General features: G+C 34.3%; 52 protein-coding genes, 1 pseudogene and 1 riboswitch (2 of these 54 running past the window's edge). Of the genes and pseudogenes, 24 read left to right on the top strand and 29 right to left on the bottom strand.

The features are described 5' to 3' along the window. The 7 genes from Q0871_RS01805 to Q0871_RS01775 all read left to right on the top strand — a co-directional run. Positions 1 to 125, top strand: partial view of a hypothetical protein gene (locus Q0871_RS01805; protein ID WP_299317250.1) — the final stretch only. Its footprint begins 484 nt before the window's first position; only the last 125 of its 609 coding nucleotides appear in the window; the start codon falls outside the window, past its left edge; the stop codon is at positions 123 to 125. Further along, positions 125 to 931, top strand: a complete 807-nt coding sequence (locus Q0871_RS01800) for a hypothetical protein (protein ID WP_299317249.1) — start codon at positions 125 to 127, stop codon at positions 929 to 931. The genes Q0871_RS01805 and Q0871_RS01800 overlap by 1 nt, the downstream gene beginning before the upstream one ends. A gap of 418 nt (positions 932 to 1,349) precedes the next feature. Next, a complete protein-coding gene (locus tag Q0871_RS01795; RefSeq protein ID WP_299317248.1) occupies positions 1,350 to 1,979 on the top strand; it encodes a DUF2064 domain-containing protein in 630 nt (209 codons plus the stop codon). A gap of 55 nt (positions 1,980 to 2,034) precedes the next feature. Next, positions 2,035 to 5,055 carry a TonB-dependent receptor gene (locus Q0871_RS01790; protein WP_299317247.1) on the top strand — a complete coding sequence of 1,007 codons (3,021 nt, stop codon included), beginning with the start codon at positions 2,035 to 2,037 and terminating at the stop codon, positions 5,053 to 5,055. Positions 5,056 to 5,088: 33 nt separating this feature from the next. Beyond that, positions 5,089 to 6,030 (top strand): nucleoside hydrolase, encoded by a 942-nt coding sequence (locus tag Q0871_RS01785; RefSeq protein WP_299317246.1) that lies wholly within the window; start codon positions 5,089 to 5,091, stop codon positions 6,028 to 6,030. A gap of 5 nt (positions 6,031 to 6,035) precedes the next feature. Beyond that, positions 6,036 to 7,013 carry a phosphotransferase gene (locus Q0871_RS01780; protein ID WP_299317245.1) on the top strand — a complete coding sequence of 326 codons (978 nt, stop codon included), beginning with the start codon at positions 6,036 to 6,038 and terminating at the stop codon, positions 7,011 to 7,013. Between the two features lie 479 nt (positions 7,014 to 7,492). Beyond that, the gene (locus Q0871_RS01775) at positions 7,493 to 8,338 is read left to right on the top strand and encodes a formate/nitrite transporter family protein (RefSeq protein ID WP_299317244.1); all 846 of its coding nucleotides are present in this window, start codon (positions 7,493 to 7,495) and stop codon (positions 8,336 to 8,338) included. Between the two features lie 199 nt (positions 8,339 to 8,537). On the opposite strand, the gene Q0871_RS01770 is transcribed toward Q0871_RS01775, so the two are convergent. The 6 genes from Q0871_RS01770 to Q0871_RS01745 all read right to left on the bottom strand — a co-directional run bounded on the left by Q0871_RS01770 (position 8,538) and on the right by Q0871_RS01745 (position 14,342). Then, positions 8,538 to 9,302, bottom strand: coding sequence for a phosphoribosyltransferase family protein (locus tag Q0871_RS01770; protein WP_299317243.1), 765 nt, complete (start codon positions 9,300 to 9,302; stop codon positions 8,538 to 8,540). Positions 9,303 to 9,305: 3 nt separating this feature from the next. Then, entirely contained in the window at positions 9,306 to 10,304 is a 999-nt protein-coding gene (locus tag Q0871_RS01765) for a hypothetical protein (RefSeq protein WP_299317242.1), read from the bottom strand. Positions 10,305 to 10,313: 9 nt separating this feature from the next. Continuing rightward, positions 10,314 to 11,768 (bottom strand): nicotinate phosphoribosyltransferase, encoded by a 1,455-nt coding sequence (locus Q0871_RS01760; RefSeq protein ID WP_299317241.1) that lies wholly within the window; start codon positions 11,766 to 11,768, stop codon positions 10,314 to 10,316. Positions 11,769 to 11,778: 10 nt separating this feature from the next. Beyond that, a complete protein-coding gene (locus Q0871_RS01755) occupies positions 11,779 to 12,210 on the bottom strand; it encodes a nucleoside 2-deoxyribosyltransferase domain-containing protein (RefSeq protein ID WP_299317240.1) in 432 nt (143 codons plus the stop codon). Between the two features lie 104 nt (positions 12,211 to 12,314). Then, entirely contained in the window at positions 12,315 to 12,989 is a 675-nt protein-coding gene (locus tag Q0871_RS01750) for an NUDIX domain-containing protein (RefSeq protein ID WP_073244486.1), read from the bottom strand. 99 nt (positions 12,990 to 13,088) lie between these two features. Continuing rightward, positions 13,089 to 14,342, bottom strand: coding sequence for an NAD(P)/FAD-dependent oxidoreductase (locus tag Q0871_RS01745; protein WP_299317239.1), 1,254 nt, complete (start codon positions 14,340 to 14,342; stop codon positions 13,089 to 13,091). A 99-nt stretch (positions 14,343 to 14,441) separates the two neighbouring features. On the opposite strand from Q0871_RS01745, the gene Q0871_RS01740 reads away from it, so the two are divergent. Next, complete coding sequence (locus Q0871_RS01740; protein WP_299317238.1) at positions 14,442 to 14,804, top strand: DoxX family protein; 363 nt, start codon at positions 14,442 to 14,444, stop codon at positions 14,802 to 14,804. Positions 14,805 to 14,807: 3 nt separating this feature from the next. On the opposite strand, the gene Q0871_RS01735 is transcribed toward Q0871_RS01740, so the two are convergent. From Q0871_RS01735 to Q0871_RS01725, 3 genes are all read right to left on the bottom strand, one after another. Next, positions 14,808 to 15,164 (bottom strand): DoxX family protein, encoded by a 357-nt coding sequence (locus Q0871_RS01735; protein ID WP_299317237.1) that lies wholly within the window; start codon positions 15,162 to 15,164, stop codon positions 14,808 to 14,810. Between the two features lie 40 nt (positions 15,165 to 15,204). Further along, the gene (locus Q0871_RS01730; protein WP_299317236.1) at positions 15,205 to 15,369 is read right to left on the bottom strand and encodes a Lacal_2735 family protein; all 165 of its coding nucleotides are present in this window, start codon (positions 15,367 to 15,369) and stop codon (positions 15,205 to 15,207) included. Positions 15,370 to 15,565: 196 nt separating this feature from the next. Continuing rightward, positions 15,566 to 16,075, bottom strand: a complete 510-nt coding sequence (locus Q0871_RS01725) for a dual specificity protein phosphatase family protein (protein ID WP_299317235.1) — start codon at positions 16,073 to 16,075, stop codon at positions 15,566 to 15,568. A gap of 300 nt (positions 16,076 to 16,375) precedes the next feature. On the opposite strand from Q0871_RS01725, the gene Q0871_RS01720 reads away from it, so the two are divergent. Beyond that, on the top strand, positions 16,376 to 17,017 hold the full coding sequence (locus Q0871_RS01720; protein WP_299317940.1) for a thiamine phosphate synthase: 642 nt from the start codon (positions 16,376 to 16,378) through the stop codon (positions 17,015 to 17,017). A gap of 394 nt (positions 17,018 to 17,411) precedes the next feature. On the opposite strand, the gene Q0871_RS01715 is transcribed toward Q0871_RS01720, so the two are convergent. Beyond that, positions 17,412 to 20,639 carry a glycosyl hydrolase gene (locus Q0871_RS01715; RefSeq protein WP_299317234.1) on the bottom strand — a complete coding sequence of 1,076 codons (3,228 nt, stop codon included), beginning with the start codon at positions 20,637 to 20,639 and terminating at the stop codon, positions 17,412 to 17,414. A gap of 316 nt (positions 20,640 to 20,955) precedes the next feature. Continuing rightward, entirely contained in the window at positions 20,956 to 21,693 is a 738-nt protein-coding gene (locus tag Q0871_RS01710) for a DUF5995 family protein (protein ID WP_299317939.1), read from the bottom strand. 372 nt (positions 21,694 to 22,065) lie between these two features. Between Q0871_RS01710 and Q0871_RS01705 the strand changes: the two genes are divergently transcribed. Genes Q0871_RS01705 through Q0871_RS01695 form a run of 3 tightly spaced genes read left to right on the top strand, consistent with a single transcriptional unit; the run spans position 22,066 to position 25,018 of the window. Next, entirely contained in the window at positions 22,066 to 22,482 is a 417-nt protein-coding gene (locus tag Q0871_RS01705; RefSeq protein ID WP_299317233.1) for a DUF6789 family protein, read from the top strand. 7 nt (positions 22,483 to 22,489) lie between these two features. Then, complete coding sequence (locus tag Q0871_RS01700; RefSeq protein ID WP_299317232.1) at positions 22,490 to 23,224, top strand: flavodoxin family protein; 735 nt, start codon at positions 22,490 to 22,492, stop codon at positions 23,222 to 23,224. Positions 23,225 to 23,272: 48 nt separating this feature from the next. Next, positions 23,273 to 25,018 (top strand): thiamine pyrophosphate-dependent enzyme, encoded by a 1,746-nt coding sequence (locus Q0871_RS01695; protein ID WP_299317231.1) that lies wholly within the window; start codon positions 23,273 to 23,275, stop codon positions 25,016 to 25,018. A gap of 175 nt (positions 25,019 to 25,193) precedes the next feature. Here Q0871_RS01695 and Q0871_RS01690 read toward each other — a convergent pair. The 16 genes and pseudogenes from Q0871_RS01690 to Q0871_RS01615 form a co-directional block, all read right to left on the bottom strand. Next, positions 25,194 to 25,967, bottom strand: a pseudogene (locus tag Q0871_RS01690) (DUF1080 domain-containing protein). Between the two features lie 199 nt (positions 25,968 to 26,166). Continuing rightward, positions 26,167 to 26,646, bottom strand: a complete 480-nt coding sequence (locus tag Q0871_RS01685) for a DUF4625 domain-containing protein (RefSeq protein ID WP_299317230.1) — start codon at positions 26,644 to 26,646, stop codon at positions 26,167 to 26,169. Between the two features lie 58 nt (positions 26,647 to 26,704). Beyond that, positions 26,705 to 27,532 (bottom strand): DUF4625 domain-containing protein, encoded by an 828-nt coding sequence (locus Q0871_RS01680; RefSeq protein WP_299317229.1) that lies wholly within the window; start codon positions 27,530 to 27,532, stop codon positions 26,705 to 26,707. Positions 27,533 to 27,615: 83 nt separating this feature from the next. Continuing rightward, entirely contained in the window at positions 27,616 to 29,988 is a 2,373-nt protein-coding gene (locus tag Q0871_RS01675) for a TonB-dependent receptor (protein WP_299317228.1), read from the bottom strand. A 161-nt stretch (positions 29,989 to 30,149) separates the two neighbouring features. After that, a complete protein-coding gene (locus tag Q0871_RS01670; protein WP_299317227.1) occupies positions 30,150 to 30,416 on the bottom strand; it encodes a hypothetical protein in 267 nt (88 codons plus the stop codon). A 178-nt stretch (positions 30,417 to 30,594) separates the two neighbouring features. Further along, entirely contained in the window at positions 30,595 to 31,029 is a 435-nt protein-coding gene (locus Q0871_RS01665; RefSeq protein WP_299317226.1) for a hypothetical protein, read from the bottom strand. Continuing rightward, complete coding sequence (locus Q0871_RS01660; RefSeq protein WP_299317225.1) at positions 31,019 to 32,269, bottom strand: ABC transporter permease; 1,251 nt, start codon at positions 32,267 to 32,269, stop codon at positions 31,019 to 31,021. Before Q0871_RS01660 ends, Q0871_RS01665 begins: the two co-directional genes overlap by 11 nt. Next, positions 32,266 to 32,895 (bottom strand): ABC transporter ATP-binding protein, encoded by a 630-nt coding sequence (locus Q0871_RS01655; protein WP_299317224.1) that lies wholly within the window; start codon positions 32,893 to 32,895, stop codon positions 32,266 to 32,268. The genes Q0871_RS01660 and Q0871_RS01655 overlap by 4 nt, the downstream gene beginning before the upstream one ends. Positions 32,896 to 32,912: 17 nt before the next feature. Beyond that, on the bottom strand, positions 32,913 to 34,109 hold the full coding sequence (locus Q0871_RS01650; RefSeq protein WP_299317223.1) for a GTP-binding protein: 1,197 nt from the start codon (positions 34,107 to 34,109) through the stop codon (positions 32,913 to 32,915). After that, the gene (locus Q0871_RS01645) at positions 34,106 to 35,023 is read right to left on the bottom strand and encodes a GTP-binding protein (RefSeq protein WP_299317222.1); all 918 of its coding nucleotides are present in this window, start codon (positions 35,021 to 35,023) and stop codon (positions 34,106 to 34,108) included. Before Q0871_RS01645 ends, Q0871_RS01650 begins: the two co-directional genes overlap by 4 nt. Positions 35,024 to 35,072: 49 nt before the next feature. Continuing rightward, positions 35,073 to 36,026 carry a prolyl oligopeptidase family serine peptidase gene (locus Q0871_RS01640; RefSeq protein WP_299317221.1) on the bottom strand — a complete coding sequence of 318 codons (954 nt, stop codon included), beginning with the start codon at positions 36,024 to 36,026 and terminating at the stop codon, positions 35,073 to 35,075. Positions 36,027 to 36,081: 55 nt separating this feature from the next. Then, positions 36,082 to 37,767 carry an alkaline phosphatase PhoX gene (locus tag Q0871_RS01635; RefSeq protein ID WP_299317220.1) on the bottom strand — a complete coding sequence of 562 codons (1,686 nt, stop codon included), beginning with the start codon at positions 37,765 to 37,767 and terminating at the stop codon, positions 36,082 to 36,084. Positions 37,768 to 37,774: 7 nt separating this feature from the next. Further along, positions 37,775 to 38,269: a hypothetical protein gene (locus tag Q0871_RS01630; RefSeq protein WP_299317219.1), complete on the bottom strand. Its 495-nt coding sequence runs from the start codon at positions 38,267 to 38,269 to the stop codon at positions 37,775 to 37,777. A 36-nt stretch (positions 38,270 to 38,305) separates the two neighbouring features. After that, on the bottom strand, positions 38,306 to 39,070 hold the full coding sequence (locus Q0871_RS01625; RefSeq protein ID WP_299317218.1) for a hypothetical protein: 765 nt from the start codon (positions 39,068 to 39,070) through the stop codon (positions 38,306 to 38,308). Between the two features lie 21 nt (positions 39,071 to 39,091). Then, on the bottom strand, positions 39,092 to 39,760 hold the full coding sequence (gene folE / locus Q0871_RS01620; protein WP_299317217.1) for a GTP cyclohydrolase I FolE: 669 nt from the start codon (positions 39,758 to 39,760) through the stop codon (positions 39,092 to 39,094). Further along, the gene (locus Q0871_RS01615; RefSeq protein ID WP_299317216.1) at positions 39,750 to 40,154 is read right to left on the bottom strand and encodes a MerC domain-containing protein; all 405 of its coding nucleotides are present in this window, start codon (positions 40,152 to 40,154) and stop codon (positions 39,750 to 39,752) included. Before Q0871_RS01615 ends, folE begins: the two co-directional genes overlap by 11 nt. 81 nt (positions 40,155 to 40,235) lie before the next feature. Between Q0871_RS01615 and Q0871_RS01610 the strand changes: the two genes are divergently transcribed. The 9 genes from Q0871_RS01610 to Q0871_RS01570 all read left to right on the top strand — a co-directional run bounded on the left by Q0871_RS01610 (position 40,236) and on the right by Q0871_RS01570 (position 51,076). Continuing rightward, positions 40,236 to 40,616 (top strand): Fur family transcriptional regulator, encoded by a 381-nt coding sequence (locus tag Q0871_RS01610; protein WP_299317215.1) that lies wholly within the window; start codon positions 40,236 to 40,238, stop codon positions 40,614 to 40,616. Between the two features lie 146 nt (positions 40,617 to 40,762). Beyond that, positions 40,763 to 41,065, top strand: coding sequence for a hypothetical protein (locus tag Q0871_RS01605; protein WP_299317214.1), 303 nt, complete (start codon positions 40,763 to 40,765; stop codon positions 41,063 to 41,065). Between the two features lie 245 nt (positions 41,066 to 41,310). Beyond that, complete coding sequence (locus Q0871_RS01600; protein ID WP_299317213.1) at positions 41,311 to 42,000, top strand: ABC transporter ATP-binding protein; 690 nt, start codon at positions 41,311 to 41,313, stop codon at positions 41,998 to 42,000. A 7-nt stretch (positions 42,001 to 42,007) separates the two neighbouring features. Beyond that, positions 42,008 to 44,503: a TonB-dependent receptor gene (locus tag Q0871_RS01595; RefSeq protein WP_299317212.1), complete on the top strand. Its 2,496-nt coding sequence runs from the start codon at positions 42,008 to 42,010 to the stop codon at positions 44,501 to 44,503. 2 nt (positions 44,504 to 44,505) lie between these two features. After that, complete coding sequence (locus Q0871_RS01590) at positions 44,506 to 45,945, top strand: DUF3526 domain-containing protein (RefSeq protein WP_299317211.1); 1,440 nt, start codon at positions 44,506 to 44,508, stop codon at positions 45,943 to 45,945. Beyond that, on the top strand, positions 45,946 to 47,286 hold the full coding sequence (locus Q0871_RS01585; protein ID WP_299317210.1) for a DUF3526 domain-containing protein: 1,341 nt from the start codon (positions 45,946 to 45,948) through the stop codon (positions 47,284 to 47,286). It begins immediately after the preceding gene. Positions 47,287 to 47,555: 269 nt separating this feature from the next. After that, positions 47,556 to 47,933, top strand: coding sequence for a PleD family two-component system response regulator (locus Q0871_RS01580; RefSeq protein WP_299317209.1), 378 nt, complete (start codon positions 47,556 to 47,558; stop codon positions 47,931 to 47,933). Between the two features lie 156 nt (positions 47,934 to 48,089). Next, positions 48,090 to 48,851, top strand: coding sequence for a hypothetical protein (locus Q0871_RS01575; RefSeq protein WP_299317208.1), 762 nt, complete (start codon positions 48,090 to 48,092; stop codon positions 48,849 to 48,851). Between the two features lie 185 nt (positions 48,852 to 49,036). Further along, on the top strand, positions 49,037 to 51,076 hold the full coding sequence (locus Q0871_RS01570; RefSeq protein ID WP_299317207.1) for a tetratricopeptide repeat-containing sensor histidine kinase: 2,040 nt from the start codon (positions 49,037 to 49,039) through the stop codon (positions 51,074 to 51,076). 79 nt (positions 51,077 to 51,155) lie between these two features. On the opposite strand, the gene Q0871_RS01565 is transcribed toward Q0871_RS01570, so the two are convergent. Continuing rightward, entirely contained in the window at positions 51,156 to 52,238 is a 1,083-nt protein-coding gene (locus tag Q0871_RS01565; protein ID WP_299317206.1) for a serine hydrolase, read from the bottom strand. Positions 52,239 to 52,434: 196 nt separating this feature from the next. Next, positions 52,435 to 52,531: riboswitch (SAM-I-IV-variant riboswitch) on the top strand. Positions 52,532 to 52,582: 51 nt separating this feature from the next. On the opposite strand from Q0871_RS01565, the gene Q0871_RS01560 reads away from it, so the two are divergent. From Q0871_RS01560 to Q0871_RS01550, 3 genes are all read left to right on the top strand, one after another. After that, positions 52,583 to 53,884, top strand: a complete 1,302-nt coding sequence (locus Q0871_RS01560) for a Na+/H+ antiporter NhaC family protein (protein WP_299317205.1) — start codon at positions 52,583 to 52,585, stop codon at positions 53,882 to 53,884. 317 nt (positions 53,885 to 54,201) lie between these two features. Further along, positions 54,202 to 55,062, top strand: coding sequence for an outer membrane beta-barrel protein (locus Q0871_RS01555; protein ID WP_299317204.1), 861 nt, complete (start codon positions 54,202 to 54,204; stop codon positions 55,060 to 55,062). Positions 55,063 to 55,315: 253 nt separating this feature from the next. Then, positions 55,316 to 57,343 (top strand): NADPH-dependent 2,4-dienoyl-CoA reductase, encoded by a 2,028-nt coding sequence (locus tag Q0871_RS01550; protein WP_299317203.1) that lies wholly within the window; start codon positions 55,316 to 55,318, stop codon positions 57,341 to 57,343. A 38-nt stretch (positions 57,344 to 57,381) separates the two neighbouring features. Here Q0871_RS01550 and Q0871_RS01545 read toward each other — a convergent pair whose 3' ends face one another. Next, on the bottom strand, positions 57,382 to 57,671 hold the 3' end of the coding sequence (locus Q0871_RS01545; protein ID WP_299317202.1) for a hypothetical protein. The gene runs 505 nt beyond the window's last position; 290 of the gene's 795 nt are visible here — the last part of the coding sequence; its start codon lies off the right edge, out of view — the gene reads right to left on this strand; the stop codon is at positions 57,382 to 57,384.

Raw genomic sequence — 57,671 nt, 5'->3', positions numbered from 1 at the left:
ATGACAAAGAAGCATTTACACTTTCATCAAACCAAGAAAGTTATGTGTATGCTATTTTGGCAATAGATGAGATACCTAATGAGCATAAAATGTTCATTATAGCAGAATTATTAAATAAGATATAGTGTATTTATTTTATGTCTATGGTGCTGGTTTTGGGCATATAAATAGGGTTCTTAATTATATACACACAAAAAAAATTCCGCTAAAGAATTGTGTGCTGTTAACGAATTCTATCTATCACGACCAGGTACCAAAAGATATAAAAACACTACATATAGAAGATGCATACTTTAAGGATCAAGATCGCTTCAACCTCTTTCTACAAAACTGCATAAAGGAGTATAAGATAGATACATTGGTTGTTGATGTTTTCCCGGCAGGATTTTACGGAGAACTTGAAAAAAGCATCACAGACATTAGTGCCATACAGACCATATTACTGGCTCGCATATTAAGCAAAGACTACTTTGAAAAATATGGGAGTCCGGTTTATGATATTGTCTATACACTTGAAAACGGAATTACGTTAGCGAATTATAAATATAGAAAGGTGATTCCGTTTACGCTACAACTAAAACCGAGAGAACGTTCACAAGACGTAATACTTAAGAAACCTTATTTTCTGGTCATGCACTCCTCCCCTATAGATGAGGTTTTGCTATTGTACAAACAAGCGTTATTGTACCGTACCGATGAGCACATTTACATCTATTCATTTTGTGTTATAGATAAGCCGCTAATCCTTGAAAATACTAGTAGTATTAGTGGAAATAGAATAGACGGCCACTTATTAGATAATGCTTCAAAAATATTTTCGGGCTGCGGATTTAACAGTACGCTAGAGACTGAAAAATTTAGAGAAAAACAACATATACTACCTTTTAAAAGAAAGTATGATGATCAGTTTTTAAGAAAGCAATTGCTTTAAATTGTTCGTTATAATTTCAAATACTATAGATTTTTAGATTTTCAAATAGCTATATAATTTACCATCTGAAGTTACGCTACAGGAAGAAATCACATTTTTTTTATCTAATTGATAAGCTATAGTGTTATTGGATTTTTTTAATGAAGTCGTTTTGGTGTTGCAGGTTTTAATTTGATCTGAGTCCATTTGAACTACCATAGGTTTAATATCATTCGAATTTTTGGCTCTTTTAAATTTAGTAGAGTCAAAATGAAATAAAAGAATTGGGTCCTCTCAAAATTTTAACAAATAGAATTGTAGTGTTTTAGATAACTTCACGACCAACGGTTTAAAATCGACCATTATCACTAAGTTAAGTACTACTGCCGTTCTTGTTTTTGCACTTTCTTCAGAAGAAGAGAGCAAGCATAAACATTTTATGAATTCTGGTGAACTTTCAGAAAAGTTAACGGCTAACAGTATTAGAAAAGCAGAAGCTGCTAATTTAGACTGTATACTTTATACAGAGAAACAACAAAAAGGAAACACCTTTGGGCAACGTTTTAGCAACGCCATGTCATCTGTTTTTGCTTTAGGCTATGATAATGTAATTGTTATTGGTAACGACACGCCTCAGTTACAATCTAAGCATATAAAAGAAGCCCATCAAAGGCTTCAACAAAATCAACCGACCATAGGTCCTAGTTTAGATGGCGGGTTTTATTTATTGGCTATTTCTAAAGACCAATTTAAGGCAAAAACATTTCAGACTTTTGATTGGCAAACTAATAAAATCTTTAGTCAGGTTCATCAGTATATTACTATTGAACTTAATGCAGATCAAATACAAAATACAATTCATTGTATTTCTACTTTTTATGACCTTGATAATATAACTAGAGTTAAAAAGGTACTTGCCCAATTGGGTGCATCTTTCAAATTAATAAGTGCCTGTTTACAAAAATTAATAGAAGCTTCTATTTTAATTGTCCGAAACAGTCAAAATTTAAATGCTACATATTTCTTAGCCTGCTTTTACAATAAAGGCTCACCCAGCTGCATACATTAAACCAAGCTTTAATTTAATGTATCAATTGCACCAACTGGTGCTTTCAAAAATTTTTATGAAAAAATATTTAAGTATAGCACTCTTGCTATGTTGTGCTGTGCTGTCTGCACAAGAAGATTTAGTAGTTACTGTTATTGATTTTAACACCAATAAACCCATTGAAGGAATCACTGTATCGTTATTAAATAAAAACATGGCCTACGAGGTCAATAAAAACACATCAGCTTCAGGTACGGTCTTTTTTAATTCTATACCTGTAGTAAATGGATATCAAGTAGTCTTTGATGGTGACGATACGTATGCAGCCCAAGTTTCAGAACTTTTAGATGTACGCTCAAACCAAGAACTTAGTTTACAATTTTTATTAATTCCTTCCTCCTCCGTAACCGAAAGTTTAGATGAAGTAGTTGTTTCTTCAATAGCCGGTGCTCGTATTAACAGAAAATCGGCAGAAGTTTCTTTTGAACTAAAAGAAGCAGAGTTGAAAGAGTTGCCTGTAGAAGGTAGAGATATAACCCGGGCTTTGTTTAGGTTACCAAATGTATCTCAGGCTACTGGTTTTTTCCCAGAGGCACCAAATGTAAGTATCAATGGTGGTAATGGTTTATTTACTTCATATCTAATTGATGGTCTGGATAATAACGAACGTTTTTTAGGAGGTCAAAAATTTGCTATACCAGTAGGGTTTACTAAAGATATTACGGTTTTAACCAATAACTATTCTGCAGAATTTGGACTTTCTAATAATGGTGTTATCAACGTAACCACTAAATCTGGCGGTAATGAAATTGAGGGCGAAGTGTTTTTTGTTACAAGACCGGGTGCTTCTGTAGATGCTAGTTCTGCATTTGCACAACGCGATCTTTCAGGAAACCAGGTTCAAGATGGTTTTCAAAGATACCAACAAGGTTTTGCTATTGGGGGTCCGTTAGTAAAGGATAAAACGTTCTTTTTTCTAAATGCAGAATATACGAGAGATCTTAAAGACAACCTCTTAAACTCAGAACAACTAAACGTTAACGAAACCGTCAGAGGTAGTAATAATTTTACTTATATCTCTGCAAAGATTGATCAAAATTGGTCTAAAAACTTTAGAAGTTCGTTACGTGCCAATGTTGGTTTGGTAACTATAGAAAGACAAGGTGGAGGTCTTGAAGGCGGAGTTCTTTTTCCGTCTGCAGGAAATTTTCAAGATCGAAACTCATTAAATATCGCCTTTAAAAATGATTTTATCGGAGATAAATACAGTTTACAAAGTAACTTTCAATATTCTCGTTTTAGATGGGATTATGGTAGACCTATAGATGCAGATAGTCCACGTGTTACTATTTTAGATCCAGGATCAGCAGCAATAGCTATAATTGGTCGTCCGGGTTTTGATTTTGATGCATTGGAAAACACTTTTCAATTTCAACAAAAAGGTAAATTTTATTTAGGTAATCATACATTGAAAGCAGGTTTAGGGCTTATTTCTGGTAACCATAGTCTTACTGGCGGTGGTAACCCAAGCGGAAACTATTCGGTAAGATTAACTCAAGATCAACTGGATCAATTAAGTACGGCTAACCTTGGTAGTAGTTTAAGTATTAACGATCTACCTTCGGATGTTACGGTTACTTCATATGATGTAGAATTGCGCCCACAGTCTTTTGGCACTACACAGAATATTTATTCTATTTATCTAGAAGATGAATGGAGTGCTACCGATAAACTTAAAATTACTTATGGTTTACGATATGATTATGATAACCTTTCTAAAGGAGGTAGTGATAAAGGAGATTTAAATAATATAGCACCACGTTTTAATTTTAACTATCAGCTTGGTGATAATGCAAGTATACGTGGTGGTTATGGTATTTTTTACGATAAAATCAATTATGCTATTTATAGTGATGCCTTACAACAGAATACGAACGGAGCTGATTACCGTTTACAACTTCAAGAGTTTATAGACTTAGGTTTACTACCGGCAGATACCAATATTGACCGCGTTACTTTCGAAGGTAATTTAGCAGCTTCTTTTGTAGAGGCAGATAATATTAGTTATTTAAACGGTCCGTCTGGCGAAACGTTACAAGCGAATAGAGAAAACGTTTTTAGTAATGAGCGTCGTATACTAAATCCTGATGGTTACAAAAACCCATTTACACATCAATTTACTTTAGGTTACCAATTACAAATAGATCAAAGTAGTTTGTTTTATGTGGATTTGGTACACAATGAGGCTCGCGATTTATTTAGGCTTCGTAATTTAAATGCAGCGGCAGAATTTCCAATTGATTCGAATTTTACACAAGATGATGTGCGAACTGCGGCAGAAGCAGATTTGTCAAGACCTATACCAATTGAAAATGGTGGTGCAACTATAAATGGAGAACGTTTAACAGGTATTGCCCGTAGCGTAGTTATTACAGAAAGTGAAGGTCGATCACGCTATTCTGCTTTAAGTCTTAACTATCAAAAAGACCGTGGTGAAGGCATATTTGGTTACCGTTTTAACTATACGCTATCTTCTTCTAAAAATGATACGGAGGGAATCAATTTTAGAGCAATGGACGGTAATAATTATGACCTAGAATTTGGACCATCTATAAACGACCGAACACATCTTATCAATGCCATTGGTAGCTTATATCCAGTAAAAGGTTTATCTGTTACCCTTGCAGGGTTATTACAAAGTGGTCAGCCTATTAACAGAATACCGAATACGACCATTGTTACTTCAGATTTTGAACAATTTTTAACGCGTGATTTAAATGGTGATGGTACTGGTTTTGGAGAAAACTTTACGGGTAACAGTGACCGCTCTCCAGGAGAGAGTAGAAATAGCGACCGTTTACCTTGGTCATATACTTTTGATTTGGCAGCACAATACCAATTTGAATTATCAAAAGGAAATAAAATAGAGCTAAGAGCAGATGTTTTTAATCTTTTTAATAACGTAAACTTAAGTGGTTTTAGTAATAATGCGACGCAGAGCAACCAGATTCAAGAAGGACCGGCAGATAGCGGTTTTATAGCAAGAAATGCTGCACCACCAAGACAGTTTCAATTTAGTGCTAGATATTTGTTCTAATAGATTAATTATAAAATTTAAAGTAGAAAATTTATGTTGAATAAAATACATTGGGTGTTGTCTCTTTTCGTGGTTTTAATAACCATAAATGGATGTAAGGCACAGTTAAACCAGAAGGTTGAAAAAATTCCTCTAATTATAGATGCCGATACAGCAAATGAGGTTGATGATCTTTTTGCCCTTGTTCGTGCTATAGAAGAACCAAAGTTTAATTTGTTGGCAATTACATCGGCGCAGTTTCACACCTCGCCATATGCTGGCGATAGTACGGTCGTTGAAAGTCAGCAAATAAACGAAAGGTTAATGAGTTTGTTAAACCAAACAGACCTTGCGCTACCCTTGGGTAGTAACGATCCTCTAATGACAAATGATGCCCCACAAAATTCAGAGGCGGCTCAATTTATTATTAAAAGAGCCCATGAAATAAAACATGGAAATAAATTACAATTGGTCATTTTAGGATCTTGTACCAATGTAGCCTCGGCTATTTTATTAGATAGTACCATTGTACCTAAGATACAAGTGAATTATTTGGGCTTTTGGCATGATCCAGAAGTAAATAGTTATGACAAGAACGAGTTTAATTCTAGAAATGACAGTATTGCTGTAAATGTAATTATGAATTACCCTAAGCTAAAGGTTAGGGTAATGACAGCAACTACAAGTCAACATCTTGTATTTAAGAAAACAACTGTAGATGCACACTTAAAGGGAAAAGGAACTATGCCCGATTATTTGGTAAACCGGTGGGACACTTACCAACGATGGTGGACAGAGAAAGATCCGGAGAAAACAGAATGGATTATGTGGGACGTTGCTATTATTGAGGCCTTGGCCCATCAAGAGTGGGCAACCTTAAAAACCTTTAAGACCCCTAAAGAAAACGTACAGCGCGATATTGAAGTATATACGAATATTGAGGTTGAGCAAATGGAAAATGATTTTTGGAAACATATGAACCAACTTATTAAATAATATAGATGCAATTAACAGCTAATATTAATATAGAACTTTTGAGTACTTTTTTGAGTAAGGAAGGTATTTTAGGGGAAGGTGAAAAGGTGGAAAGCACCGAAAAACCAGGAGAAGGTAATATGAACGTTGTGTTACGTGTACGTACTAATCAACGAACTTTTATAGCAAAACAGTCTAGACCATTTGTACAGAAATATCAAGATATTCCAGCACCTATAGATCGTATTGCAGTAGAGCATCAATTTTATCAGACCATTGAAAAAGGAACAATAGATCAACATTTACCAAAAGTACTAGGGTTTCTTTCTAAAGAACACCTATTATTTCTAGAAGATTTAGGTGATAGCGAAGATTTTTCTTTTGTGTATAATAATACACGAGAAATCTCTAAAAGCCATATAGAACAATTAACGTCTATAGCTAGGGGAATTCATGAAAGTACACTTACCAGTACTTACCCTGAAAACATAGAATTACGTAAACTAAACCATCAACACATATTTGTACTGCCTTTTTTAGAAGAAAACGGTTTCTCTTTAGATGATGTACAAGAAGGTTTACAAGCTTTATCATTACCGCTAAAGCAAGATTTGCTATTAAAAGAAAAAATAGCTCTTCTTGGAAAATTGTATTTGACTACAACAGGTGGCGTATTGCTACATGGTGATTATTACCCTGGCAGTTGGATGTGTAAACAAGATAAAATATTTGTTTTAGATCCTGAGTTTAGTTTTTTAGGGTTCGCAGAATTTGATCTAGGTGTCATGGCGGCTCATCTTTTTATGGCAACAGGTAATACTAGTATATTAGAAGAAGTCATAGAAGGTTATCAACGACCAATAAATAAATCACTAATGCGAGAATTTGCTGGTATGGAGGTTTTACGTCGTTTAATAGGCTTAGCTCAATTACCATTGAAACGTTCACTAGAAGAGAAGAAAACCTTGCTTAGCACAGCGCGATCTTGGGTAGTGGGTGGCTAACGTTTTTAGTTATGCGTTGACAAATTTTTTTAGATTAATTTTTATGTCTAGTTCATTTTAAGTAACAATCTTATAGACTGGCTAGTTTTTATTGAGTAACATATTTATCATCATTTTCTTTGAAGCTATTGGTGCAACAGATGTGGTCAATCGATTCTTTTAGTTCATCAAAACTATAATTGAATTGTGTATTGGTTACCTACAGGTACACCTCCTATATTACTATCCATTTTTTTAGGTTATCTAAAAATTTATTCGGAGTAACTATACTTAGGTTCATTATGTATTTTTAAGAAAATTGGCATGCATAAATTCTATGCTGTGCAGTTAGTTTCAAAACCAAATATTTAAAGTAGCGTAAACCTTACCAGTAGTATCATAGGTTTAGTTGATTAGCGTAAGTATTTATATAACAGTATATTGTATAAATATAGAGATGAGTTGATTACAGCTGCCTTTATAAAGCCAACTATTACATTATGGAAAATAAAGAAATAGAACAGGAAGACCATCAGAAAAAACTGGAAAAGAAATCTGAAGAAATTAAAGATGGAAATGAATACAGTGTAATTCTTAGTAGGGTTATTCATGAAGGAGAAGAAATTTTCAAGATAAAAAACAAAGCCATGTTTTTAAGTGCGGTAATTGCTGGCTTGGAAATTGGGTTTAGCTATTTTCTTATCTGTGCACTTTACTATTTATTAAATGGAACTGTAGATACTACTATTATTTTCAAACTTTTTGCAGTGGTATACCCTGTAGGATTTATATTGGTTATCCTTGGAAAATCTGCACTATTTACCGAGCAAACATCAGTATTGGCTTTGCCTATGTTGAATGGTCAGCGCAGCATTTGGGAATTATTTTGGGTATGGGGCGTAGTTATATTAGGTAATATCATAGGAGGTAATATTTTTGCTGCTTTTATAGGATTACTTGCGCCGCATCTTCATCTTTTTACAGCCGAGACCATGGTAGAAATTGGTACTCATGTAGTTAAAGAAGGCTCTTGGGTTCTATTAGCAAGTGCGGTTGTAGCCGGATGGTTAATGGGATTATTGACCTGGTTATTGAATAGTACTATGAATTCGCTTACTCGTGTTGTACTAATAATTATGATAACTGGTGTGATAGGTTTTGGAGGATTTCACCATAGTATTGTGGGCAATATAGAGGTGTTTGGTGCTTTTTTACATTCTAGTGATATTAGTTTTCTAGATTACCTTTGGTTTCTATTTTTAGCATTACTGGGTAATAGTATTGGTGGTGCTGTTGTAGTGGGTCTTTTTAAATACCGAATTTTTGAATCTAACTACAAAGAGTAGGTTTAATGTTGTATTTGAATATGCCACAATCACTTTAGGGTTTCTTAACGTTGTTAGTAGCGAAAAACATATGAATTCTTTACAACTTCCCCTTGGTAAATACTATTGAAAGCAACATATATTTTAACATTGCAATTAAATTTTTAAAAAAAAATAGCGCATTACTGCGCTATTTTTTATTTTACTATTATGTAGAATTTTACAATCCTTCTAACTTGAATTGCGTTACAAAATCATCATCAATATCCTTATAGCTATTGGTACAATAAATATGGTCAATCGATTCTTTTAATTCATCAAAGCCATAATTGAATTGTGCATGGGTAACATATAGATAAACCTTTTCGGCACCTTGTGTTTTCAAGGCTTCCGCCAAAAATTTGAATGTTCTTCCGCCATCGGCTAAATCGTCGACAATTAGACATTCTTTACCTTTCACATCACCTTGTATACTAATTACAGGAGCACCATCTATTCTCACTTTATTAGAGGGTACTAAATCGGCATTTAGTTTTTCGGCAATTTCATGGGTCGTTTTATACGCACCAGCATCTGGACTCACTAATACTGGGTTACCTATTTGGTTATATGCTTTTTCAACAAAATCGAAATGAGATATTTTCTCTGAATTATCAATTAATGCCAATGAAATAGGGCTGTGCGGATGCAAGATAGCAACGTTATCAAACCTCATGTCATTGATAAACTTGCAAATGATTTTTAAGTCGAACGACTCTCCTTTATTAAATCGTCTATCTGATCGTTGCCCAATTAGGCAAAATATGGTGAGTTTAGCTATGGCTGTTTTATTAGTCGCATTTTCAGCATCCCAGGCTTCTTTGATAGCAGCAGCTCTGAATAAATCTTCATAACTGTTCCCTCTAATTTTAATATGAATATCTCCGCCTTCAATTATTTTAGCAGTTACTTGACCGTCGTTAAACTTTTTTATTTCGTATTTCATATGCTAATTCTTTCTGTTGATATTCTCTATTTCTTGTTTCAATATATGGTTTGAGCTGCCGTAACTTACGATACTCACATCTAACGGCGAATTCTTAAATTTCTCTAATGCTTTGAACAATGATTCTAGTATCCAATCTAAATCATTACCAAATGCCCCACCCCCTACTAAGGTCAAAAATACTTTATTAGAATTGTTGTTTTTAAGATTCAACAATGCCGTATGTAAAGTAGCTTCATAGGTAGCTTCTAAAATTATTCTGGCAAAATTCTCCCAATAATAAGATTCAATAAAACAATATGCAACGGGCAATGCAGAACAATATATTTGAGATACAATTTGTTTTTTATCTGTCAATGTTACTTCTGTATTCCATTGCGTACCAACCTTTAGTTTACCCTTTAGAAACTCTCTTTGTGCATCTGTAAAACTTCCTAGTTGCTTATTAATACTGAGCAAGCCTTCTTGACTTAATAGTGCATAGCCGTTGACCATTTTCCACAATTGGAGTTCCTCATTATTAAGCTCTTTACCGATCCAATCTAAACAATCGATCTGATATGTACCTGTTTGCCCGATTTGATCATTAACCGGTGCAAAGTAATTTCTATATATGGTGCCTGCACCACAAGCTATGGCACATGCCGGACCTTGGGTAAAGTCATTTTCATAAATACCTACTCCCGCTTGAGGAGAAACTTCTGGACCAACCATTTCCAGTAAATTAAACTGGGATGCCGCTTGAAATAGCGCGTGCTCATTTCTAGGGTCGGCATGTAATTCTTGTATGTCGGCAACAACTTCAGAGACCTTTATTTTGCTAATGCTGTTATTAAAAGTTTGTTGTTTCTTTAATTGTTCTAAGGAAACAACTTCTAACGACCCGAATTGATAGGGTTTATTATTGACTTTAGAAATTAAATTCTGTCCGTCAATACTGATATTATCACGCACATATTCAGGTGATATTTCTTTAAATCCTGTCAATTCTTCGAACCACATAGTTTTGTTTTAAAGATTGGTATTAATACGGTCTCTTATTTCTTGTATGTTCGTTTGGTTTACAAATTGTCCATCCTCATAGATTACTTGCAACTCACCAGTAATTTCTTGATCTGGAGTCACTTGATCTATCAATTCATATTCACCGTTTTGTAATTCAACCTTTATCAATCCTTTTGCAGATTTTTTAACTCCGTCATCGGTTATAGGATCTTTGAAGATTTCTCTACGTTCACCATTTACCACTACAGAAGTAGCTTTCATTGCAAAACCAAAAGTATCTCTAGTATTAAATTGGTAGGTAAAAGAACCAATGCCAAGCACCACGTTAGTAGTAGCAAAGCCTTTATCGCTTAAACGTTGACATATAGCTTCCGCTCTTTCTGTGGTAATACTGTCACCATAAATAGCACCAATATGCGAGTCTAATACTTTAAAACCTTGTTCGTTGACAGTTCCGCCAAAAATATCCCAAAGTAGCTCCACTACCCCTTTATCTTTAGGTGTGTTACTTCCAAGTGTGCTAGATTCTCCACAAATAATATCAACAGGGTCTCCGCTATCTGGTCTTATCACAAGTTTACCATCTCTAGAAAGTACTTCTTCTTTTAGTTGCGGAAGATACACGGTAAGTACTTTCCATAAATCCCAGGTATCACTAACTACCGATAGAATTCCTGTTGGATATGTATCCATTAAAGTTCTAAACGTACCTATTTCATCATCTTTAGTACCTGCACACATTACAGAGTGTTCGGTAGCGTTTACAGAACCTACAACAAAACCTTTTGCATTGTAATAGTGACGCAAACTACTAATTACCGGAAGGGTATCTGATCCTAAAAATACAGATGCATGACCCATACCCGAAGAAATAGCACTTTGTAAGCCGCCCATACCTCTCATAGAAAAATCGTGCCCTTGAAAATCGATAAAAGCCAAATTGTCCTTATCGGTTTGAAGTGTCCATTTTTTGAAAATTCGTTTGTAACATAAAGCGATAGAAGCCGAAGTCATCGGTTGCCATAGCATGGTAGATAATATTGTTTCTAAGAAATTAGTAATCCAATAGAATTTTTTATCTGTGTTTACAACGGTTACCATAGGTACTCTAATAGGAACCTCTACCCCTTCTACAATCGATTTTACTTTAATAGGTAAATACTGTAAATCATGTAGTTCTTCATAATGAGTTACGTCATAGTCTGTACCTAAATAAAGCGATAACTCTTCTTTCAATTCATTACAGACCTGTGCTTTTGGCTTAGAAAAAAAGTTGTCCTGAAAATAATCATGTAACCATTGAAAAACATATTGTTGTCCAAATGAAACCACTTTGTCGCAACCTTTAGGAGCGTATTTATTACTTCTGGGTGTCCAGTTAGAATATACTTCTTCTGTACCTTTAGGGTATTGTTGGTGGTGTCCTGTTTTATATCCGTCTGTTAGTAGTAATCCGTTCATAATGTTGGTTTTATTTTATAGTATTTAAAGCCTCTTCTGTACTAAGAACTATAGGCGTATTGTATTTTTTACACAAAGTAGTAACGTAGGTATTCTTATAAAATTCTTTAGGACAAATAACAATTAATTTATCGTTTGCCACGTATAGCCCCAACTCAACCAAAGATATTGGAGATAAGGCATTTGGAAGAAAATTTAGAAGGATGATATCTGCCCTGTTTAAAGCATCTAGTTCCCAATTAATATGATTCTCCATCTCGCACTTGTTTAAAGAATCGTGCTGTTTATGTGTTGGGTCAAAAATGTGATGTCTATTTTCTAATGCAGTTATGCATTGTGTTCTCCAATTTGATGTAGTATTAGCATCCATACTACCCGCTAAGAAAACATACTTCTCTCCTATTGCTTTATCGGGTAATGAAGTTGTTGAATTGTAAATCATAATTTGCGTTATTATGACGCAAATGTAAAACACATTAGGATACGAACCTAGAATATTATGCGTTATTTTTACGCAAAGTAATTATATATCTGAAAAACAACGTATTATATCTCAAATATGATACCTTCTTCTTTAAGATGGAAGTATCTTTTTTCATTGAATTGGAATAAATTGGCGGGTCTACCAGAACCTTTAGAGACCTTTTCATCAAGTTCATCAAGTACATTTAAGCCCATAATCTTCTTTCTGAAGTTGCGCCTATCTACCTCCCTACCAAGTAGCGTGCTATATAATTTCTCTAAATCTGAAAATGGAAATTTGGTATCAAGCAATTCAAAACCTATTGGTTCATAGGTGATTTTTCCTTTTAATCTTTTAATAGCGGCATCCAAAATCTCCTTATGGTCAAAAGACAATTCTGGCAATTCATTTATATTAAACCACTGTACTTGTGCTGCATCTGTAGAAGCATATATTTTAAATGCATTAGGGCGAATTAATCCGAAATAAGCAATAGATACTACCCTACCCCTTGGGTCTCTATTCGGTTTCCCGAAAGTATAGAGCTGTTCCAGGTAATTGATTTTTATGCCAGTCTCCTCTTTAAGCTCTCGTTCAACGGCTTCTTCTAGTGACTCATCATCCAACACAAATCCACCAGGGATTGCCCATTTATCCTTAAAAGGTTCATATTTTCTTTTAATAAGTAATATGGAAATGTTACCAGCTTCATAGCCAAAGACTACAGCATCTACTGAGAGTTGAATGGATTGTTGCATACTATGCGTATATTTTACGCTAATATATGGAATTATAATTATTCACTTTAAACACCTGCTACCAATACTTTCTAACTCATCACGATTTCAAAGTGCCTATTATTTGAAAATACCCTGCAAATTTTCTAAAACACCCAGTGCAGCTTTTTCACCAGCAATCATAGCTGCATTTAAAGATCCATTTAGTTGTAAATCTCCAGCTAAATAAACGGTTTCTTTTAATCGTGTTTCTGAAGGTGATATCTCGTAATGTAAATCACTCAATTTTGGTAATGACTTTGGTATGCTGTAGTGTTTTATAAATGTAGAAGAAGTAATACCACAAAGTTCCTTTAACTCCATTTGCACTTGGTCTATGAAGGCTTTACCAGTTAAACCCTGATTGTCAACAACAGTAACAGAAAGCAATTCTTTACCTGCGTTTATGGCGGTTTTAAGACTTGTATGGTAAAAGATGTTATTGATGACAGTTCCTTGATCAGGAATTAATCCGATAAGGGGTTTTTTAATCGTTCTGTTCTCCGTTTCAAAATACAAGGTATCACAGCTTTGCCATTCTATAGCCTGATTCTTTAAATTTTGAATTAAGTTACTCGCTTCTGTGGCGATAATAATAAAATCACTTTCTATTTCTTGTCCATCAGCAAGCAGAATTTTGCTATCGCTAATAGAAGATACAGACGTGTTATATTTTATAACGGTGTTTTTTAATTGATGTAGTAGTTGTTTAGGAATCTCTTCAATACCACCTTTAGGCAATGCAGCATTTCCTTCACCGAACATTTTATAAACAAATTCGAACATTCTGCTAGAAGTTTCTAGCTTGTTTTCTAGAAAAATTCCGCTAAAAAAAGGTGTAAAGAAATCATTTATTATTTCAGAAGAGAAACCTAAATCGGTCAAATAAGAAAATGTTGTTTGCGCTTCATCTGAAAATATTTCGTCAATAGATTTTTTCTTTAGACTAGTATTTAATTTAAGAATTTTCAACTTATCGGCAACAGTACCAATATTGGCAAACAACGTAGAAAACAATAAGGATGCATCTCTTAGCGGATCACCAATTACTTCTTGTTTTCCATTTTTAAAAATGGAAGCTCCAGGTAAGAAATTTTGTAGTTCTAAAGCTTTATAATCAAGATATTTTTGAGCTGCAGGGTATGCGGTTAACAATACTTGAAATCCGTGGTCTAATTGATACCCGTTAATAATATCTGTTTTGACTCTACCGCCAACCCTATCGCTAGCTTCGATTAATACAGGAGAATATCCATTTTGTTCGAGCACAGTAGCTGCTATTAAGCCACTAATTCCGGCACCTATGATATGTATTTTATAATCCTGTTTATTCATTTTAAAATTTTGTTTAACTAATTTTATATAAATATAAACAAAATTAGTATTTTTGATATTGACTAATGTAAGTAATTGGTTTAAAAAACTATCTTAATCATGAATTATTTAATAATAACATTTCAAATTATAGTCGGTTTAAGCATTTTAAATGTGTGGTTAATCCAAAATAAGAAACCGACCAAATGGCGTGGTGGAAAAGCAACAACTATAATAGAAGAGTTTGAGGCGTATGGCCTATCTAAACAGCTATGTTATATTGTCGGATTTTTTAAAGTAACATTGGCTATTTTATTACTTGTGGCTATATGGTTTCCTGTAGTAAAACAACCTGCAGCTTTAGGTTTAGCAGCTTTCTTATTAGGTTCAATAGCGATGCATTTTAAAATAAAGGATCCTTTATTTAAATCTTTTCCGGCAGCTTTGTTTTTAGTGCTGTGTTTATGTATTGCTTTTCTGTAAAATTTATAACGCAGTAAGTTGTTGGTAATAGCTTACTGCTATAAATAAATTTACAAGAGCCAAAACTAATGATGGTATAGATTCTGCTGCGCTGTCTTTAATTTTTATTCTAACGGCAAATCCTAAAAGCATTAGAATTGTTAGTCCTGCTGCAGCTACAAATAGTAGAGCAGGTGAAAAGAAATATCCTATAATTAATCCCAAACCTCCTGCAAGTTGCAAGTAAGCAGTGAGAACTCTTTGATTTTTTAAACCAAATCTAGCGAACTCATCTTTCATTTTTTGTGACAACAGGCATTCCATGCCATAATACAAAAACGCACTACTTGATAGTAATATAGCTATGGGTAGAATCTTCATTTTATTTTATACCAGAATGTTAGTGTGAAGGTGAAATGAATTAAGATAACTGTTCTATTTTCTTCATAACTTCATCAGCTTCAAACGCTTTTTGATCACTCATTTTTCTATTTGTTGTTGAAAGTGAATGCGCTTCTTTCAAAAGCTTTTCATATTGAGAACGTAATTTATCTTTCTCTGATTTCTTTTTAAATAATCCGAACATAATTTTAGTATTTCTTAAGAATGTATCTAGTAATATACTAGGATATAAAGATACATAATGTTTAACTATTTTTATATATAATTAAACAAAACTATTTATGTAGAAATATGATTTTAACCAAAATGGCATGTAATCTATTCCTATTTTAAAAAAAAAATAATTGTTTTTGACTAAACCCGTGGAAATATTAGCCTAGCTATTGAGGTTTAGACATCTGCTCTTCCTTTAACTTATTTCTCAGCAATTCAACATCTAAAGATTTAAGTAAGGGTATCAAGTTAGGAAACCTTTTTCTATGGTAACCAAAGGGTTTACTCGTGAATTCGGCAATTGCTTTTTCTTTGCTCCAGTTTTCAAAAACCATTCTAGAGGCGCCAATAATGGCGCCTGTTCGGTCAGAACCATGCCAGCAGTGGACAAGAACTGGTTTTTCAGCTTGTTGCATACTCTTTAAAGCATTGAATATATCATCTAAATCTATTGTAGCAGCTTTTAACGGAATACGGTTTAATTGTAAGTTGAGACCTTTAATCTTCTTTTCGTCCGTTTTTTGTCTTCTTAGATTTAAAATTGATTTTATTCCCATAGCTTCCAACTCTTTCATACCTTTTTTTGAAGGTTGTTCTGAACGGTATACGCTATCGTTAAGTCTATAAAAATTAGTAAAATTTTCAGACTCAATTTGCTTAAAGTTATATTCTTGCATATGGGTTATGGGCAATGAAAAAGCAAATGATGTAAGGAGAAAAAAGACAGAAAATAGAATTTTTTCGGAATCTTCATATATTAAATTCTAAAATTATTATAGCTTAATTGTATGACTGAGGGATATAAAGCACAAGTTAATTAATTGGCTAAACTAGTTGTAACCTTATGGTCATAAACTTCTTATAAAGTTTACGGTACTGGTGTTTTTTACAAAATATTTGTGAAACATCCCTAGGTAAACACTTAGGTTTCGTTATCCTAAGAATGCACCATATATTTACCAAAAATAAGCGACATGATGATACCTAAATTACATTATATAGCACAAGGTAACTCAGGGAAAGAGCTACTAGAGAATATTCAAAAGGCATGCACTTCTGGTATCGAATTGGTGCAGTTAGGTATAGCAGACGTTTCTGAAAAGAAGTTTTTGAAAATAGCAGCTGAAGCAAGAGAAATTACCGCTCATTATCAAACGAGACTACTTATAGAAAATCAGTTTAAGATTGCAAAAGATATAAAGGCAGATGGTGTTGTCTTATCAAACAAGGACATCTCCCCTACTGAAGTCCAAAAACAGCTGTACACCTGGCAAATGATTGGAGCAATTGCAAATACGATTCAAGATTGTGAAGCATTGTTGACAAAAGAAGTGGATTATATCGGTTTAGGTCCTTTTAAACATCCTATTAATGAAGAGAACCTGAATGCGGAATTGGGCTTAAACGGTTTCACCCTTATTACAGAATCATTACAAACAGAAACCCCAATTATTGCATACGGAGGCATTACTACCGAAGATTTTACCGGATTGTTGGCATCGGGAGTTTCAGGGATTGCTGTGTCAGATGAAATAACCCAAAATTTTGATGCTATTAAAGTATTTAACCAATTATTGAAAGCATCTTCTTCTGCAGAGCAGCGGTATACGTTTGAGTAAGATAATTTAAGATGAAATTTAAAAGGTTTAATTAGAATATAATTTAGAAGTAAAATGTATCTATCCTATTCCTCCATCAATCTAGGAATCAACCTCTACTCACATTTTTTTCTTCGAACTTGCCCAAAAAACTTAAGAGCTTAAGTAATCATCTTAGATTTAGGCATTTTGATGAATTCTCCTAATCTTAAATACTGCGACATCCATTTACCGTATAACTGTATCGTGGTGATTCATACCTAAAGGAAATATAAAAGCTTTGTGTTTTATTATGCCTAGACCGTTAATAAAAATACCGCTCAAAGTTAATCGTATAAATTTTACGAATATAACTTTAAGCGGTATCTAAAGGTATTATCTAAGGTTACTTTTAATGTGTAACTTTCAATAACAATTAATTTTTAATAAGCCCCTGTCCTTCAATCCATGGTGCGCCAGATTTTTTCAATTCGCTTTCAAGTGCTGGCAATTCGGTTTCTATTACCGGTTGAAGTTTTGCTTTTACTTTCTTAAGTTGACTTTGAACACGACTTAAAAAAGCTTGGTGTTCATCTGTTGGTCCGTAAGTATTTCCAAGGGCTCTCCAACCTATTGAATTTCCTTCGCTAGCTGTAGGGTTAGAACGCTCACCAACTTCTTCTTTAATTTGATTACCATTCAGCTCTTTATCAATAGCCTGCAGTGTGTTTTTGGTAGTGTATAATCGTTTATATAAATCATCTGAAGGATTAGATGCTTTATTTAAAGCACGTAACATGGCATTAACAGTTTTTTGACTTGTAGTTAACGCAATATTTGTAGCCGTTAAGTCTTGTTGAAATGCAAAAGCAGCTTCTCTAAAAGTGTCGATTTCATCATTTGACTTTCTTGGTAAAGCACTTTCAAAAACAGGTGTTACACTAAATGATTCCGGACCTTGTAATACAGTATTTACACCATCTACACGCTTCATTAGTGTTACCGAATATTCTCCCGGTGTAACCATTATACCACCTCTACGGCGGTCACGTCTACCTTTAGGTTCTTCTAAGCGCTCTCCATTTTTATTAGGATAACTTAAATTCCAGCTAACGCGATTAAATCCTTCCTTGTTGGTACCTTTTACGGTATTTATAACATTACCGCTAGCATCCTTAATAACTAATACGATTGACGGACCATCTTGTAAGTTTTCAGCTTCAAGAGCATCCCAACCAGGAAATTTGCCTGCTCCTTTCTTCTCTGCAGCTTTTCTAATGTCTTTTTTCGACTTTAACTTATCTGACATGAAGTATGTAAATGTGGCTCCAAAAGGTGGATTTTCACCTATCCATTCCGCATCACCTTGGCTACCTACTCTACTTGATGGCTTATACCATGGCACTGTTTTAACAGGGAAAAGTTTAGCCGTAGAAGTAACATCATATTCACGTAATGGTGAAATATCATCTAAGATGTAAATACCTCTAGCAAAAGATCCAGCTACCAAATCATTCTCACGACGTTGAATAGTAATGTCCCTAATAGGAATGGTTGGCATACCAGCTTCAAGCTTTGTCCATTTTCCACCTCCATCAAGCGTTGTGTACACGCCGAATTCTGTTGCGGCAAACAATAAATCTTTTTTTACATGATCTTGTACCAATCTCCAAATCAATAGCTTGTTAGGTAAGTTTCCATTGATAATAGACCAAGATTTTCCTTTATCGCTACTTTTAAGAATGTACGGTTTATAATCTCCGTATTTATGATTGTCTAATGCTGCATATACTACATTAGCATCGAAAAGGTCTGCTCTAACATCATTTACAAACGGAGTATTAGGTATGCCTTTTATTGTGTTCAAACTAAACTTCCTCCATGTTGTTCCGCCATCTTCAGTAATCTGAATAAGTCCGTCATCAGTACCTGCATAAATCAAGCCTTCTTGTTTAGGAGACTCTGCTAAAGAGGTAATAGTATTGTAGTTAGACATTGCTTTGATATCCCAAGCATTATCCCAGCTTTGCGATGTTCCATAATACGGGAACTCCATTCGTTCTTGGTTCAAGGTAAGGTCTTCTGAAATAGGATTCCAAGAATCTCCTCTATTTTCTGATTTCCATACACGTTGCGAAGCAAAATAAAGCCTTGTAGGGTTATGTGGACTCACAAGAATTGGAGCATCCCAGTTAAAACGTTCAAACGGGTCACCTTCCCTAGCTTGAGGTTGTATAAATACACTTTCTAATGTTTTACTATCAATTCGCCATAAAGCCCCTTGTTGAAATTCGCCATAGGTAATATCAGGATTACCAGGTTCTGTTGCTGTTTGTGCACCATCTGCACCTAAAGTTTTCCACCAATCTGCACTGGCAATACCATCTGAACTTCTTGTTCTTGAAGGTCCGCCATGCGAGCCATTATCTTGAGTACCGCCGTACACATTATAAAAAGGTTTGGCGTCGTCAACGGCAATTTTAAAATATTGGGTAATAGGTAGGTTTCTTACATATTTCCAGCTTTTGGTATTATCAAAACTTTCATATAAACCACCGTCTGTACCAATAAGCAAATAATTAGGATCGGATTTTTTAAAGACTAGCGCATGACTATCACTATGCTGGTTAGACCTGCTCATTTGCGTAAATGTCTTACCGTGGTCTTTGGTAACCAAGGCGCTATTATTCATAAAATAAACGGTGCCTTCTTCATGTGGCGAAGCAATAATTTCTTGATAATAATGCGGACCGGTACCACCAGAAACGGCATCTGATTGTTTTACCCAAGACTCACCACCATTGCTAGACATATAAAAACCACCTTTAGTTCTATCAAGCTCTAGCGCTGCATAAATAACTTCAGAATTAAAAGGCGACATGGCTAAGCCCGTTTTACCAAGATTAGATTTTGGTATACCGTTTTTCAAAGGTTTCCAAGTCTCTCCGCCATCTGTACTTTTATGAAGTCCTGATCCAGGACCACCACCAAGATAACCGGCAACCGTACGGTGTCTTTGCCATGTAGCAGCGTATAAAACATCAGGATTTGTTGGGTCAATCAACATATCTGTTGCACCAACCCATTCGGCATCGCCCAAGGTACGTTTCCAAGTTTTACCGCCATCTGTAGTTTTATAAATACCACGATCACCGCCTTTGCTCCACAATGGACCTTGTGAAGCTACCCAAAGCGTATTGGAATCTGTAGGATGTACAATGATTTTTGATAGGTGTTCAGAATTTTCTAAACCCATATTTTTCCAAGTCTTACCATCGTCATGGCTAACGTAAATTCCGTCACCAAAAGAGGCATGGCGACCACCTACATTTTCACCTGTACCTACCCAAATAGTATGTGGGTTACTAGGGTCTATGGTTACACAGCCCATGGAGTATACATCTTGTTTCTCAAAAATAGGTTTCCAGGTAGTACCAGAATTCATTGTTTTCCACATACCGCCAGAACCTACGGCAACATACCAGATGTTTTCATTTTCTGGGTGAATGGCAATATCGGCAATACGACCAGAGGTCATTGCCGGACCAATATTCCTGAATTCTAGCCCAGCAAAGGGGTTTTTACTTTTTTCTTGCGAACGCAAAGTGTGGCCTAAACTACTAATGCATAGCAATAGTAGAAAGGACTTGATAATAGTCTTCATAGTTGGATTGGTTTGAGATAATGTTAATTTATAAATAACTATAAAACAATAGATTGGTAGGTAAAATACTAGTGCGATACTATTGGAAATATCCTTTAGATATAAGACCAAGCCCCATTTGTTTTATATGCTTGAATTTAACGAAATGAGATGGTTTTTTTGGAGTATTTAATATGGTTTTAACGTACAATTACAAAATTGATAATTGTAGTAAGAATATTTCATAATTGAACACAAAACAATTATACTTTTTACGGAAATACAACCAAAAATGTTAAAGGAAAAATGAGTTTTAGATATTCATTTGCAATTATAATTAACCCTCTATCAATCTATTAATTACCTGACCCACATTCTTTTCTTCAAACTTGCCTAAAAACTTTAGGGCGTAAGTAACAATTTTAGATTTTGGAGCTTTTATAAATTCGCCAAGTCTTAACACGGTGTTGTCTATTTGATGAATAGCGGCATCTTGGAGACCATCTCCTAATCCCCAAAGTAGATTTGCATTAACCCATGATAATTCACGAGCTTTAGCCAAACTAAAGTTGATAATTTCTTCATCAGTATTCTTTCCGGCGAGGTCTAGTAAAAATAATAGTGGAGATACACGGCTAAGGCGGTCTTGCATTTCATTAACGATATTACCAAGAATGGTATTTACCGTATTAAAATCATTTTCTATATCAATTATTTCTTTGCCTTGCATTACAGTGCTTGCTGCTAAACCCAAATCCAGATTAATGTGGGTATTGATGCCTAACATGATATGTTGTAGAATGGTTAGTGGGTCGTTTTTGGCATCAAATGCAAACTGCCAAGATTTACTGATAGGTTGGTTTGTTGTATAACCGTTGTATGCATCTATATAGTAGTTGGCAAAGGCAACATCAAAAGTTTCCATTCGGGCATTATCCTCAAAATTCCCTAATTGTACCTCATTCAGAATTTCAGCAGTAACCCTTCTATATAAAAAAGCAAAATATCCTATGCGGTCATTGTTTACTATAGCATTATCAATGATACTGTCTAATTGATTTAGAACTTCCTGTATGGTGGTTGGTCGGCTGATGGTAGTAATTGTTTAATTAATTAAAACTTATTTGTTGGTTAGAAATTTCAAGTTAAGCAAATGAATAGAAGTACTTCATTAAAATTTTAAAATCATTTTAAAAGTATTACGTCAATCATTGTAATTAGGTGTTTTATAGCTGAAACATGCCTCTTAAATGATTTCAATAACATAGAATTAAAACAGTATTTATAGTCTTCACGTTAATAAAATAATGGTATGAACTAATGATTTAATGCAACTAAAAATATCTTACGTACTGATAATCAGCTTCATATTAAAAATAGAAAAGTGTGTATGGGTAGCAATTCATATAAACAATAAAATTTATAAAAAGCAAAAAATAGTATTTAAATGAAAAATGAATTACCAAAATTGGTATTAGCAGGTATTTTAGGAACAGTGGTAATGACCATAATAATGTTGGTAGCACCACATCTGGGCATGCCAGAAATGGCACCATGGAAATTATTGGCAGGCGCTATGAACTTACCCATAGCAGTAGGTTGGATCTTACATTTTCTTATGGGTATTCTATTTGCTTTAGGGTATGGTTATGTATTTGCTCCTAAAGTCAACATCTCTAATCTTTTCTTGAAAGGAATTGCCTTTGGTATCGTAGCACTTATTATGGCACAGATTGGTATGAAGTTAATGGGAGTGCTATTTGAAATGCCACCAATGGATGGTTCTATGCCAATGCGATTAGTGGCGATGTTAATTGGTCACATAGTATTTGGTGTGGTTACTGTAAAAACTATAGGAAAATAAGAACAATATGAAAAAGACAGATTTTAGTACGTTAAAAGCAATATTCATCAATTGTACCTTAAAAAAATCACCATCTAAAAGTCACACACGTAATTTAATAGATGTGTCGGCTAAGATTATGAAATCGGAAGGAGTTGATGTAGAGATTTTAAGACTTGCAGATTTTGACATACCCGTTGGTGTACAGCCAGATATGACCAAAGAAGGATATGATAAAGATGATTGGGCAGAAATTTATAAAAAGGTAATGGCAGCTGATATATTGGTGATAGGTACGCCTATTTGGTTGGGTGAACGTTCATCTGTAGCTACAAAACTCATTGAACGATTATACGCTATGAGCGGGTACCAAAATGATAAGGGGCAATACGTGTATTATGGCAAAGCCGGTGGATGTATTATTACCGGAAATGAAGATGGTGTTAAACATTGTTCTATGGGGCTACTATATGCACTTCAGCATATAGGCTATAGTATACCACCACAGGCAGATGCCGGTTGGATAGGTAAGGTTGGACCCGGGCCCAGTTATGGAGATACCGAATGGAATGGAGAAAAAATTGAGCCAACAGTAGGTTTTGATTCTGAATTTACGAATCGTAATACCACTTTTATGTCATACAATCTAATGTATTTGGCTAAAATGTTGAAGGATAACGGAGGATATCCTTCTTACGGAAATTCAAGAAAAGATTGGGATGACGGCACACGTTGGAATTTCGAAAATCCGGAGTATAGATAGAAAATGGATGCATAGTTCATCCAATTTAAAAATATAAAGAAATTAATTATGAGTAAAAATGTATCAGAACAACTACTAGATATTTTACAAAGTGTTGGAGTAGATAAAGTATATGGAGTAACTGGCGATGCCTTAAACTTTTTTGTTAAAGCAATAGAAGAACGAGAAACTGTTGATTGGATTGGTATGAAACACGAGGGTAATGCTTCTTTTGCCGCCTTTGGTCATAGTCAAACAAGTAACAATTTAGCAGTCTGTGCAGGTACTGTTGGTCCTGGAGCTTTACATTTGATTAATGGATTATACAATGCTAAAAAAGAACGCACTCCGGTAATCGCTATTACAGGTCAAATTAATCAGAAACAACAGGGTACCAATTACTTTCAAGAAGTAGATTTAAAAAAGGTATTTGATGATGTTTGTGATTACCAGGCGGTGATAGAAACCCCAGAACAGGCACCCATGGTAATACAACGAGCCATTAAAATTGCCATGGCTAATAATGCTGTTTGTAGAATAGAGTTACCTGCAAATGTTGCAGAAATGAAGGCGGAAAATGAACAGTTTATTCATCCTATTAAAAAATACACATCTCATTTAGTACCTGGTGATACCAGCATTATAGAAGCAGCTAAACTATTAAATGGTGCGAAAACAGTAGGTATTTTAGCAGGTGACGGTTGTCGTGAGAGTCGTAGTGCAGTATTGGAGTTGGCTAAAAAACTACAAGCACCTATAACCCATAGTTTACGTGCTAGCGATATTTTTGACCATGATACTGATAATGTTGTAGGGCTTACCGGCTTAATAGGAAATCCTTCAGGTTATAATGCCGTCATGAAGTGCGATTTATTACTGATGCTAGGTACTGATTTTCCATATATAGACTTTCTTCCACATCAAACAAAAACGATACAGGTAGATATTAGACAAGAAAATATAGGAAATAGAACCTCGGTGTCACTTGGTGTATGGAGCGATATATTATCATTTTTAGAATTGTTGAATCCGAAAATTAATCAGAAAAGCGATACAGCGTTTTTAGATAAATTAAGGGATAATTTTTTAGATTGGAGAGCGAATATGAAAAAACAGGCCTCTCCTACCCGTGATCATGAACCATTGCATCCACAAATATTTGCAGACTTGGTAAACGAGCATGCAGCTAACGATGCCATTTTCACGGTAGAAACTGGTACCTCTGCTATATGGGCGGCACACCATATATCTTTTCATAGTCAAAGAAGAGTTATTGGTTCTTTTAATCATGGTTCTATGGCTGTAGGATTACCTTCTGCCATTGGCGCTCAGTTTGCAAATAAAAATAAAGAAATATGGGCATTTTGTGGAGACGGGGCTTTTAATATGTCTATGCAAGATTTTATAACGGCTGTTAAATACGAACTACCAATTAAAGTCTTGATATTCAACAATTCAGAACTAAGCTTTGTTAAGTTAGAAATGGAAGAAGCAGGTTTGGCAGCAAGCCTAGACGCTTTACATGAAACCAATGTCAATTTTGCTGAATATGCTAAACTTTGTGGTGGTGATGGTGTTAGGGTCGAGCATGCAGATGATATCGATGCAGCCATTATAAAAGCTAAAGCAAGTAAAAAACCATTTATTATTGATGCTGTAGTTAATAGTGGAGCACTGTCCTTACCGCCACATATTGGCATAAAGGAAGCTATAGGTTTTGGTACCTCTAAAGTAAAAGAAGTAGGTCAAATAATTAGCGGAGATAAGGGACAATGGGAAAACTTAAAAAAAGAGTTGTATTCTTATTTTGATTGATTTTTACCAAGGTTTGTTATTATAAGTATACCAGCTTTTTAAAGTGATTCTTTATATCTAAAACATGAGATATGAAGAATCACTTTCTACTTATAATAAATTTTTTTCCTTGCATTACACTTGCTATTAAATTCAAATTTATTTTTACGGTATTTGTAATAGAAGTTATTATTTATTACAATTCCCTAATTTTTATATTTCGAAACCAAGACTCAAAATACCAATTTTGAAATGCAATTTTACCTTGGGTTGCTTTACCGAAGCCAGGTGCATCTTTAAATTTTGAGTTGGCAACTTTATTTTTCCAAGCGGCGGAGTTTATTTCTTCTTCGGCAGTTAGTATGCCATTGAGGTAAAACTGAATTTTACCATCTTGTTAAATAATCCGTGTGCTATTCCATTGCCCTACTGGGTTGGCTTCCACAGTATTTAATTGTGGCGTTAATCCCCATATAGTACCGGGTCTTTTTAAAGGAGTTTTGGTATCCATATGTTCAGGTTCCAATAACTGGTACTCAACACCAGTATTGTATGTTGCTTTGTATTCAGGAGTTTCTTGCACATTAATAAACGCGCCACCGTTTCCTCTAAGTGCCATTTGCCAATCAAATTGCAGCTCGTAGTTTTCATAAGCCTTATCGGTCACTAAATCCCCAAACAATTTACTTTCATCCGTAGCATTACAAAAAATCATACCATCTCTTACTTCCCAAGCAGAAAATTTGGTGGAATCTGGTTTATTGAAAAGATGCCAGCCTTCTAATGATTTACCATCAAAAAGTAAGCTCCAACCCTGTTCTTTTTCAATATCCAACAATTCATTGTGAGCCTTGTTTTTAGCTGCTATATCTTTAGAACGTTCAATTGTAAAATTTTTTTTCTTTTCAGTTTTACAAGAGGTGATGATAAATAAGATTAATACTAGAATGAAAAAGGAGGATTTGGTCATTGATGTAATTTATTATAGTGATTTGATGAAGCCGGTCAGGTAATATCAGAAATAAAGAGGTGATTTCAAATAGAAATCACCTCTTTATATAGAAAAGGGAATCAAAATTCTTTTACCATGCAGAAAACCCTTTACTTCACTAATTCATGATAAATCTTAATTACCAATTGTTCGTAGTAATTTCTTTATAATATAATGGTTACTCCACAATTTTGATATCAATAGATGTTCTACTTTGCCAGCCAGTGGCATCTGTAACCGAATAGGCACAGTGGTAATCGCCTGCATCAATATCAGTTGGGATGGTTACTGGAATATTTATTTCATAGCTGGTCAAGGAACCTTCAATTGTAAAATTTTCTACATAAATCAAAGGATTAACAGGGCTTTGAATTTCGCCTAAATCGCATTCGGTTACTTGGTCATCATGGGTATGATGGTCAAAATTATGATGGATATCAATACTGTATGCAGCAAGTTCGCTGTTATCGGTCACCATAGCCCTAAAATTATAAGTTTCTCCTCTGGAAAGCAAAGCACAGCCTTGAGGAAACCCAGAGGTATAATTAACACTTATAGTTGGTTTCTCTTCGTCTATTTCAGTGCTGTCATCACTAGAACAAGCTGCTATTAGCAGTATAATGGCTAAAAAATAAAAATTTTTAAATGTAGATTTCATAAGATTAGATTTAAAACCGCACAGCATGTAAGTGTTCTGTACGGTTTTGTTTTATTAATTAAACGGTAACATCTATATGCGTTTCATATTCAATAGTGTCACCATCCTCATCTTCAACAGTAAAGATGATATGATATTCTCCTGCAGGAGCAGTAGCAGGTACATCTATATGCTCATGGAATTCTGCATCGGTTTCTTCGTGATAACCTTCTAAAAATTCTTCTTCATAATCCCATTCTACTTCTCCTTCACCAGGTGTAACACCGTCTGCATGAATATCTACAGCAATACTATGTATGCCATGTGCAGCAAGTATCATAAACTCAATATGAAAGTCATCTCCTCTTGCTACCGTTTCATCCATTTCAAAACCACTAATGGTAATGGTGTCCATAATTTGAAGATGACCGTCTACTTCTGTGCTATTTCCCAATTCATCTATTACTAATAGTTCAATATGGTACTCCCCTGAAGGAATATTGGAAGGAACATCTACATGTTCATGAAACTCAGGATTAATAACCAAGTATTTAGCATCTGTAAATACTTGTTCAAACTCCCAATCTACTTCGCCTTCTCCAGCAGTTACCTCGTCTGAATGAATAGAAAGCGTTATGCTGCTAACTGTAGCTTCTGCATTGATTTCTGCAGCTAAATGAATGTCTGCACCTTTGAAGGCATATGCTTCTTCTGATTCATGGTCATGGTCATGATCGTCATCCCCATCTTCGTCATGGTGCCCTTCACCATATTCTAAACTGATAATTTCGGGAGCGCTTAACTCAATACTGTCATCATCATCGCTACTACATGATTGTAAAAAGAGTCCTGCAGACGCAATGAGTGCTAAAAATTTTAAATTTGGTTTCATAATAGTTGTTTTCATTGTACTAATTTTTAATTTGATTACTGATTACTGATTACTGATTACTGATTACTGATTACTGATTACTAATTATTGATTATTGATTACTGAAAGGGTATTGTTAGTGATAATGAGATATTTCTACCGGCTTCTGGCACATCTATGAGCCTATAAAAACTAGTATGATTAAAATATTTGGTGTCAAATACGTTGTTCAGTTTTACGCGCATTTCTAGCGGTAAACTGTTTTTAAACACATCTATTTCTGTTAAGAAAGACATGTTTAAAACTTGATAGCCGTCTGTTTTTTCTTCTGGTGGAACAATTTCTTCTTGTGCTGCGGTAATTCTATAATCCGCAATCAATTGTGGTTTGTTAAAAATCAATATTTTTTCAAATTGATATCGGGCAGATAACAATCCGGATAACGGCGGAGAAAACGGTAACGTAAATCCTTCTTTAGGACCACTGGTTTGCTCTGAATACACATACTCTAGCGATGCATCTAACTGCAAGTTTTTAGTAATAGTAGCACTTGCGTTGAATTCACCACCTATTCTAAATACTTCAGCCTCCGTGTACTCGTAAATTTGTATGGTTTCGTAATAACTTGAAGTTGGATTCAGATAAATATAATTTTGAAAAATATTTACAAACGGACTAACGCCAACACTAAAAGAGTTTTCAGTGTGTTCTACGGATAAGTCTAGCTGATACGAAACCTCGGGGTCTAAATCTAGATTACCTCTTTCATAGCGATACATGTGATAGTTAACTCCGTCCGATGCCAATTCGTTGGCCAGTGGCATTCTAAAACTTCTACCAACATTTATTTTGTAACTGGTTTTATCTTGAATATAACTTAACCCTAAAGAAGCACTAAGGCTACCGAAATCTAAGGTTTTGTCTTTAGACCTTTGATAGTGAATATACGAAGTGGAACCATCGGCATTATTTACTGTTGAAGGATACCAATCATAATATGCTTTGGTATCTACCCTACCGACATCATAACGTAATCCGCCTAAGACATGAAAATTAGAATTAATCTCAAACTGATCATATGCAAAAATACCCGCTGTAAATCGATTGTACTCTGGTATTAGAAATCCCCATCCACCAATATTATTATTTTGGTATTCCGTATTTAGACCAACCACCATATCATGTTTATCGGTAGGGTTAAAGTCGTCTCGAAAATTTAAAGAGTACGTGTTTTTAATGAACAACCTTTCTTTAGTGTCCGGTGGTGTAGGCATATACCCGTGCGGTACAGGTTCTGAATGTTCTTCTCTATTATTGTTTTGATAACCAAGATCTATATGTAATAAATGTTCCCCGGCACTGATTGAAGTATTGTTCGTTATTTTAAAGTGATTTACTTTGTGATATGGAAGGTCAACATCTCTGTTAGAGCTATCATAATCTATACTAGAAGTTCGTACTTCTAACCCATGTGCATTGGCAAAGAATCCATTTTTTGCATTTACATTACTAAAAACGGTTTCAGATTTGAATCCCTCAGTTACATAGCCAATACCTAAACTGGCATCTGCTTCATTACCGGCGGTATTTCTTAAATCATTATCATCTAATTCAAAAACATAGTTTTCATAATTGATTCTATCTGCGGGAACTTTATAGTCGCCGTAGTCTCTATAAGTAAGTCGCCCACGGTAGAACCATTTATCTTTTCTAGATGTTACACCAGCTGAAACACCTAAAAGGTCATTATTACTTTCTCCAAGAATATTGACTTCACCACCAAAAGAATTGGGTAACGGTGTTTGATTGGGTTGAATATCTACTACACCGGCAATAGCATCTGAACCGTATAATAAGGAAGCGGGACCTTTTATAATTTGAATGTTTTCAATACCGTGTTGGTCAATTTCTAGACCGTGGTCATTGCCCCATTGCTGAGCTTCGTGTTTAATACCATTTTGTACCATGGCAACCCTATTGAACCCTAAACCTCTAATCACCGGTTTAGATTGCCCCGAACCAATATTGATCGTACTCACTCCGGCAATTTTGCTCAAAGTTTGCATTAAGGTGTTTTCTCTATTTTGTTCAAGAAATTCTTTGGAAACCGTTTGGGTAATAATAGGAACTTCTAAAGCTTCTCTTTTTTTTGTTTTCCCGTTAACCTTTACCTCTTCAAGAACCGTAGCAGATTCAATTAGAAAAACCTTTACTTCCTCCATATTTTGTTCTACTTCAACAATAATGGTTATTGGTTCACATCCTATATGAGATACGGTAAAGGAGTATGTACCTTCACGTACATTATTGATGGAAAAAGCGCCAGTTTCTGATGAAACTGCATAAAGATTATTCCCTATAATTGTTGCACCTTGGGCAGGTGTAAAGTCTTTTGCGTGTTGCACAATCCCTTTTATTTGAAAAGAATCTTGTGCAAACGCAGTTGTGCATAGACTAAAGAATAGCCATATACCCAGTATTTTCTGAAGCATAATAGTGTACTATAAAAATTGAATAGTTGTCTGAAAAAGAAGGGTGACAAAATCTAAACATATAGCTTGTTGAAAATAATTGCAGATGTAACTATACCGTCACCTTTATGTGATACGGCTAATGAATTATCTAATTATTAAGCTTAAAATGTAAAGAATACTTATAGTTTTATTGGTGGTGGTCTTGAAAAAAGAGCCCTTGTAATAAGGCTACTAGTGGTAGAGTAACTATAGTTGTTAGTTACTTCAATCGGTATTAAAAATATAATATGTTCTAATTGGATATCATTGGAATCTGGAGCAATACTTGGGGTCAGATTATGAGTAATGGCATGGTCACATATGGCACATGTATCATCAACATCATCAATATGAGACATCGCATGAAGACCGGTCAATTTCATGGCTAGAAAAAGAACGAGCAGCAAGCTGGTGATATTTATTTTATATCGACTAAGTTTCATTAAAATGAAAACAGTTTTGAGTGATGGTGTAACAATGTGTTAAAAAATATCTGGCAAATATATCACTTTCTCACTGTAACGCAACTAAGTTGCATTAGTAATTTTAATAGGAAGTATATATTTTTAATTACGCAATTTCTATTTACAATTTGTAACCAGAACAGTCGGTAAGAATGTAATTAAAATGTTCAATATCGTCTTTATTAAGTTTTAAAGTACCCGTAATTACTACGATATCATCGGTTTTAAAGCTGGGTTTCGATTTAAATTGAATTTCTACTGCCGTCTCCGGCCCTCCATTACCACAAAAAAAACAGGAGGCTAACGGGTTTTTGGACAACACAATTAGTTCTCCCGTTGGTGAAATATCTAAATAATAGCCTGATAATGAAACCTGTTTACCCACAAGATCGGACATCTCTTTACTAAATTCTGGATATAAGAAATTAGAATCATAGGAAACAAAATACTTTTCAGTGTATGAAATATCTGCCAATTTTTCCCATGTAAGTTCTACTTGGCCTACGGCGCTCATGGAAATTAGCATTATTAATATATAGAGGAATCTATTTTTCATCACTTATAATTTTTGAAATATTCATTTTTAATATAGGTAGTATTGCTAAAACAATTGATACCATAGCTATTACTATAATGATACCCAATGTTTGTACCATTTGAAGAGTTGAAAATGTAAGTACAATATCCTGCTGAAACTGAGATTTGAACATTGAAATTAAATAGTATAAACCTATCTGGGAAAATAAGAAACCTATAATCAAAGAAACCAATACCATAATGATACCTTCAACGGCTACTATACAAAACAGTTGAAAATTACTTGCACCATAGGTTCGCATTAGGGCAAGATCAAAAGCACGTTCTTTGACCATTTTATAAAGGCTAATGAAAATGGTTATGCATGAAATGAGCAATATGACATATGCGATCCAAGAAATAGCTTTGACCCCAACACCGGTAAATTGAAATAACCGTTCTAATTCATATTTAGGCAATGCAGCTTGCATATTGGTTTGGGCATTAATATTTCTGGGCATTGTCATTAATCCCATGGGGCTTTTGAACGAAACTAGAATAGAGGTGACTTCACGTTCATCTATTTCATGTGTATTACGTTCATGTTCATGTTCATGATTTTCTTCATGTTCATGTGTATCATGAATTTCCTCTTTTTCTTCCTTATGATGGTGTACATCCCAAATACTAGCAAGGTTGGTGATAATCAGTCTGTCAATTACTTTATAGGTAGGTTTATAGATACCAACAACTGTAAAAGATTGATCATGTTCTTCAATCGTATTTTCTGTCAGTCCATGAGAACTCAGAAACGTATCGCCTAGTTTTAGTCCTAATTTTTTAGCGACGTCATTACCTAAAATGACCTCTAAGGATTGATTCACTTCTTTTCCCTCTAATAGCTCTGCCTCATAAAGTTTTGCAAAACCTAAAGTAGATCCTACAATACGATAACCTTTATAATTATCACCATAGGATATAGGAACAGCGTCTTTGATCATAGGGTTTTTAGACAGCTTTTGTACTTCGGTATATGGAATATTTCCCGTAGGATTATCAATATGTAACACAGAGGAAAGTACCAATTGCAACGGACTCCCCTTTGCTCCTACTACCATTTCTATGTTTCCTAATCCGTTTTCGAACTGATTTTGTATTGAGCTGTCAAACTTCTGTATACCTAACAATAGAGCAACACTTGTTGAAAGTGAAAAAATACTAAGAAACACATAAAGCGGTTTATGAAATAGGTTTTTAAGACTAATGATTAAGTTGTTCATAACGTCATCACATTTTTAAATGATGATTTAATTCGTGCGTCATGGGTGATGACCACTAAATTTGCTTGATGTTTTTTTGCTTGTTGTTGTAATAAATTCATCACAATTTCGCAATTTTCATCATCCAAACTAGAAGTAGGCTCATCAGCTAATATGAGTTTTGGCTGATGAATTACTGCCATGGCAATACCTAAACGTTGCAATTGCCCTACACTAAGTTCATTTACTTTGCTTTTCTTGGTTTCGATTAAATCTAATTGCTTCAATAAAGCAGCTATATTTTTTTCATCGATAGCTTTTTTACTAAAAAAAAGACGTGCCTTTAAATTATCATACACATTTAAAGATGTGATAGCATGACTTTTTTGAAAGACAAGCCCAATGTGTTGACCTCTAAATTTATCTAATTGCGAATGGGATAAGGAGTTGATAAGTACTTCATCAATGTTAATAGAACCAGCAGTTGATTTTTGTAAACCGGCAAGTAGATGCAATAAGGTAGTTTTACCAATACCAGATTTACCAAGAATAAGTAAATGTTCTTGCTCCTTTAGGGTAATATTAGGAAAGCGAAAAAGCTGTTCCTTATTCTTATATTGAAATTCAAGTTGATCTGTTTGTACCATATAATTTTACGGCGTTTTTATGCTATGGGCCATAAATCTTGTTGTGGAAATAATTGTTCTTTCCATACGTCTATCTCTGCTTCAGTTAGAACACATTTCTCTAATTCAGTAATCATTCCTTTTTTATCCAAATGCTGTCCTATGAACACCAATTCTATTTTTCTGTCTCCAAAAAGAACATCCCAATCAGCCTCAATATGGCTTTGGTTTTCAGCAAAAGCACCATAGCTAACGCGTTCAGAAAAAGACATGGAAGCCCACCAAACCCCTGCACTATCTGCTTTGCAAGAACCCTCTGCAGAACTCCATAATAAAGCTTGGTTAGATCTTGATGCTAACCAAAATAGTCCTTTACTTCTAATAATATTCTGTGGAAATCGCTGATTGAGATAATTTAAAAAACGCTCTGGATGAAATGGTTTTTTACTCCTGAATACAAACGATCCAATACCATATTCTTCAGTTTCCGGTATATGTTCATTTTCTAACTCTTGTAGCCACCCTGCTGATGCTTCGGCTTTTTCATAATCGAATAAACCGGTATTGATTACATTTTCTAGCTCAACATTAGAATTTTCAGCATTGATAATACGCGCCTCTGGATTTAATTTTCCAATAATTGCACGTAGTTCATCAAGTTGGTCTTCTGTCACCAAATCAACTTTATTAAGAATAATCACATTGGCAAATTCAATTTGATCGGTCAATAAATTAACGATTGTTCTATCATCACCCTCAATATTGGTGAGGTCTCTTGTCGTTAGATAATCTGAACTAGAAAAATCCTTTAAAAAATTATAGGCATCGACTACGGTCAGCATGTTATCTATATAGCTAAAACGACTTAAATCAATATTGCCATCTTCGCTTTCAAAAGTAAAGGTCTGCGCAACAGGAATTGGTTCGCTTATACCGGTACTTTCAATTAACAAATAGTCAAACCTATATTGGGTAGCCAATTTTTCAACTTCTATCATTAAATCTTCTCGTAGCGTACAGCAAATACAGCCGTTAGACATTTCTACAAGTTTCTCCTCGGTTCTAGAAAGCGTATTTTCATTTTCTATGAACTGAGCGTCTATATTTACCTCACTCATATCATTAACGATTACGGCAACCTTTAAACCTTTTTTGTTATGTAGAACATGGTTTAGCAAGGTTGTTTTTCCGGCTCCTAAAAAGCCACTTAATACGGTAACAGGCAATTTTTTCATGTGTTGACAATTTTGTTTGTGCCTAAGCTTAAATTAATGGTGTTTTCTAAAGTTTGAGGTGTACTACCTGGTCCAATGGTTAATAGTTTAGATCCCGTTACAGGAATACCATTAAATGGTCTTATAAATACTTCACCATCCGGATTTCTCTCAAAATAGGTGTATTCGTTTGCATTATTTATTTGAGTACACCCTTTTACTCTAAGTATATTTTTAGGTAGTTCTTTACAAATATGATATATAGCTTCTGTATTAGGTAGGTTTGGCAAATCTGTAGAGCAAGAAGACCAATGTGCTTTTTGGTGGTCTAGTTTTTTTATTGTGTTTTTAGTGGGTTCCAACTCTGGAAGAAGAGAAACATTTAACTCCTCTAAAGTGACAATTTTCGCTGTTGGATTACATGATGTAATGTCTTTTCTAACTTCCAATTCTCTTTTTTTTGTAACTTTTTCTAAATGTGTGAGTACAATGAGAGACGAGACTTGAATTTGATTCCATTCCAGTTCGTTATGTTCTCCCCTTAGCTGCCAGTTTTTAGTATCTACTACTGATATTTGTATAGGTGGCAAATACCTTTCATTTAGCCCTACTCCTAAAAATTCTAACAGCGAACACGCGTCAGAAGTTCCATTTGCTTCAATTAGTGTAATTCCGTTTTTTCGTTTGGGAATTCTATTTACTGCATCTCTAAGTTCCATAATGCCGCTACAGCAAATACAACTACCACTTAATGCTTTAATGGATTTTAAATCTAACTTGTTGGTCAACTGTTGGGCATCCATATGGGCATTCTCATAATCGTTAAGAACAATGAAAGGATCCCAACCTTTGTTAATATAGCTATTGGCCAAGAATTTTAATAAGGTCGTTTTTCCGGCACCTAAAAAACCAACTACGGTAATAATAGCTTCCATATTCAATTTTACTTACGTTGTTCTTTTTTCATAAATTTCAAACCACTTTTTATCTGCCATGAAGCTCCATGTTTGGTAAATCGTTCCCCTTTTTTAAATAGTAATCAAAGAAGCTCTCTGTTTGATCAAAATAGGTTTTACGATATTCTCTTATACCATGGTCAGCCCCTTCAAATAAAATAAACCGAACAGGGTGTTTGTATTCATAAAGCTTATTAACAAGTTCTAAAGATTCAGATGCTTGCACACGCCAATCTGAACTACCGTGCATTAGTAATAGCGGTGTAGTTTTACATAGTTCATCTGCCCAAAATACAGCAGATCTAGCTTTGAGTTCTTTTTCTTTATTCTTATAATAATCAGGAATGTATTTTGAATACACATGCTCTTCAAAATCTGGTCTATTTTTAAGATGGGTAAATGCATTAGCCGATCCTGCAAGGACAACTGCAGCCTTAAATATGCAAGTTTCTTTAAGTGCTAAATAAGTCATCATACCACCTCTACTGCCACCTTCTATTCCAATTCTAGTTGTATCGGCGTTTGTAATTTCATTAAATGTTGGCACGAGGTTCAAAACATCGTTCAAATCATTTCCACCGGCTTCTTCATTACCTTCACTACCATCGTTACCACGATATTGACTTGCCGCTACAACGTAACCCCAACTAGCTAGTTTTCCTAAAAAGAATGCCATACCCACTTCGTTCCATTGTCCAAACTCACCTGTGCCACCTCGGTTAGAAATAATACAGGGAAAATTACCTTCTTCAATCGGTTTAGCTATAAAACCTTTAATTTTTAGAGAATCTGATAGGTAGGTAATGCGAAAAAACTCAACATTCCTAAGAGATGTTAACAAAGTTGAATCGGCTTTTTGAAGTATAGCAATTGTAGAATCACTTAAAGTGATTTTTTCTTTTTCTATAATTTTTCCATTCTGCGAATGAGCCTTAATTACCAATAAAGTTAAAAGCAGAAATATAGGAAGTTGATGTCTCATAATTAAGCTTTTGTTTTAGTCTGTATAATCAACTCAAGTGTTTTAAATAGATTGATTAAGAGTTCACTTCAATTCTATTTAATAAATTCATTTTTTCAATTAAATCTCCAGTAATAGCAACTACAGCAGGCTTAGGGATATTATCTGCATCAAAAGGCCATGTACTGGTAGGATTATTTTTGTCTACGGTTTGCTCACCTGGGTGTTGAACACTTAAAAACAAGGTTTTTCCATCAGGAGAAAACCATGGTCCGGTAAGTTCTGCATCGGTAGGGGCAGATACAACACGAATTATTTTTCCGGCATCGGCTCCAAATCTTGGTATTACAAATAGGCTATTGTTTTTAAAAGACATGTATGGTTTATCTTCTTTGTTCATGGAAGAACCAGACATATCCGTAGTTATCCAAAGATTACCTGACATATCAAAAGCTAAATTATCTGGGCATGAAAATCCGTTTTCATCGCCTCCCGCCAAATACGTTTCGGCTTTAAAACTCAAAGCATCAAAAGCTCCGTTGTTTTCTTCTATTTTCAAAATAGAACCATGATAATCACCTTTAGGTTTATTGTTTGTCAAAGTGACAAAAATGTTACCGGTCACAGGGTCTATTTCTATATCTTCTGGTCTGTTTAATGCTGTAGCACCAAGAAGTTTGGCTGCTTCTCTTGCCCTGATCAATACCTCGGTCTGATCTTTGAAATTACTTTTTAAAACAGCTTGAGTTTTCCAATCTAATGCTAGCCAAATACCATTGATAGTATCGGCTACATATAAGGTTCCTTTTTTTAAGGAACCTGGCTTAGATGAAATAAACTTGTATAAATGTTCATCATTTTTATCATCTGCCGTATAGGCTACCACCCTTTTATCTTCTAATTCATATAAGGTGCAGCATTCGTGGGCAAATCTGCCTAAGGCAATATGTTTTTGTGCTGTGCCATCTTTTGGGTCTACTTCAACCACCCAACCATAATGCTCAGGTGGGTAGTTATAAAAATTTTCCCAACCGTAATAACTATTTCTATGTGTGGCTACTTTAGCTTCGTCATATTCCGTTTCTCCAAAAAAACCATCATAGTTTTCTTCACAGGTAAGAAATGTTTTCCATGGTGTTATACAGCCTGAGCAGTTACTATTTGTTCCAATAATAGTTGATTTGCCTTTTATGGGGCTGTCCCAATTAACGCTTATTGGTGTTTTACCATTAATTCGGCGATTATGAGGGTCGTTTTCAACCACTTTCCATGCACCATTTTCTTCTTTGATCCTTACAATGGTACCACCAACATCATACATCTCTTTATCAACTTGCTCTTTGGTTCTATGTTCAGAAGGGTTTTCATATTTTTTGGCATCAAAATCAGATACATAAAGCGGATTTACATACTCGTGGTTTACCCATAATAATCCGTCTTTTGGATTATTGTCATCGAAAGGAATAAAACAGGTGAAATCATTATTAAAACCAAAAGTGTCAGTATCACTAATTTTATCGCCCCATTTGATGACGGTGTGGTAATCAAGTCCGTTAGCCAAAACCAAATCATCTTTATTAGTAGCGGATAAACCCATTAAATCAAAAGCTTTTAATGTACTAAGCTTTTCTTTTGAGATTTGTCCAAACCCATTAGTTGGTGTTGCCGTACTACCACAACTAATTAAAAACTGTGGCATAACTACAGTACCTAGCCCTGCTTTTCCCATAAAGGAGATAAATTTTCTACGATTGTATGACATAACATTTTTAATTAAAATGGAATTTTTCTTGACAAATTAAATTTGAATAAATAGGATAAAACTTATGTTCCTGTTCGTTGTAAATTTTTCCTTTGATAGTAACGGTTGGTAATAACATAGGGCTTAAATCGTTGCTGAGTTCTTTAATTTTAAAATTCAAATAATATGAAAACAGTAGATTTTCAAATTGGTTATTGTTCCAAAATTTTGAATACCTCTTTTGTTCTTCAATTTTTTTATAAAGGTGTTCTAACCCAGTTATATTTTTAAAGATTTGAGTCTCTAGCGCATCTAAAATAATTTTGTTTTTACTGGAGAGTATAAAAAATATAGTTCCAATATTTTTTGTTTTTATTAATGTTTTAAGGCATTCTACTGTTTTTATATCCTTTGAAAAAGTATTCCCTAACGAGGTGTAAAAATAATTTTCGTAACTATACATCGCGTTAATTACCGGTTCTAAATTATCTGTAGGACACAAAAGAAATAGGTTGTTTTGCATTAAGAAAAATATGATATAATGATAATGGTAAAAAAATTATAAGTTTTTAAATGCTTCTGTTTCCATAATGGATATTGATTCAAAATTGTTAGGCTCTTCAGTGTTTATAACATCAAAGTTTCTAACATCTACATAGTCATTAAATTCTTCACTAGTGTTTATGATTACACCACCAAGAAGAAAAATTCTTTTACAAGAGAATTCACTTAAACTCATTTTAACCAACTGTTTTATTTGTTTATCAATGGCAATGTAAGTGTAGTCCGTTATGGCTTTTTTCGGATTATCAGAATTAATGATATCATGTTTAAAAGGCATTAATGACTGTTCCAATTGAATTTGTTGATGATCGTAGTACACGTTTTGTGGAACATAAATTGGTTCTTCACTTTTTTCGCTAAACCGTTCTAAAGCAAGCATTAGAGCACCACAACTGTTTGTTAGCCTAGATTGACCAATTCTGCGCATACGACCAAGTTCACCTTCATCTGTTATGCCAATATGTGGGCCGTAGAAAATAAATGCATCTCCATCATCTGGAATGTGGTGAGAAAAAGCGACCATGCCTGTGAATCCAGAAAAGGGTAATCCACCTAGTCCGCCCATGGTAAATGGCCTACTTAATACTTTACGGAAATCTGTAGAAACATTTACATCATCTGAACAGACTGATGTAGCAAAAAGCATTTTTTTGAGGTCTGATTTATATTCCGTTTCCAAAAGAGATAAATAACTATCGGTTATTTCAGCTCCAGTTTTTGCAGTGGGATAATATTTGTTTACGGTTTCTTTGATTTCCATGATTGTGTCGTTTAGATGATTTTACAAATTTTCTCCTTTCTGTAATGCATTAAAAAATTCTGATTTTATTTCAGGTTTATTGAATTCGCCATCATATTCAATAGTAGTAGTAAAACTATCTTTATCCTTAATGCCCCTAGAAGAAACACAAAGGTGTTTGGCGGTAATCATAACAATAACATCTTTGGTATTTAATATCCCTTGTAAATCTTTTAAAATTTGTAAAGACAATCGTTCTTGTACCTGTGGTCGATGTGAGTAATAATCCACTAGACGGTTAATTTTTGATAAACCGATAACTTTATCCTTTGGCATGTATGCAATATGTGCATGCCCGGTAATAGGTAAAAAATGATGCTCGCAAGATGAATCTATAGTGATATTTTGCTCAATAAGCATTTTCTTGTACTCATACTTATTTTCAAAAACCGAAAGCTTCGGTTTGTTTTTTGGGTTTAAACCGTAAAACAACTCTTTGACATACATTTTTGCGAAACGGTATGGCGTACCAGATAAACTATCATCGGTTAAATCTAGACCTAGCTCTTCCATTATTTTGGAAAAATAGTGCTGAATACTTTCTATTTTCGCATCATCACTTTTTAGAAAGGCATCTTCCCTTAACGGAGTTTCTACGTTTGAGGAAATATGATTGTCCCCTACTATCTCTATGTGTTCTTTATCCTTCATTTACACAACAATTATCTGTAGCACATTTACAGTGTTTTCTATTATATAAATGCAACATTACCAAAGCAATGGCGGGAATATAGATTGCAGCTTCAGGTATGGCTAGTAGCTCTAATTTTTCATTTAAAATTATTCCGGCTAACACAGACCAACTTAACCATAGCATTGGTTTCATCCATTTAAGAGTCGTGGTTTTGATTGACCAGAAAATGGCAAAAAATGAAATTGCCAAAAATAGGTAATCCATAAATTTCCACCATGTCGGCGGACCGTCACAACAAGTTACAGCACTAGCTTGTGCTAAGAATAAAAATGGTGTGGCAACGCAATGAGCAAGACATAATGAACTGGCAAAAGTTCCTAAAATGTCCGATTTTTGTTTAATTAATATCATTGAAGTTTTTGTTAATACAACTGAGTTGCAAATGTATATATAATATTTGTTAATGCAACAAGGTTGCGTTATATTTGTTTTATGGGAGTAATTAGAAAGACTAAAGCAGTAGAAGTTTTACTTAAAGAATTCAATACTAATTCAGTAGCTATTTCTGCAAAAGCATTAATTGAACAGTTGGGTGATACCTTTAATAAAACCACTATTTACCGTGTTTTAGACAAGTTAGAAGATGATGGTATTCTACATTCTTTTTTAGGTAAAGAAGGCTTAAAGTGGTATGCAAAATGTAATGGTTGTACTTCTACCGAGCATAATGATGTGCATCCCCATTTTCAATGCCTTAGCTGTGGCAGAGTAGATTGTTTGACCTTTACCGTACCACTCCCGAAAATACCGAATAGAAAAATTGAAGTTACTCAGTTATTGATTCAAGGCAAATGTGAAGAGTGTTTTGTGTAAAAAAATGTGTCTTCAGTAATTTTATTTAAATTGAATTTCAGCCTTTATTTTATATAGGGATGGGCTTGTTTTGACGACTTCAAAAAAGGTTTTTCAAAATAAATTCTCAATTAAATCATAAAAGTTTTTATTTTTACCGCTTGTAAATGAAAAACGCCAAGCATCTTATTGCCCTGTTTTATATTACCTTGATATTGTTATTCAAGGTAGCGGGCTTGCATGCACTTTCTCATCATGCAGATGAAACAGACATTCAACATTGCGAGGTTTGTCATATTACCACTACGGTTAATTTCACTCCACTTTTAGAAACACAACCTCAGGTAGTATCACCAACAGAATTTTACAATTGGGAGTTAACGATTACCATTGTCACTCCTGTTGTCGCCTTAAATGAAAGGCATTTATCTAGTTATCTCTTTACTAGACCTCCACCACAATTTATCTAGTCCGTATGTATGTTGTAGTATCTTAATTCTTAGGATGACTGCACCTATTTTCTATTGTTATTTTAATTTGAAAGTCACCATTATTTTGGAGGTTATCATTTCTTTATAACCATAATCTGGCATATGGATGCTGTCTTAATCTTTAGGCAGATCTTCAATAATATTCAATACCCGTTTACTGTATTCATTACGGCTATACGGAGTGTTGCTTCAAGTACTACCAATTTTTAATACACAATACTTATATGCTGAAGGCAGTAAATATTACCAAGTCCTATAACGGAAAAATGGCATTGAAAGATGTTTCTTTTGAGGTCTCTAAAGGAGAGATTTTTTGTTTGTTAGGACAAAACGGAGCAGGAAAAACCACCACTATAAATATATTTTTAGGTTTTATTAAAAAAGATGGCGGACAAGCTTTCGTTGCCGATAAAGAAGTGGGTAAAGATGATACTAATCAGCTAACCGCTTATATACCTGAAACTGTGCAGCTCTACGGAAATCTTACAGGGATTGAGAATCTTAATTTCTTTAGCAAGTTGGCAGGCTTCACCTATTCCACATCAGAATTAGAAGCGTTCTTAACAAAAACAGGATTACAAGCAGATGCTCAACACCAAAGGCTATCTGGTTATTCTAAGGGAATGCGTCAAAAAGTAGGAATTGCTGTTGCACTTGCCAAAAATGCAGAAGTAATTTTTATGGACGAACCTACTTCTGGTCTAGACCCTAAGGCAACAGCAGAATTCACTAAAATTTGTAAAGAACTCGCAAAAATGGGCAAGGTTATTTTTATGGCTACACATGATATTTTTAATGCCGTAGAATTAGGAACCACCATTGGTATTATGAAAGAAGGTGTTTTAGCACAACAACTAAAAGCCAGCGAGATTAACGCAAATGAATTAAATCAACTTTACTTAGAAACTATATAACTAAAACATGAAACACTATATAACCATACTAGCTTTACTTGTTTGTAACATTACATTGGCACAAATTGCTGTAAGCGGAAAAATTTTGGATAATGACGGATCTCCCATTTTTGGAGCTACTATTTCCTATAATCTTGAGAATACTTCTAAAAAAGGAGGTACTGTAACTGGAGACGATGGTCAATTTAACTTTGACCTTTCCGAAACCGGAAACTATCAGATTTCGGTGAGCTACATAGGTATGCAAAGCCAAAGTTTTAATAAATCATTCAACCAATTTACCAATTATGATTTGGGCAACATCAACCTTCAAGAGAGTGTAGAGCAATTACAGTCTGTAGAAGTCATTGGTAGAGCAAGAACAGATTACAATAGTGACTATTCTTTTTCGGCTACCAAAGTGGCAATTGCCAATAAAGAGCTACCACAAGCTATAACATCTGTTACCAAAGAATTAATTGCAGACCGTCTTGCTTTTCAAGTGCCAGATGCTGTAAAAACGGTAAGTAATGTTTCGGTAACGGGCTTATACAATCACTATAATATTCGAGGTATTACACAAGCGGATGACGGGCAGGTGTTAAACGGTATGCGTACACGCCAATACTATTTTTTACAACCAATTACCTCACATCTAGAGCGTGTTGAAGTTATAAAAGGTCCATCATCAGTTACATTTTCAAGTGCCGATCCAGGTGGTACGGTAAACATGGTTACCAAAAAGCCTTTGGCTGAAAAGCGTAGTGAAGTTTCTTTGACTACTGGAAGTTTTGGAACCATAAGAGCTACTGCGGATTTTACGGGACCATTGAACGAATCAAAAACATTATTATATCGTTTCAATGCTGCAATTCAAGAAGCAGATTCATTTAGAGATGTGGTAAACAACAATGCCATTTTGTTTTCGCCTTCGTTAAGTTATATACCTAATGAAACAACGTCGTTAAATGTAGAAATGATTTATAGCGATGCCGTAGGTAATTTAGATAGGGGTCAGCCAATTTTCGGTGCTATAAATGGCGAATACGATATTAATAGTACACCAATTACAATGAATGTTGGTGCATCAAGTGATCACTATAAAAACAAGGAGTTCATTTTCATGGCGAACTTTAGTAAAAAATTGACCAAAAATTTAGGCTTTAATGCACAATTTATGAAGCAAACTTGGGATGAAGATTTAGCCGAACATAGAGTTGATGGTACAGCGGTGGATATTGACGGAAACGTGATTCCTACCTTGGCTAGAATGAGATATGATGAAAGACAACAATATTGGGAAACCGATAATTTTAGTACCTACTTTACGTACGACATTAAAACAGAGAAAATAACCAACAAGATTTTAGTTGGTTATGATGCTACACGTTGGGAAAGAAAAATTGGAGCCGGATTTCTACGTGCCAGAAGGTACTTGACAGTAGATGGTGGTCAGTCTAACTATGACCCTGCAAATGCAGCCAACTTTCAGCAAATTGTGGTAGATGGTGTAACCATGCCAGTGCCTGCCGTTCCTCATTTTAATCTGGAAGATCCTTTTAACGGTGCTAGAAATACAAATGCATATAATCTAGCAGAATTGAGTATTCCAGCAAACTTGAACACTTCAAATGGTTTCTATATTCAAAATCAGTTTAAAGTAGGTAAGTTCTCTGCTTTATTGAACTTGCGATATGAGCGTTTCACTGATATTTTTGATTATGAAGGCGATGAGCAAGAGTTTACAAATGATGCCATTGTACCGAGAATTGGTTTAACCTATGAAGTTACCAATACTGTTAGTGCATATGCTACCTATTTAGAAGGTTTTCAGCCACACACTAATACTGTTTCATTATCGCCAACGGCAGAAGGATTCTTTTGGTCCACTTCACCAAGCAGATTTGATCCCCTTGAAAGTAGTTTAACAGAGTTTGGAGCAAAAGGAGAATTTTTGAACGGAAAAATATTTGCCAACCTAGCTATCTTCAACATTACTCAAAAAAATATCCTTTTAGGTGATACCTATGATTTGGATAATTTAACTACAAGAGGTGAACAAAGAAGCAGAGGTTTTGAGATGGATGTATCTGGTTATATATCACCTAATTTTCAAATTACCGCATCTTATGGTTTTGCAGATGCTGAAATTGTAGAAGATGCCATAGAAGAGTTTATTGGTGAACCTATAGGAGGAGCTCCAAAACACAATGCAAATATTTGGGGAAGATATGATTTTACAAATGAAACCTTAAAAGGAATCGGCTTTGGTTTGGGTGCTCAATTTATGGATGAGCGATATACGTGGTACAACCCAACGTACGATACCGATAGACTTCTATTGCCATCATACACGGTTTTTGATGCAGCAGTGTATTACAAGCCAAATAATACAGGAATACAATTAACCTTAAAATTGAATAATCTGTTTGACGAAACGTATTGGTTAGGTGGTCTTAACCCTTCTAGACTAGGTCCTGGGGCACCAAGAAACGTATTGCTAAATGCAACTTATAAATTCTAATAATGAGGAAGAACGTAATAAAACTGTTAGCGCGCCAATTATGGCAAGATGCCTTTAGATCTAAGGTCATGTTGATAGCATCTGCTTTGATGCTGTTCTTGCTACTCTTTTCTGCGTATAGTGGTTATGAGAATTACCATGACCAGAATTTTACACGAGATGAAATTCAACATGAAGTACAGGAAAGCTGGGAAAATAATCCGGATAAGCATCCACATAGAATGTCACATTATGGGTCTTTTGCGCTAAGACTAAAACACGTTTTAAGTGTTTTTGATCTTGGTATGGAAAACTTTGTAGGTAATGCCGTTTTCTTGGAGGCGCACAAGCAAAATACCGTTAATTTTTCCGAAGCCAGTATGTCTACGGGACTTTTACGTTTTGGTGAAGTTAGCCTAGCTATGTTATTAAAAGTAATCGTTCCTTTATTGATTTTCTACTTAGGCTTTGCGACCATAGCTCAAGAAAGGGAAAATGGAACCCTTAAACTTTTAATAGGACAAGGAATAACAAGAAAGGAAATCGTATTTGGAAAATGGATAGGTTTATGGAGCTTGTCACTCATTTTTTTGATCTCGATTTTTTTGGTATTACTTCTTTTTGTTTTGTTAGAATCTCATAATAGCATGCTTACCGATAGTTTTTTGAGGTATTTGGTTCTGCTTATTTCTTATTTTTTATTCTTTGGTATATTAAGCGCCATCACTATTTTGGTGTCAGCTTTTAGCGCAACCGCTAAAAGTGCCTTGGTAAAGTTGTTAGGTATATGGTTGTTATTCGTTATCATAGTTCCAAAATCATTACAGGCAATGGGTTTTTACTTATACCCTACTCCTTCTAAAATAGAAATGGAAACAGCTGTTGAACATGATTTGATTGAATTGGGAGATAGTCACAATCCAGATGACCCACATTTTAAAGCATTAAAAGACTCTGTTTTGTTAGCTAATAAGGTTACAGATGTTAATAATCTTCCTTTTAATTATGGCGGTTTTGTGATGTCTAAAGGAGAAGAATTAAGTGCTGAAGTTTACCTTGAACACCAAGAAGGACTTTATGAAGTTTACCATAAACAAAACAATTTGGAGCGTTATTCCGCATTCATAAATCCGTATTCTGCCATTAAAAATTTATCAATGGCATTCTCAGGAACAGATTTTCAATCTTTTCTTCATTTTAAGGATGAGGCAGAAACCTATCGCTTCAAATTAGCTCAGGATATGAATCAGTTGCAGATGGATTTTATACCTAGTAAAGGCAAAGAAGGTCCTAATACTATATCTAGTGATTTCTGGAAAGAGTTTCCTCCTTTTCAATATCATTTTTTAAGTATAAGAGAGGTGTTTAAAAATGAGTTGACCTCTTTAATATCCCTATTTTTATGGAGTATTTTATCCGTTTTTGGATTATTGAAATTATCAACTAACCTAAAAGCCATATAGATGTATAGTTTGTTATTTAAATCGTTTTTTAGAACGAAAATATTCTTGGTTAGTCTTGTTTTATTAATGTCTGTTGGTGTTATCAGCATTTTCATAGGAAAGCAATACTTGGTCAAACAAGAGAAAACGATAGCCGCAGCCCAAGTATTTCAAGAAGAAAGTATTAAAAAGAATATAGAATATCATAGTGAAGATTTAGGATTGCTTTTGTATTATTTACGATTTACGCTAGCGAAAAAACCTGAAAATATAAGTGCAATTTCTATAGGGCAGAGCGATGTAAATCCGTTATTACAAGCCGTAACCATTCGTGGTTTGGAAGGGCAAAAATATGATACCGATTTTGAGAATCCGTCATTGCTCATGTCGGGTAATTTAGACCTAGGCTTTGTTATTATTTACTTATTTCCGTTGGTATTAATAGCCATGACCTTCAACCTATATTCCGAAGAAAAAGAATTAGGAACTTGGCGTATTTTAGCAGCACAAACGTCAGGAAAAGCCGGATTTTTATTTAAAAAGATGGCAGTAAGAATACTCTTTGTATTTGTGGTGTTAATTGTTCTCATGTTTTTGGCAAGTACTATATTACAGATTTCAATGAGCGCCAATTTCTGGGCTATTTTTCTACAAAGTATATTGTATGTATTGTTTTGGAGTGCCTTATGTTTTTGGATGGTTTCCTTACTAAAAAGCTCCAGTTTTAATGCATTGGCGCTAATTTCTATTTGGGTAGTATTAACCATTTTGATTCCTGCTTTGGTTAATAATTATGTAATGAATACCTACCAAGTACCAGAAGCCTTAGATGCTATGGTAGAGCAAAGAGATGGTTATCACGAAAAATGGGATATGGAAAAAGATATAACCATGAACGGATTCATAGGAGCATATCCGCAGTATATAAATTATGATGTACCGGAAGATAAATTCAGTTGGATCTGGTACTACGGTATGCAATATATGGGTGATATGGCGGCCAAAGAATCAAGTGAAGAAATGACTGAGAAGATTATGTTACGAAATACTGTAAGTGAAAACGTGGCACTATTTGTACCTACCATGCATGCACAATTGAGTCTAAATAATCTTGCAGGTACAGATATGGTTAGTCATTTAGGATTTTTAAATGTCTTAACTGAGTTTCATGAAAAGTTAAGATTAGGTTTCTATGATAAAATCTTTAGAGAAAAATCGGCGAGTGCAGTAGATTGGACAAAGCATGATATTAAATTCTACCAAGCAGAACATACTTTTAGTTGGTTAAAGCTATTACTACCAACTTTATTCATAACACTTGTTATTGGTGCTATAGGCGGTTTTAATCTTAAAAAGCTGTAATTAAAAAAACGGGTTAATTCATAGTTAGCCCGTTTCATATTTTCATAAATTACATATCATTAATTCATTGTTTTATTAAATTGTGCTTTAAAAGTGATACTTCCATCCATTTTATCTTGAAGGTATTATCTGCAAAAAGTACTTCTTAAATACCATTTTTAATGTGTAATATTAACATATAAAGATACTTTCAAGCCGTTCATCTGAATTAATTTTTCATAATGAGACAATGGGGTACATTTCGCCTCTCAAATCTCAAACTCAGATTAATGAAACTCGAATTAGTAATTGTAGATGACTCCCATCTTTGGTTATCACTAGCAGAAAAACTAGCCAAAACTCACCCGTTAGTAAGTAGTGTATTAACTTTTGAAGATTCTTATGATGCTTGGGTACATATACAAATAGCAAAACCACAGGTAGTCATGTCAGATATTGAAATGCCAGGCATGAACGGACTCTCTTTTCTGGAAATGTTTGCAGACCGTTTGCCTTTTATATCAAGTTCTACCAAACAAGAATTTGAAGTTGTTGCCAGAGAACTTGGTTGTGTTGATTTTGTCAGTAAGCCATTTACAAAAAGTGAACTTCATAGGGCTTTAGATTTGGTTTATTATAAAATCTACGGAAAGAAAGTAAGTGCATAATAAATGGTTTTACATGCGCTGTATTCTACTCGTATTTTCTTCCTTTTGGCTTTCTTGGTTAAATCTTTCAATGAAGGCTTTTATCGTACATAAATAGAGATTGGTTATATTTACTTTTTTATATACATCATTGTATTTTAAAGTAAACACATAACCATGACCCCCGATAAAGATATTTTTAGTACCCCAAAAGGAAGATGGGATTTTGCAATTGCCATTATTGTAATCGCCATTTTTTCTACATTCATTTATATGTTTAAGTTTAATAAACAGGATGATAGTGTAGCAGCTACTCCAGATATAGATACTGCAGAAGAAGCACCACTACCCGACTCTTATCATTCTGAAGATCGCGAATATGTATACTCTAATTCAGATGTTTATGAACCTATAACTATCCCTGTAAAAGATGCATACGATCATGATAAGAATATAGCAGTTGTAATTTCTGATACTACACTTACTGTTTCTGATTTTAAAGAAGAAATAAATGTTGACTTAGAGGAAGAGATCACAACTGAAATTCAAAGTATATCTAAAGGTTCATCCGACGAAAGTACCTCCGAAGTAATTATAGGAGACATAGGAACTCCTGTTATTGAAAAAAAGGAAACTAAAATTCCAGTAGCCAAGAAAGTCGAGCAGCTACCTAAAACTACCAAAACGGCACCAGAAGCTACTACAAACTCTTCTTTAAATTGTATTGCGATGGTAGGTGTTTTTAAAGACCCTAATAATAAAAATACAATTATAGAAAAGCTTAAAACATTGGGCTATACCCATGATGAAGGAGCATATCCAAAAGGTCTGACCTATGTTGGTGTTCCTGTTGACTGTGGTAATGAAGCCAAAAGAAAGCAACTTATTCTAGAATTAAACGAAGCATTCGGTATTGATTCTTGGGTCAAAAAACAATAATATATTAATCTAACTTATCTTCTAGCTATGATAAGTTGTAATTCTGTATTTTACTACGATTTTATCCATTTTTGAGTTGGTTTCTAATATATAATGTACGAATTTACCTACATTACTAATCGTTTCACAACATTAATGCTGATATGTAAATTTCTGTTTGTACTTTTTCAGAAATAAAAGTATAAATGCCACGAATTATTATTGCGAAGAGAAACTTCTACTTTGCTATTTTCTTACTCATCATCTGTTCCACAGAACTTCTAGGGCAAGCAGAAAAAACTACACTTGACAAAATTACAGAATTGCGTTTTGCTTCTGATTTTAGTTCACTAAACACTGAATACATTGATTTAATTTTAGAGTTGGCAAAATCAAAAATTCGCGAAAATCCAGATACCACTGCTATTTTATTAAAAGAAGGACTTGATTTAAGTTTATCGGCTAAATATAAAGCAGGTGAAAGCAGGGCGCTATCTACTTACGGTTATTATTATTTTGAAAAAGGCGAAACAGATAAAGCTTTAGAATTTAATTTAAATGCTTTAAAAATTGCCAATACCTATAATTTAGGAGCTGAAAAATTAAAAGCCTTGAATAATATGGCGTTAGATTATTCAATACAAGGTAAAGATGCACTTGCTCTAACCCAGTTTTTAGAAGCTTTAGAAGTAGCAAATACTATTAATGCAAATGGTAAGAGAATTGATATAAATGTAAGTATAGCTGCACTTTACAGTAAAAATGGTGATTACCAAACGGCAATAACATTTCTAGAGATTGCACGTAATCTAAGCCTGAAATTGATGGATGATGAAATTATACCATATACATTTATAAATATGGCTTCCCAATATTCAACCATGGGTAGTTTTGATCGTGCTAATGAATTTATAGATAAAAGTATTGTCTTCTTTGAGAAAAGTAATATTAAAGATTGGTTGTCTCATTCTTATGAACAAAAAGGTAGTATTGCTTTAAAGCAGAAAAAGTATGATGAAGCTTTAAATTATCTAATTAAAGCAGAGAAGTTGTGTGATGAATTAAACTTCGCCTACGGTTATGCCTTGGTATATTCAGCATTGTCAGAATGTTATTTAGGATTAAATGATTTAGAAAAGGCAGAACAATACGGTAAAAAATCATTGGAATATGGTGACGATCTTAATGTAGAAACCGTTATTAAAGAGTCTAATGCACTATTAGCTCAAATATATCATAGAAAAGGTGATGATGATAAGGCTTACGCTTATCAAACGACCTATTTGAATCTTTATAAAGAAGGTGCAGATGAAAAGTTTAAAAAAGGACTTGGAATTCTAAGAAGTAAAATGGAATTCGAGAACCAAAAACAACAATTGATTGTAGATCAGAACAAAGAAATTGCAAAACAAAAGAAGTACGTGTATTTTGCTATTGGTGCTCTAATCTTGCTTTTAATATTCTTTATATCAATCTACAGAACCAATAAACTACAGAACCAATACACACAAGAATTACAAGAAAAGCAGAATCAATTATTACAGCATGAAGCAGAACTTAGTGAAGCAAATAAAACAAAAGACAAACTGTTTTCTATAATAGCACATGACCTTAAAGGTCCTATAAATTCTTTTTACGGACTGTTAGAGTTGTCCTTGACCGGTGATATGTCTAAAGATGATTATAATAGACTAATTCCTAAAGCTTTAAATAATATACAGGGTATTTCAGTGATGTTGAATAATCTTTTAGAATGGGCAAAAGCACAAATGAAAGGTATTATTGTTGAGCAGCGTAATTTGGAAATAAATAGTGTTCTGGAAAATACGATAAAAGTATTAACGCCCCTAGCCCTAAAAAAGGAGATAACTATTGTTAATAATGTTATGAATACCAATTGTTTCAGTGATAAAGATCATTTGATAATTATTCTAAGAAATTTAATAAGTAATGCCATTAAGTTTACCAATACTAAAGGAGTTATAACTATTAGTGCTAATAAAAAAAATAATTTCTTAGAAATTGCTGTTGCCGATAACGGAATCGGTATGGCTGCAGAAACGGTAGAACTACTTTTTAAAAATGTCCATATGGATTCTACCTTTGGTACAGATAATGAAAAAGGAACGGGTCTTGGTCTTTTTTTATGTAAAGAAATGGCAGAAGGAAACGGTGGTGAGTTATGGGTCAACAGCGAAGAAAATGTTGGTACTACCGTATTTTTTACGGTGCCGTTGTCAAAATAACATGTTTTAATAATACTTTATAATTTAAGTTACCAATCGTAAAAGGGCAAATGCCCTTTTACGAGAGTAATTTTATAATTTATGGCAGGTCATATTCTAAACCAGAATATATACTCAAAGCACCAATAACAATATCATTTGGTCTCATGTTAACGCCGTTAGACAAGTATGTAAGTGTAACGTTATCTGAAGGAAAATATATACTTAAAGATTGATACCCGTCTACTCTACCATCATGTCCAAATCCGCTTTTATTGTAAAACGGAATAGTAAAAAGTCCGAAACCATAACCATCATTCATCGTTATCATTTTATCGAGTGAGCTTTCAGAGACCAACCTCCCATCAAAAAGAGCGTTATAAAATACATTTACGCCTTTAGCTGTAGATACCACAGAGCCAGTACCTTGTAGAATAGTATAATGAATCTCAACCAAATCGACCCAATCATCATTTTCTAATTGATAAGAATAGGCTTCATTGTTTGTAGAATTAATTTCGGCGCCATTATAAGTATTTGTGAGTTTTAAAGGTGTTACTATTCTATCATTAAATGAAGTCTCATATGTTTTCTCATCAACATCTTCAATAATGAAAGATAGCAAGAGGTAATTGGTATTGGAATATTCAAATTTCTCATCAGGACTAAAATTAGTGCCGTTTGCAATGAATATATCTAAAAGTTTCTGTCTAGAGGCAGGTTGTATTCGGTCTTCTGGTTCGTATACACCTTCCGTAAAATTGAAGAGTCCGCTTCTATGATTCATTAATTGTTCTATGGTAATAAGCTCGGCATTAGGTATTTCAGGAAAGTGATTTTCTAATTTAGTTTCTAAAGTCAACTTACCTTCTTCAATAAGCTGCATAATCATTGTAGCCGTAAATGCTTTTGTAATAGAAGCTATTCTATATTTAGAGGCTGAATTGGCTAAAATCGAATTTTCAACATCTATAAAACCAAAAGAAGTTTGATAATCTTCTTTACCATCTTTGAAAATAGAAATACTGCCCATTCCTAAATTTTTCTCTTCAATTCTAGAAAAGAACAAGTCCATTTTATCTCGGTCAAAATCTTCGCCAAATTCGTCCACTTCTGTCGTACAAGAAAAGGTTAGCAATAATAAAAATGTTACAGCAATAACTTTTAAGTAATGATTTTTCATGTGTAAATAATTGAATTAGTTAGTGTTATGATTCCAAACTTCGACCATTAAAATACGCAAGGTTGTTAATGAAATAATAATTGAAGTTAAATTTTAGGTAATTATGTAGGAGGAATTCTGTAGGAATATTATTTATAGAAATTAACTTTTTTTAAGGTTTAGTAGAAAGATTTATAGACTACATTTGCCGCCTTAAAATTATTATCAAGAATCTCAAAAAAGGAGATAGCAACCTGCAATAACAAGCAAGGTGCTAAATAGATAAGCCATTAATTGGAACAAATGTTAACACATGATTCTTCTAATTTACAGCTATTTCCTTTTTTACAAATGAAGAAAGAGAAATGGAAAGTACTAAAAAGATTATCCCAAAATTTTCAGCTTTAATACCCTTGTTCGTATTTGTATATACGTTTTTAGGTGTAGGTATCTATCAAAATGATTTCTATGCACTGCCCGCTCCTATTGCAGTAATTGTAGGTATAATTGTAGCATTTTTACTATTTAAACAAACCATTACTTCTAAAATTAACACCTTATTAAAAGGCTGTGGCGATGATAAAATATTGACCATGTGCCTTATTTATTTGTTAGCAGGTGCTTTTGCTGCTATAACTAATGAAACAGGCAGTGTTAATGCGATTGTAAACCTTGGTTTAGATGTTATAGCTATTCAATATATTTATGTAGGCATCTTTATTATTGCAGGCTTTTTATCGGTTTCTACAGGAACATCAGTAGGTGCCATTGTAGCATTAGCGCCTATTGTAATAGGTTTTGCAGATGAAAGCAATGCAGAGCTGGCAGTATTATGCGGGGCGTTATTGGGCGGTAGTATGTTTGGCGATAATTTATCTGTCATTTCAGATACCACAATTGCCGCGACTCAGTCCTTGGGATGTAAAATGAGCGATAAGTTTAAACAGAATATTAAAATAGCGGTACCTGCAGCGTTATTCACCATTGTTATTCTAGTATTTCAGGGATTGGGGTTGGAGTCCGTCGTAACTGAAACCACGGTTTACAATTATTCAATTATAAAAATAATGCCATATGTATTGGTGATTATTCTTTCCATTGTGGGAGTCAATGTCTATGTAACCTTGTTGTTAGGTACAATTGCGGCAGGTGCATTAGGAATCGCTTACGGAGATTTTACATTAATAGAATCTACTAAAATCGCCTATACCGGATTTACCAATATGACCGAAATATTTCTTTTATCATTATTGACAGGTGGCTTAGCTGCTTTGGTAGAGAGAAATGGAGGTATTGAATTTATATTGGTCAATATTAAAAAACTCATTAAAAATAAGAAGTCTGCACAGTTTGGTATTGCCACATTGGTAAGTACTATTAACATGGCGATAGCAAATAATACGGTGTCCATTATTATTGCAGGACCAATTGCTAAAACAATCAATGACGAGTATCATTTAGATAATAAAAAGACAGCGTCGATCTTAGACATATTTGCCTGTATTTTTCAAGGGCTACTACCCTACGGTGCTCAGGTATTAATGATTTTAAGCTTCTCAAAAGGTAAAATCGATTATCTAGATTTGGTGAGTAATACGTGGTATTTACTGCTTTTGTTTATTTATACATTACTGTTTATAGGTTTAAAGTCCCAAAAGAATAATTGATGTTAAACAAAAATTGAATTAATAATTCCCAAAAAATTACAATAAATTTCGCTTTATGGGTCTTGTATTGCTTAATTCATAATACACAGGGTGAAATCAAGCATAAATTTCAAGCAGAGTGTTAAAGAATACCCATAGATATAAGAATTTTCCTTAAAAAAGTAACTTTGATAGACTAATTAAATAACACACTCAAAATCTTATTGTAAGTCATATAATTATCATGCAAAGTTTTGGTAATCAAGGTGTAAGGAGTTTGAGTTTTACTTTAATAAATAGTAGTTTTTAATCAATTTTCAACTTATAAATCATTTATTATGAAACACTTAATCGCTGTATGTGCAGCTGTTTTATTTAGCACGATATCTTATGGACAATTGCAGGTTTCTGCAAGTTCTGGATTGGCAATTGGTAGTACAACCATGAAATTGGGAGAACGTATTAATGCTTCTAGCACTGAGAACTCTTATGGTAGTTATGGAGAAGGTATTAATTTTCAAATAAGGGGTACCTACTTCTTTGACGATTCATTTGGTGCAGATTTAAGTATTGGGTATTTAAAAGGAACAGATCAAGATGTATCGATAGTTAATTTGCCTAGTACAGAAGTTAATGCTGTAGCTAGAGCACGTGCTTTTGGAGCTTCTGCATCTGTAGTATATAAGTTTACTAATAATATTTATGGTCGTTTTGGAGCTTTATTAAAATTAGGCGGAAAGACCGAGGGTGTTATCTACCAAAAATCTGTCTTTTCTGAATCGGAAGCAGAAGCTTTTGGAGTGCCGGAAGGGTCGTATTCTGAGACAAATTATAAAGAAGATTTTCACGGACATTTTCCTTTAGGTTTTGTAGGTGCACTTGGTTATAAGTTTGACCTAGATTCTAATTTTAGTCTTTTTGCTGAAGTAGAGTATTACGGAATCAGTTTAAAGCGTAAAGATTCTGAAATAGCTGAGTTTAATACCGATGTTAAACTACCTGATGGTACGGTTGCGGTTAGCGGATTGTATACTATTGATAATTTGCCAGAGGGAATAAACAAGACTACAACCTATGTAGATGAATTATCGAATACTAATACTGATACTTCTAGAGAATTATCTCAAAAAGTACCTTACTCATCTTTCGGTATTAACTTTGGTATTACGTACAAATTTGCACGTGCTATAAAAGAATAATTGTAAAGGTTTAGTCCTTTTAGTAATAAAGAAAAATCCCTATGAAACTTTTAGTTTAATAGGGATTTTTTTATTCTGATTACTAAGGTTTAAATTATCGATTGAAGAACTTCGGATAGTCAAAATCTAACTGCATAATTGAAAATAAGCAGTTTATACTCAAAAAAGGTTTAGTTAGTTTTCAAATATTAAAAACGTATCTTGTTAACTATTATGCATGCATAATAAAAAATCAACTAAAAAGTAACATGTAATGACCAAGTACAAGCATATTTTTGAGCCTTTAGATTTAGGATTTACCACCCTAAAGAATCGAATTTTAATGGGTTCAATGCATACCGGATTAGAAGAGGAAAAAAATGGTATAGATAAGATAGCCGCTTATTATGCCGAACGTGCAAAAGGCGGAGTCGGATTAATAGTAACTGGCGGAATAGCGCCTAACGTACAAGGTTGGACAGGTCCTTTTTCATCACGTATGAGCACTAAAAAACATGCAGAACATCATAAGATCATTACTGATGCCGTACATAAAGAAGGTGGTAAAATTTGTATGCAAATACTACATGCTGGCAGGTATGGGTATCATCCTTTTGCAGTTGCACCATCTGCTATAAAATCTCCCATCTCCCCTTTCAAGCCATTTAAGCTCAACCAATCTGGAATTAATCGTACCATTCGTGATTTTGTAAATTCTGCTAATCTTTCAAAACTAGCGGGTTATGATGGCTTAGAAATCATGGGTTCTGAAGGTTATTTAATAAATCAATTTATTGCAGAAAGAACAAATAAACGTACCGATAATTATGGTGGCAGTTATGAAAACCGAATGCGCTTACCCATAGAATTAGTAAAGCAAACACGTGAAGCCGTTGGTGAGGAGTTTATTATTATCTATCGCTTATCAATGTTAGATTTGGTAGAAAAAGGAAGCTCTTGGCAAGAAGTGGTTGCCTTAGGTAAAGAAATAGAAAAAGCTGGTGCCACCATTATAAATACAGGAATTGGCTGGCATGAAGCCCGCATACCAACAATTGCAACATCGGTACCTAGAGCGGCATTTACTTGGGTTACCAAAAAGATGAAAGAAGAATTAACGATTCCGTTAGTTACCTCTAACAGAATAAATATGCCCGAAACTGCGGAGCAAGTTTTAGCGGAAGGTCATGCAGATATGATTTCTATGGCACGACCATTTTTAGCAGATCCAGAGTGGGTCAATAAGGCTGAAGCTGACAAGGCAGATGAGATAAATACCTGTATTGGTTGTAATCAAGCATGTTTAGACCATGTTTTTCAACGAAAGGTTGCTAGTTGTTTGGTGAATCCGAGGGCATGTCGTGAAACGGAACTGAATTATAAGCCAACAGAAAAAAAGAAAAGAATAGCCGTTGTAGGTGCTGGTCCGGCAGGTTTGGCAGCATCAACAGTAGCGGCACAACGTGGGCATGATGTTACACTTTTTGATGGTGAAAAAGAAACAGGCGGACAATTTAACCTAGCAAAGCAAATACCTGGTAAAGAAGAATTTTATGAAACTATCCGCTATTTTAATAAACAACTAGAGCTGCATGGTGTAACTGTAAAATTGAATACTAGAGTAACTGCAGAAGACTTGAAAAATGGAAATTTTGATGAAGTTATTGTAGCGACCGGAATAAAACCAAGAACTCCGAAAATTGATGGTGTTGACCACCCAAAAGTCCTGAATTATATAGACGTATTAAAATTGAAAAAACCTGTGGGTAAACGTGTTGCGGTTATCGGCGCTGGCGGAATCGGTTTTGATGTCTCAGAATATTTAGCCCATGAAGGGGAAAGTACTGCTTTAAATATAGATGCATGGCTTAAGGAATGGGGAATTGATAAGACCTTAGAGGAGCGTAGTGGTATTGAGAATATACAATCAGAAATACACCCGTCGCCAAGAGAAATTTTTATGTTCAAACGCAGCAAAGGTAAGTTTGGTGCAAATCTTGGTAAAACCACTGGTTGGATTCATCGTTCTACGTTGAAAAAGAAAAATGTACAATTTATTAATGAAGTGCAGTATACTAAGATAGATGATGAAGGTTTGCATTATACCCAAAATGACGAGCAAAAAATACTAGAAGTAGATAATATTGTCATTTGTGCAGGACAATTGCCATTTAAACAACTTTTAGAACCATTGCAGGCAAAAGGTATAAAAGTACATGTAATAGGTGGTGCCGATGTTGCTGCAGAATTAGATGCTAAACGTGCCATAAATCAGGCTTGTAGATTAGCCGCCGAAATTTAATGCAGCTAAAACAGGTTAAGGCGCTATTTTAAAATAATCTAATTTTCTAGAGGTATAAACACTCCGTTTTTATACCTCAGTTTTAGAATTTTACCGGTAGAATCCATAAAGCCCGATGGGGAATTTAAGTCTCCATTAATATAACCCTCTACTAACTCATGGTATGATATTTCTTTTGTTTCGGGGTTGTATTGTGGTATCAATTCATCATGACCTCTACTTATTTCGTACATGAATTTATCATCCCCATTAAAGCAGCCATCACAGTCTTTTAAAATACCATCATTAAAGCTTAAGAGTCTAAACATGTAAAACTCTTTGCCGCTAC

This window comes from uncultured Maribacter sp. (assembly GCF_947500985.1).
In the GTDB taxonomy this organism is placed as follows: domain Bacteria; phylum Bacteroidota; class Bacteroidia; order Flavobacteriales; family Flavobacteriaceae; genus Maribacter.
This window is presented reverse-complemented; position numbering and strand designations above follow the sequence as displayed.

Coding starts and splice junctions, on each gene's coding strand:
- Q0871_RS01795 (WP_299317248.1), top strand. CDS start 1,350: ATGAATTCTGGTGAACTTTCAGAAAAGTTAACGGCTAACAGTATTAGA.
- Q0871_RS01790 (WP_299317247.1), top strand. CDS start 2,035: ATGAAAAAATATTTAAGTATAGCACTCTTGCTATGTTGTGCTGTGCTG.
- Q0871_RS01785 (WP_299317246.1), top strand. CDS start 5,089: ATGTTGAATAAAATACATTGGGTGTTGTCTCTTTTCGTGGTTTTAATA.
- Q0871_RS01780 (WP_299317245.1), top strand. CDS start 6,036: ATGCAATTAACAGCTAATATTAATATAGAACTTTTGAGTACTTTTTTG.
- Q0871_RS01775 (WP_299317244.1), top strand. CDS start 7,493: ATGGAAAATAAAGAAATAGAACAGGAAGACCATCAGAAAAAACTGGAA.
- Q0871_RS01770 (WP_299317243.1), bottom strand. CDS start 9,302: ATGAAATACGAAATAAAAAAGTTTAACGACGGTCAAGTAACTGCTAAA.
- Q0871_RS01765 (WP_299317242.1), bottom strand. CDS start 10,304: ATGTGGTTCGAAGAATTGACAGGATTTAAAGAAATATCACCTGAATAT.
- Q0871_RS01760 (WP_299317241.1), bottom strand. CDS start 11,768: ATGAACGGATTACTACTAACAGACGGATATAAAACAGGACACCACCAA.
- Q0871_RS01755 (WP_299317240.1), bottom strand. CDS start 12,210: ATGATTTACAATTCAACAACTTCATTACCCGATAAAGCAATAGGAGAG.
- Q0871_RS01750 (WP_073244486.1), bottom strand. CDS start 12,989: ATGCAACAATCCATTCAACTCTCAGTAGATGCTGTAGTCTTTGGCTAT.
- Q0871_RS01745 (WP_299317239.1), bottom strand. CDS start 14,342: ATGAATAAACAGGATTATAAAATACATATCATAGGTGCCGGAATTAGT.
- Q0871_RS01740 (WP_299317238.1), top strand. CDS start 14,442: ATGAATTATTTAATAATAACATTTCAAATTATAGTCGGTTTAAGCATT.
- Q0871_RS01735 (WP_299317237.1), bottom strand. CDS start 15,164: ATGAAGATTCTACCCATAGCTATATTACTATCAAGTAGTGCGTTTTTG.
- Q0871_RS01730 (WP_299317236.1), bottom strand. CDS start 15,369: ATGTTCGGATTATTTAAAAAGAAATCAGAGAAAGATAAATTACGTTCT.
- Q0871_RS01725 (WP_299317235.1), bottom strand. CDS start 16,075: ATGCAAGAATATAACTTTAAGCAAATTGAGTCTGAAAATTTTACTAAT.
- Q0871_RS01720 (WP_299317940.1), top strand. CDS start 16,376: ATGATACCTAAATTACATTATATAGCACAAGGTAACTCAGGGAAAGAG.
- Q0871_RS01715 (WP_299317234.1), bottom strand. CDS start 20,639: ATGAAGACTATTATCAAGTCCTTTCTACTATTGCTATGCATTAGTAGT.
- Q0871_RS01705 (WP_299317233.1), top strand. CDS start 22,066: ATGAAAAATGAATTACCAAAATTGGTATTAGCAGGTATTTTAGGAACA.
- Q0871_RS01700 (WP_299317232.1), top strand. CDS start 22,490: ATGAAAAAGACAGATTTTAGTACGTTAAAAGCAATATTCATCAATTGT.
- Q0871_RS01695 (WP_299317231.1), top strand. CDS start 23,273: ATGAGTAAAAATGTATCAGAACAACTACTAGATATTTTACAAAGTGTT.
- Q0871_RS01685 (WP_299317230.1), bottom strand. CDS start 26,646: ATGAAATCTACATTTAAAAATTTTTATTTTTTAGCCATTATACTGCTA.
- Q0871_RS01680 (WP_299317229.1), bottom strand. CDS start 27,532: ATGAAAACAACTATTATGAAACCAAATTTAAAATTTTTAGCACTCATT.
- Q0871_RS01675 (WP_299317228.1), bottom strand. CDS start 29,988: ATGCTTCAGAAAATACTGGGTATATGGCTATTCTTTAGTCTATGCACA.
- Q0871_RS01665 (WP_299317226.1), bottom strand. CDS start 31,029: ATGAAAAATAGATTCCTCTATATATTAATAATGCTAATTTCCATGAGC.
- Q0871_RS01660 (WP_299317225.1), bottom strand. CDS start 32,269: ATGAACAACTTAATCATTAGTCTTAAAAACCTATTTCATAAACCGCTT.
- Q0871_RS01655 (WP_299317224.1), bottom strand. CDS start 32,895: ATGGTACAAACAGATCAACTTGAATTTCAATATAAGAATAAGGAACAG.
- Q0871_RS01650 (WP_299317223.1), bottom strand. CDS start 34,109: ATGAAAAAATTGCCTGTTACCGTATTAAGTGGCTTTTTAGGAGCCGGA.
- Q0871_RS01645 (WP_299317222.1), bottom strand. CDS start 35,023: ATGGAAGCTATTATTACCGTAGTTGGTTTTTTAGGTGCCGGAAAAACG.
- Q0871_RS01640 (WP_299317221.1), bottom strand. CDS start 36,026: ATGAGACATCAACTTCCTATATTTCTGCTTTTAACTTTATTGGTAATT.
- Q0871_RS01635 (WP_299317220.1), bottom strand. CDS start 37,767: ATGTCATACAATCGTAGAAAATTTATCTCCTTTATGGGAAAAGCAGGG.
- Q0871_RS01630 (WP_299317219.1), bottom strand. CDS start 38,269: ATGCAAAACAACCTATTTCTTTTGTGTCCTACAGATAATTTAGAACCG.
- Q0871_RS01625 (WP_299317218.1), bottom strand. CDS start 39,070: ATGGAAATCAAAGAAACCGTAAACAAATATTATCCCACTGCAAAAACT.
- folE (WP_299317217.1), bottom strand. CDS start 39,760: ATGAAGGATAAAGAACACATAGAGATAGTAGGGGACAATCATATTTCC.
- Q0871_RS01615 (WP_299317216.1), bottom strand. CDS start 40,154: ATGATATTAATTAAACAAAAATCGGACATTTTAGGAACTTTTGCCAGT.
- Q0871_RS01610 (WP_299317215.1), top strand. CDS start 40,236: ATGGGAGTAATTAGAAAGACTAAAGCAGTAGAAGTTTTACTTAAAGAA.
- Q0871_RS01605 (WP_299317214.1), top strand. CDS start 40,763: ATGAAAAACGCCAAGCATCTTATTGCCCTGTTTTATATTACCTTGATA.
- Q0871_RS01600 (WP_299317213.1), top strand. CDS start 41,311: ATGCTGAAGGCAGTAAATATTACCAAGTCCTATAACGGAAAAATGGCA.
- Q0871_RS01595 (WP_299317212.1), top strand. CDS start 42,008: ATGAAACACTATATAACCATACTAGCTTTACTTGTTTGTAACATTACA.
- Q0871_RS01590 (WP_299317211.1), top strand. CDS start 44,506: ATGAGGAAGAACGTAATAAAACTGTTAGCGCGCCAATTATGGCAAGAT.
- Q0871_RS01585 (WP_299317210.1), top strand. CDS start 45,946: ATGTATAGTTTGTTATTTAAATCGTTTTTTAGAACGAAAATATTCTTG.
- Q0871_RS01580 (WP_299317209.1), top strand. CDS start 47,556: ATGAAACTCGAATTAGTAATTGTAGATGACTCCCATCTTTGGTTATCA.
- Q0871_RS01575 (WP_299317208.1), top strand. CDS start 48,090: ATGACCCCCGATAAAGATATTTTTAGTACCCCAAAAGGAAGATGGGAT.
- Q0871_RS01570 (WP_299317207.1), top strand. CDS start 49,037: ATGCCACGAATTATTATTGCGAAGAGAAACTTCTACTTTGCTATTTTC.
- Q0871_RS01565 (WP_299317206.1), bottom strand. CDS start 52,238: ATGAAAAATCATTACTTAAAAGTTATTGCTGTAACATTTTTATTATTG.
- Q0871_RS01560 (WP_299317205.1), top strand. CDS start 52,583: ATGGAAAGTACTAAAAAGATTATCCCAAAATTTTCAGCTTTAATACCC.
- Q0871_RS01555 (WP_299317204.1), top strand. CDS start 54,202: ATGAAACACTTAATCGCTGTATGTGCAGCTGTTTTATTTAGCACGATA.
- Q0871_RS01550 (WP_299317203.1), top strand. CDS start 55,316: ATGACCAAGTACAAGCATATTTTTGAGCCTTTAGATTTAGGATTTACC.